Below are 56602 nucleotides of genomic sequence, written 5' to 3' on the forward strand. Positions count from 1 at the left end.
CGGCGTGGCGGCCGGTGCAAAGACGGGCATGGCGGCGGCCGTGGTCGGTCTGCTGTTCCTCGTGGTGATGTTCTTCTCGCCGCTCGCCGGTCTGGTGCCTTCGTATGCGACGGCGCCGGCGCTGATGTACGTCGGCCTGCTGATGCTCTCGAGCGTGAGCAAGCTGGATATGAACGACATGGTCGACGCGATGTCGGGCCTGGTCTGCGCGGTGTTCATCGTGCTGACCGCCAACATCGTGACGGGCATCATGCTGGGCTTCAGCACGCTGGTGATCGGCCGCGTCGTGAGCGGCGAGTATCGCAAGCTGAACGTCGGGACCGTGGCGATCGCCATTGTGCTGGCCGCGTTTTATCTCGGCGGCTGGGCGATCTGATTGGGATTGTTTCTCCAACCTTGACGCGGCGTGTCGCAGTTTCTTTATCTGCGATGCGCCGCGTATTTTTTTGCGTCGTCAGGCTTAAACTCATGATTCAGCGTTCAGCGACACGCCCGAACGCCACTTCACCTGACCACAGAGGAAGGAGACGCAGATGGAACCGCATAGCACTGTCTCACGAGAAGAATGGCTGGCGGCGCGCCGTGCGCTGCTGGCGGAAGAAAAGGCCTTCACGCATGCGCGCGACGCACTCAACCGCAAGCGTCTGGCGCTGCCGTGGGTCAAGGTCGACAAGACCTACACGTTCGATACGCCGCAAGGCCGCAAGACGCTCGCCGAGCTGTTTGACGGACGCAGCCAGTTGATCGTCTATCACTTCATGCTGGGCCCGGAGTGGAAGGAGGGCTGTCCCGGCTGCTCGTTCCTGTCGGACAGTGTCGATGGCCTGCTGCCGCACCTCGAGCATCACGACGTCTCCTACATGGCCGTTTCGCGTGCGCCGCTCACGAAGATCGAGGCGTTCAAAAAGCGCATGGGTTGGCGCTTTCGCTGGGTGTCGTCGCATGACAGCGATTTCAACTTCGACTACCACGTGTCGTTTACGCCGGAGGAGGTCGCGAGCGGCACGGGCTTCTACAACTTCGAAATGCAGGAAATCTTCGGCGATGAGGCGCCCGGCCACAGTGTGTTTTACAAGGACGAGGCCGGCGATATTTTCCATACCTATTCGAGCTATGCGCGTGGTGGCGAGCCGTTTATCGGCACTTACACGCACCTGGATATCGCCCCGAAAGGCCGCAACGAAGTCCGGAACCTCGGCGAATGGGTGAAGCATCACGACCGCTACGAGGACGCGCCGAAAGCGTGTCCGTCGTGCGCGGGCAAGTGAGCCGTTAGCCGCCTCAGGCGGCGAACGCAACCTTGCGCGAAATGGCCAGATACTGCTCGGCGGCGTCGCCCAGCGTGAGACCAGCCAGTTGCCGCACGGTGCGCGGTTGCCGCAATGCGGTGAGAAGCGCCTTCGCGTAGGCGTCGGTGTCGTTCGTATCGATCAGTTGTACGCAGGGAAAATTGCGTGCGTACGCAAACCCCGAGATGGTGTTGGCGACCACCGGAATGCCGGTTGCCAACGCTTCGAGCAGGGCGATGCTGTGCGCTTCGGACAGCGACGGCATGGCGTACACCGTCGCTTCGGCTAGCAACTGCGAAATGTTGGAGCGCGGACCGTCTACCGTCACGCGTTGCTCGAGTCCGAGTTGCCGCACCAGATCCTGCACCGCCGCGAAGTAGGATGGAACTTCGAGCACGCCGACCAGCTTTAGCCGCAAATCGGGCACTGCGTGGCAGATCTGGGCGAAGGCGCGTACCGTCTGCAGGTGGCTCTTGATCGGATTGTAGCGGCCGACCTGCAGGATCTGCGGCGGCCTGCCGCTGTCTTCGGTGCCGGTTGGGTAGAAATAGCGCGAGGTATCGACGCCGTTCGGAATCACCTGCATCATCCGATGCCGCCCGATTGCCTCGATGTATTCCCTGACGTTGTTTTCGGATACGCCGATCACAGCGCGCGCGCGTCGGGACAGCATTCGCTCGATGCCGCGCACCTTCGCATGGACGAAGTCGTTCGTCGCCGAGTGCATCACGTAGATGACGGGCACGCCGAGCGGCAACACGCGGGCGTAAAACGCGGGGATCGTCGAGTGGGCGAGCAGCACATCGGGCTTGAAGCGGCGCACGACGCTATGCAGCCACCAGAGCCTGCCGAGCCGTCCGTAAGACCGCTCCGGAAACATGCAGGTCACCTCGCGCGCTTCCAGATCGCCATGCAGGGCCACGAAGTCGGCGTGCTGCGGCAACAGCGAAGCCATTGCCACCGTTTCGCCACACGATTTCTGATGGATGGCGAGATCCTTGGCCAGCACTTCCGCGCCCGAGAGCCTGGGCGCCAGGACCAGATGAAGAATACGCATTCGCTTCTCCTTGCATATGTAACGAGACGGTAGCGCGGCTACTTATGCCAGGGCCGCCATCTCCTAGCCGAATTCGGCCCTATGCGGCACCGCGACAACGTTTTTCGTTACCTTGACCGCATGACGCCGGCGAGGCGTTGGATCGGCGTGCGCTGCATTCAGGCAGACGCGGCCACCGGCGCCGGTTTGAACGTTGCCGTGAAGAAGAAAGGGGATTGCATGCGCAACCGTTTCCTGATTGTGTGGGTCTGGCTGTTCCTATGCCCACTCTCGGTCGACTACAAGGGCGACGAAGCCGGCAGCCATCTGGCGCAGATCCTGCTCGCCGCGCCGGCGATCGCGGCCGGCTTCGCGCTGATCCTGACCGGCCCGCGGATAACGGGCCACTCACGGCTTCGCAAGCTGGTCGGCGCGGGGCTGTGCCTGACGCTGGCCGGCAGCGCCATTACGCAACTCTTCCAGCAAAACGAAATCGGCAATTACCTGCGTGTGCTGCTGCCGTTCGCGCTGTTCTACCTCGGCTACGTGGTCGCCTGCCACGCGTGGGACGCGAAACGCATCGCCCAGTTCGAGCGCATCCTGTTCTACGCCATGTCGGTCTCGCTGGTGTTCAGCTTCGTCAACGGCATGATGGAAAGCGCCAATCTCGCGGAAGTGCGCTTTCGCATTGTGTCGCCGACGCTGCTTGCCCTGCAGGCGATGCTGATGCACGAGTTCGTGATTTCGCGGCGCTTCGGCAAAATCGCGCTGCTGGTCTTCGCGGGCACCGTGCTGGTGGAATTGTTCAGCGTCACGCGCAGTCTGGCGATCGGCACCGTGTTGTTGTTTATCTATGCGACCTGGCTGGGCGCGTCGTCGACCTGGCGTCTGTTCACCTCGGCCATGCGCGCGACGGTGGTGGCCGCGATTATCGCGGCCACCGCGATCGGCGCGGCGTCGCTGGTTCCAGAGGTCGCCGCACACTGGACGCAACGCGTCTACGCCGCGAAGACGTCGGAGACCGGCATGGACCCGACGACGGTCACACGCCTCGCTGAAATGCGCGACCAGTACGATCAGGTCACGGCCTCACCTGGCTCGCTGCTGGTCGGCATGGGCTATGGGCATTGGTATCGCTACTCGCCCACCTATCTCTGGGCGCTGGCCGGCCAGATGACCGCAGCCGATTTCTACGCGATTCGCGACTGGGGTGCGGGGCATAACTTCTGGGTCTACCAGTTGTATAGCGGCGGCCTGTTGTTCGGCCTCGGCTTGCCCGCGGCGATCCTGTATGCGGCGTTTCGCGGCAGCATGGCGTATCGGCGTTGGCGGCGCGTCGCGCCCGACATGCCGTTCCTGCCGGTGATGGGCCGCGCGCTGATGATGGTCATGAGCCTGCTGGCGATGTCGATTGGCGGCAATCCGCTGGGACCGCGCTTTTCCGGCCTGGTGTTCGGTTTCGGGCTGGGACTGCTGGTGGCCTGCTATGCCCGTCTGTCGCAGGCGGCGCCGGCCCGCCGGCGGGCGCGCTACGCTGGCGTGGCGCCGGCCGCGCACGTGGTCGAGGTGGGGAGGGCGGCGGATTTGCCGTCGCCGTTCGGGCGTCGTCCGGATCCGCGGCTCACGGATGGGCGGTTTAGTTGAGCCGCGCGATGCTACGCGCCGCGAGGTCCCGCCTCGTAGAACAGCGCAAATAGTTCGGACTGTGAATTGATGTTGAGCTTCGTATAGATGTGCTTCTTGTGGGCGCGCACGGTTTCGAACGAGATCGATAGTTTTTCGGCAATCGCCCGCGTCGAGAAGCCGCTCAACGTCAGCATCGCCACCTCTACTTCACGCGCCGTCAGCGGCGTGTGCCCACCGGCTTGTGCCACCTGCGCAAAGCGTTCCGCGTAGGTCGGCGCATCGACGCCGGCTCCGGCGCCTGGCGCGCCGCCTTCGATCGTCTCGCCGGCATCGTCGATACCCGGCGCATGCGACGCCTCGAACGTCTCGTGCGGCAGACGCTGGCGCATCAGCGCAATCACCCACGGTGCGCACAGCGCCAGCACGGCGAGATCGCGCTCGCCATAGCGGTGTGTCGCGCCCAGCGAAAACGCCAGCGTGTGCCGCGCATCGATCGCATAGTTGAAGTGCACCTCGTCGCCGACGATATTCTTCTTGAAGTAGCGCTGGTAATACGAGGTCATCGTGAAGTTGTCGGGCGCGACGTCGGCGAGCGTGACGAAGCCCGATGCGGGCCGCTCGCAGGCGTCGATATAAAACGGGTCGAGCTGATAGAGCGCCGCGAGATAGTCCTGGAACATCGCGTCGACGGTGCCGTCGGGCGTGGGCGATTCGGCGCATACGAGCGGCGCTTCATCCGGCGCGAAACGCAGTGCCACCCAATTATCGAAGGGCACGTAGCGTTCCAGCGCGCGGGTAAGCCGGGTCCAGAACTGCGTGCTGTCGAGCGCCTCGATGACTGCGCCAATTTCGCGGTGAAAGGCGAGGTCGCGCCATTCGAGTTCCATGCCTGCTCCGTTGAGGGTAACCCAGCCGGGTGATTCCCCGATAAATATGTCTGGTGATAATAGCCCGAAGCTTCACAGGCGGCCGAAACAATCTGCCGTCGTCCATGAAGCGGACTGGCAAGGCGCAACAATTCGCATGGGATCCGAGTCAACGCCAAAGCGCTAACCCGGGTCGACACAGGAGACATCAATGCAGCTCGAACTGGCGCAGATTCCGATTCAGGATGGCGCGATCGCTCCCAATGTACAACGCGTGCTCGACGTGATCGCGAAGCGCGCGGCCGGTACGGATCTGATCGTTTTTCCCGAAACGACCCTGTCGGGCTTCCCGACTCGCGACACGGTCGCCGATATCGCGCAGCCGCTCGACGGCGCCGCCCTGACCCGCGTGCGCAACGCCGCGCGTGCGGCGGGTGTGGCCGTCGCGGTAGGGCTCGCGGAGCGCGACGGCAACCGCTTTTACAACACGACAGTACTCATCGACGAGCGAGGCGAGCTGGCGCTGCGCTATCGCAAGACGCATCTGTGGGCGTCGGATGTCGGCGTGTTCGAACCGGGCGACCGCTACGAAGTGTGCCGCTTCAAGGGCATGACGGTGGGCATGCTGATCTGCTACGACATTGAATTCCCCGAGACCGCGCGAGCGCTCGCCTCGCTCGACGCCGACCTGCTGCTCGTGACCAACGGCAATATGGATCCGTTCGGCCCGGTGCATCGCCGCGCGATCGTGGCGCGGGCGATGGAAAACCAGATGTTCGCCGCGCTCGTCAACCGCACGGGAAGCGGGGACGACAACCTGGTCTTCCCCGGCGAGTCGGCACTGATCGATCCGTTCGGCGACGTCGTCTGCGAAGCGGGTGCCGCGGAGACGGTGCTGCCGGCGACGCTCGATCCGGCGCGGCTCGAAGGAGCGCGTGAACATTATCGCTACCTGCATGACGCGCGCATCGCACTGGATCTCGAGACGCTCGAGGGCGACGACGGCCGGCGTGCCCGCGTGATCCGTTAGGGCGCAGGCGCCGACCCGGCGCTTGCGCAAGCCGCTGTCGTCAGACGCGGCGTTTCAATACCTGAAGTTGCAGCACTCAACCTGTTTCACCAACCGGGTGATGCGGCACGTCCGTATCACACCCTATCACGCGCAATACAGGCCGTTCGTCTGGCCAGTCTGGCCGGCGAATATCATGAAGGAGACACTGCATGAGCACTACATCCCCCGCCGAACGCGCGGGCACGCAAACCACCCATCTCAAGCGCACGCTCGGCCTGCCGTCGGTGTTGCTGTTCGGTCTTGCCTATATGGCGCCGCTGATCGTCTACGGCACCTACGGCGTGCTCGCCAGCGCGAGCGACGACACGGCGGCGCTCGCCTATCTGATTGCGTTGATCGCCATCGTGTTCACTGCGTTGAGCTACGGCAAGCTGGCGCGGCTCTTCCCGGTAGCGGGATCGGCCTACACGTACACGCGCAAGACCTTCAGCGCGCATCTGGGCTTCATGATCGGCTGGGCGACGCTGCTCGATTATTTCTTCCTGCCGATGGTGATCTGGCTGATCGGCGCCGCCTATCTGAACGCGGCTTTTCCGCAGGTGCCGAGCTGGATCTGGATCGTGGCCTTCATCGTGTTGACGAGCGTGCTGAACATCCTCGGTATCGAACTGGCGAACCGCTTCAACATCGTGCTGATGGTGGTGCAACTGGCGATCGTCGCACTGTTCGTGGTGCTGTGCTGCCACTATGTGACGGCGGCAATGGGACCGGGTGGCCTGATCTCCGCCGAGCCGTTCTTCAAGCCGCACGTGCCGTTCTCCGCGACGATGGCCGGCGCCGCGATCGCCGCTTATTCGTACCTCGGCTTCGATGCGGTCTCGACGCTGACCGAAGAAACCATTGAACCCGAGAAGACCATGCCGCGTGCGATCGTACTGATTGCGCTGATCGGCGGGGCGATCTTCGTGATTGCGGCCTATACGGTGCAGCTTGCGCATCCGGGCGCGGTGTTCAAGGATCCCGATTCCGCGGCCTTCGAAGTGGCGCGCAAAGTGGGCGGCGATATCTTCGTGACGGTATTCCTGGCCGGGCTGATTCTCGCGCAATTCGCTTCGGGGATTTCGGCTCAGGCGAGCGTCGGGCGTCTGCTGTATGCGATGGGTCGCGATGAAGTGCTGCCGAGGCGCATCTTCGGTTTCGTGCATCCGAAGTTCAAGACGCCGGCGATCAACATCGCGATTGCCGGTGCTGTTGGCCTGATTGCCCTGAAGCTCGACGTCGCGACCTCCACGTCGTTCATCAACTTCGGCGCGTTTCTCGCGTTCACCGCGGTCAACCTGTGCGTGGTGCGCCAGTACTTTCTCGCGAGAGGCGGTGCGCGGGCCATCGGTGTGTTCGGCGGCCTGTTGTTCCCGGTGCTGGGTGCGCTTGCCGATCTGTGGTTGCTGGTGAGCCTGGAGAAAACGGCGCTGGTGCTGGGCGCGATCTGGTTCGTGCTGGGACTGGTCTATCTCGGCTGGCTCACGCGGGGCTTCCGCCGGGCGCCGCCGGAAGTGGCCGCGGTTTTGTGAGGGGCGGGGCAAGCCGGCATGCCGGCGGTCCCGGCGGCGCTGCCCGGGTGAATGGGCGGCGCCGTCCTGTGCGCTACAGGGACATTTCGAAGGCAGGCCGGAGGAACAGTTCGATTGCCATGACGACGAGTCCCATCGCCGCCGCCGACAGCGTCAAGGTGCCGTACTCGTCGTAGCGCGCATCATAGAGGCACGCTACGACGAACAGGATCGCCAGCAGGTTGGTCAGCCAATCGAAATTTAGCGCGAGGCTCATCGGGGAATCCGGGCTCAGCGACCGACTCGCATTGACGAATCGGTCCATTCATTGCGCGGGATTCTAGCGAGTTGAGCTTACGGATTCGCAACAGAATCGCTTACACGGATTACATCATCTCCCGCTCGATCCATTCCTCCGCCGAGGTGCGCCGCGGCTGCCATCCCAGCAACTTGCGCGCACGTTCGCCGCGCACCCGGCTATTCGAGCCGAGCCCGTAGTTAGCCATTTCGTAACCCCATTCCTGCTCGGCGTCGGCGAGCGGCCAGTCTTGCGCCGGGCCCAGTTTCATCGCACGGGCGATGGCGGCGCTCATGTCGCGAAACGACGCCTCGCCGCTCTCGACAAAGTAGAACGTGCCGGCGGGCGTTTTCTCCAGCGCGAGGCGATACAGATCGACCACATCGTCGATATGCACGTTCGACCAGATATTGCCGCCGCTCCCCACGTGCCGCACGACACCGCTTTTCTGCGCCTGGCGCACGAGACGCGGCAGTTGCACGCTGGCGCTGCCGGCCACGGAACCGTGGCCGTAGATCAGCGTGTTGCATAGCACTGCTGAGCGAATGTTCTGCTGCGCCGCTTCGAGCACCAGACGGTCGATGCCGACACGGGCGGCCTTATCGGCGGTCGGTTCGGGCAAGGCATCCTCATGAAAGATCGCGGCCGCGCCGGCTTCGCCGCCCGACGCATCGCCGACGATGCTCGAGCCGCTCGTATGCAGAAACGGCTTGCCGGAGCCGGCGAGTCCTTCGATCAGCGCCTCCACGGCCGCGCGATGATCGCTGCTGGCCGCGTTGACGACAGCATCCGCGGCGCGGGCTTCGGCGATCAGCAGCGCGCGGTCGTCGAGCGCGCCGACGACCGGTTCGACGCCGAGGCGCTTGAGTTCGGCTGCGTGTTCAGGGTTGCGGATCAGGCCACGCACGTGGTGTCCGGCGCGCACGAAGCCGGCGGCAATCGAGCCGCCGATAAAACCGCTGGCGCCGGTGATGAAAATATTCAAGAGGTTCTCCTGGTAACTGAGAGGACGGGACCGGTTGGGATCCCGCTGCAATGGAGCCAGTATCCGCCGTCTTGATTCTGGCAAAAAGCGTGTTAGTCTCAAATCAATCTTGACTTGAAATCAACAATGAAAACGTCCACCGACGAATTGCTGGTCTTCGTCACCGTGATCGACAGCGGCTCGATCACGGCCGCCGCCGAAAAGCTGCAGCAGACGGTGTCGGGCGTGAGCCGCGCGCTGACGCGGCTTGAGAAGAAGCTCGACACCGCCTTGATCCGCCGCACGACGCGCCGGCTGCAGCTCACGGAAGAGGGCGTGTTGTTCCTTGGCCGGGCGCGGACGATTCTCGATGCGATGGAAGAGGCCGAGCAATCCGTCGCCCGGCGGCGCGAGCGGCCGAGCGGACGTCTGCGGGTGGATGCGGCGTCACCCTTCATGCTCCATTGCATTGCGCCGCATATGAAGGCGTTTTCGGCGCTGTATCCGGAGATCCAGCTGGAGCTGACCAGCAACGAGCGGGTGGTCGACCTGCTCGAGCAGACGGTGGACATCGCGATCCGGATCGGCGTGCTGCAGGATTCGACGCTGCATGCGCGCTCGCTCGGCAGCAGCAAGCGGCGCATCGTGGCGAGTCCGGGCTATCTGGCGGAGTGGGGCGAGCCGGATGCCGTCGAGGCGTTGCGTGCGCATCGTCTGATCGGCTTTACCGCGCCCGACCACTTGAACCGCTGGCCGCTGCGCGATGGCGAGCGTGCTGCGCTGAAGATTGCGCCGTCCATGACGGCCTCGAGCGGCGAGACGATCCGCCAGTTGGCGCTGGCCGATAGCGGCATCGCCTGCCTGTCCGATTTCATGACGCTCGCGGACGTGCGCGACGGGCGGCTCGTGCGGATTCTCGAAGACGTGCTGGTTGACGACCGGCAACCGATCAGTGCGGTGTTTTATCAGAGCGCGTCGCTGGCGGGGCGGGTGCAGGCGTTTCTGGATTTCATCGGGGAGCGGTTGCAGCTTTAACAGGGGCCACGCGGCGAACACCAGGCCGAGGCGCAACGCCTCGGGCCCGTTCCCCTCTTTTTGTCCGCTTGCCACTCATCCCCTCAAACGTGTATATACAAGTCATCGCAAAATGATGGACTTGGGGCAGATGCCCACCCTTGGCGCATCGTCATGCACCGCCCCCGGGAATCTCTGCGAAAACCATGCCAGCAGCCACGAAGGGACCCAATGAACCCCTCGGGAAACCCCTAACACCAGAGCATTAAAAATAAGTTGTATATACAAGCTGACGCCGCTAGACTTCTCTCAAATTGTATAGACAGGACTCTTCCATGATGATTCTCAAGCCCGGCCACCTGACTCTCCCGCAACTGCGCCAGATCGCCCGTGAACAGGTCACGCTGCAACTCGATCCCGCCAGCTTTGCCGCCATCGACGCCTGCGCGCAGGCCGTCGCCGACATCGCCGCGAAGGGTGAGCCCGCTTACGGCATCAACACGGGTTTCGGGCGTCTCGCCAGCACGCACATCCCGCATGAGCAGCTCGAGCTGCTGCAACGCAATCTGGTGCTCTCGCATGCGGTCGGCGTGGGGGAGCCGATGTCGCGTCCGGTTGTGCGTCTCCTGATCGCGCTCAAGCTGTCGAGCCTCGGCCGCGGCCACTCGGGCATCCGCCGCGAAGTGATGGACGCGCTGATCACGCTGTTCAACGCCGACGTGCTGCCGGTGATTCCGGTCAAGGGTTCGGTGGGCGCCTCGGGCGACCTCGCGCCGCTCGCGCATATGTCGGCCGCGCTGCTGGGCGTCGGCGATGTGATCGCCAAGGGCGAGCGCATCGCCGCTACCGAAGGCCTGCGCCTCGCCGGCCTCAAGCCGCTCACGCTGCAAGCCAAGGAAGGCCTCGCGCTGCTGAACGGCACGCAAGCCTCGACCGCGCTCGCGCTGTACAACATGTTCGCGATCGAAGACCTGTACCGCACCGCCCTCGTGGCGGGCGCGCTGTCGGTGGACGCGGCGGCCGGTTCGGTCGCACCGTTCGACCATCGCATCCACGACCTGCGCGGTCATCAAGGCCAGATCGAAGCGGCGGCGGCCTACCGGTCGCTGCTCGACGGCTCGGGCATCAACCTGTCGCACCGCGATTGCGGCAAGGTGCAAGACCCGTACAGCCTGCGCTGCCAGCCGCAGGTGATGGGCGCGTGCCTCGACCAGATGCGCCATTCGTCCGACGTGCTGCTGATCGAAGCCAACGCCGTGTCGGACAACCCGCTGATTTTCCCGGACACCGGCGAAGTGCTGTCGGGCGGTAACTTCCACGCCGAGCCGGTAGCGTTCGCCGCCGACAATCTCGCGCTGGCCGCGGCCGAAATCGGCGCGCTCGCCGAACGCCGCATCGCACTCCTGATCGATTCGACGCTGTCCGGTCTGCCGCCGTTCCTCGTCCGCGATGGCGGCGTGAACTCCGGCTTCATGATCGCGCACGTCACGGCGGCGGCGCTCGCCTCGGAGAACAAGACGCTCGCGCATCCGGCTTCGGTCGACTCGCTGCCTACCTCCGCGAACCAGGAAGACCACGTGTCGATGGCGACGTTTGCGGCGCGCAAGCTCGGCGATATCGCCGAGAACACCGCCAACATTCTCTCGATCGAACTGCTCGCCGCCGCGCAAGGTGTCGACCTGCGCGCGCCGCACCAGACCAGTCCGAGCCTGCAGCATGTGATGAACACGGTGCGCCACGAAGTCGCGCATTACGAACTCGATCACTACTTCGCGCCGGATATCGCCGCGGTCACGCGTCTCGTGCAGAACGGCACGATCGCCGCGCACAGCCCGTTTGCGTTCCCGTCGGAACAGTAAGCAGACTAACGGCACGCATCGCACTCACGGCATATCGAGCATGAACGCACCGGCCTATCAGGGGATCAAGGACTTCATCCTCGCCCGCATTCACGCGGGCGAATGGGGTGAGGGCGACCAGGTCCCTTCGGAAAACGAGCTCGCACGCGAGTTCAACGTGGCGCGCATGACGGTCAACCGCGCGCTGCGCGAGCTCACCTCCGAGCAGGTGCTCACGCGCGTGCAGGGTTCGGGCACCTTCGTGGCGCGGCCGAAGTACGAATCGACGCTGGTGGCGATCCGCAGCATTTCCGACGAGATCGTCGCGCGTGGTCATCGTTATCAGGCGAAGGTGCTGCATATCGGCGCGGCGATTGCCGACGAGGCGCTCGCCGACGAGATGCAGGTGAGTGCCGGCAGCCCGGTGTTTCACTCGCGTGTGCTGCATTTCGAAAACGACGAGCCGGTGCAGCTCGAAGAACGCTGGGTCAACCCGGCGGTCGCGCCCGAGTACGCGTTGCAGGACTTCACCAACACCACGCCGAACCAGTACCTGGTGCGCGTCGCGCCGCTGCAGCGCGTGGAATACCGCATTGAAGCGTCTGTGGCGGATGCCGATACCCGGCAACTGCTGACCATGGACGAACTCGAACCGTGCCTCGTGCTGCATCGTCGCACGTGGTCGCAGAGCCTGGTCGCTTCGGTGGCCAATCTCTGGCATCCCGGCAGCCGTTACCGCTTCACCGGACACTTCTGATTTCGCTTATCCGCTCTGCGTTTTTTGACCTGATTCCCGAGTACTTTCCAGCCTCCGAGGGCCACCATGAACAACCCCAAGCACATCGACCCGCGTCTCGACCCCACCCGCAGCATCCGCGCCCCGCGCGGTGCGGACAAGACCTGCAAGAGCTGGCTCACGGAAGCCGCCTACCGGATGATCCAGAACAATCTGGACGCCGAAGTCGCCGAGCATCCGCATGCGCTCGTGGTGTACGGCGGCATTGGCCGCGCGGCGCGTAACTGGGATTGCTACGATCAGATTCTCGCCACGCTGAAGGACCTCAACGACGACGAAACGCTGCTGATTCAATCGGGCAAGCCGGTCGGCGTGTTCAGGACGCATGCCGACGCGCCGCGCGTGCTGCTGGCGAATTCGAACCTCGTGCCGCACTGGGCGACGTGGGAACACTTCCACGAACTCGACCGCAAGGGCCTGATGATGTACGGCCAGATGACGGCGGGCAGTTGGATCTACATCGGCAGCCAGGGGATCGTTCAGGGCACCTACGAGACTTTCTTCTCGGTGGCGAACCAGCATTTCAACGGCGATCCGAAGGGCCGCTGGATCCTGACCGGCGGTCTCGGCGGCATGGGCGGCGCGCAGCCGCTCGCGGCGACCATGGCCGGCTTCTCGATGATCGCGGTGGAATGCGACGAGACGCGCATCGACTTCCGTCTGAAGACCCGTTACGTGGACCGCAAGGCGAAGACGCTTGACGAAGCCTTGGCGATCGTCGAAGAGGCGAAGCAAACCGGCAAGCCGGTTTCGGTCGGCTTGCTCGGCAATGCGGCGGACGTGTTCGCCGAATGCGTCACACGCGGCATCACGCCGGACTGCGTGACGGACCAGACCAGCGCGCACGATCCGATCAACGGCTACCTGCCGCAAGGCTGGAGCGTGGAAGACTGGCGCGAGCGTCAGAAGACGGCGCCGGACAGCATCGTCAAGCCCGCCAAGCAATCGATGGCCGAGCAGGTCAAGGCGATGCTGACGCTGCAGGAACGCGGCGCCGCCACGCTCGACTACGGCAACAACATCCGCCAGATGGCGCTGGAAATGGGCGTCGACAACGCCTTCGATTTCCCGGGCTTCGTGCCGGCGTATATCCGCCCGCTGTTCTGCGAGGGCAAGGGCCCGTTCCGCTGGGTCGCGCTGTCGGGCGATCCTGAGGACATCTACAAGACCGATGCCAAGGTCAAGGAACTGATTCCCGACGACGCGCATCTGCACAACTGGCTCGACATGGCGCGCGAACGCATTGCGTTCCAGGGTCTGCCGGCGCGAATCTGCTGGGTCGGCGTGAAGGATCGTTATCGCCTCGGGCAAGCGTTCAACGAGATGGTGAAAAACGGCGAGTTGAAGGCGCCGGTCGTGATCGGGCGCGACCATCTGGATACCGGTTCGGTGGCGAGCCCGAACCGCGAAACCGAATCGATGAAGGACGGCTCGGATGCCGTCAGCGACTGGCCGCTGCTCAACGCGTTGCTGAATACGGCAGGTGGCGCGACGTGGGTGTCGCTGCATCACGGTGGTGGCGTGGGCATGGGTTTTAGCCAGCACTCGGGCGTGGTGATCGTGGCCGACGGCACGGATGAAGCGGCCAGGCGCCTCGGCCGCGTGCTGTTCAACGATCCGGCCACGGGCGTGATGCGTCATGCGGATGCCGGCTACGAACTCGCGCAGGAGACGGCGCGCGAGGTGGGATTGAACCTGCCGATGCTGGGCCGTTGATCGTGACGCGCCGTGTTGCTGCGACGCTGCTGCGTGGCGTGGATCTCGTGGCCACGCCGTGGAAAAACGGCGGCGGGGTCACGCGTGAGGTGGCCGCGTTTCCCGCAGGTGCGGGGCTCGACGCGTTCGTCTGGCGCGTGAGCATCGCGGACGTCGCGCAGGCCGGGCCGTTCTCGCGTTTTGACGGCATCGACCGCACGCTGGTGTTGTTGTCGGGCGCGGGTATGCTGCTCGATGAAGCGCAAGGGCCGACCCATGCGCTGACGCAAGCGCTCGACATCGCCCGTTTTGCCGGCGAGGCCGCGATCGACGCGCGTCTCGTCGACGGGGCCACGCGCGATTTCAACCTGATGGTGCGGCGTGGCGCGGCAGCCGGCGAGGTCGAGGTATGGCGAGGCGAGGGTGAGCATCGCGCGAGCGCCGCATCGACGCGCCATCTGTTCGCCGATGTCGTGCTGCTGTTTTGCGCGGCCGGCTCGCTCGAAGTAACGCTGGGCGACGCCGCTCCGCTGACGCTGGTGACGGACGACACGCTGCAGATCGACGCACCCGAGGCCCTCGCGTGCAAACTGAGCGGCGAGGGTGCGTTGCTCGCGATCCGCCTGCATTACGCGTGAACACCCATACGGCGAGTCCGGTCCCGCATCGGACCTCGCATTCACGGAACCGCAACTAGCTGCAAACGAGCACGCGATGAAGCAAACCGTCTGGCATCACCTGAAGCTTTGCCCGCAGGGCGATCCTCATCACACGTTGGCCGACGCGGCCATCGCCGTGCACGACGGCCGGATTGCCTGGCTCGGCGCAGCGAGCGATTTGCCGGCTGACTACGCCGCGTGGCCGCGCGAAGACCTCGGTGGCGCGTGGGTGACGCCGGGCCTTGTCGATTGCCATACCCATCTGGTGTACGGCGGCCAGCGCGCCGACGAGTTCGCCCAGCGGCTCGCGGGCGTGAGCTACGAAGAGATCGCGCGGCAGGGCGGCGGGATTGTTTCGACGGTGCGCGCGACCCGCGCCGCCGATGAAGCCAGCCTGTTCCGTGTGTCCGCCGCGCGGCTCGAACCGCTGCTCGCCGAAGGCGTGACCGCTGTCGAAATCAAATCCGGCTATGGCCTCGACCTGGCGAGCGAGCGCAAGATGCTGCGTGTCGCGCGCCGTCTCGGCGAGCAGTATCCGGTGTCGGTCTACACGACCTTTCTCGGCGCGCATGCGTTGCCGCCGGAGTTCGCCGGGCGAGCCGACGACTACATCGCCGAAGTCTGCGAGCGCATGCTGCCTGCGCTGGCCGACGAGGGTCTCGTCGATGCGGTCGATGTGTTCTGCGAGCGCATCGGCTTTTCGCTCGCGCAAAGCGAGCGTGTCTTCGCCGCGGCCGAGCGCTACAAGCTGCCGGTGAAGATGCATGCCGAGCAGTTGTCCAATAGCGGCGGAACGGCGCTCGCGGCGCGTCATCGCGCGTTGTCTGCGGATCATCTGGAGTTTCTCGACGAAGCAGGCGTGGCCGCGATGAAAGCGAGCGGCACGGTCGCCGTGCTGCTGCCCGGCGCGTACTACTTCATCCGCGAGACGCAGTTGCCGCCGCTCGATCTGCTACGCCGCTACGAAGTGCCCATCGCGATCTCCACCGACAGCAACCCCGGCACGTCGCCCACCACCTCGCTGCTGCTGATGATGAACATGGCGACCACGCTGTTTCGCATGACCGTGCCCGAAGTGCTGCAAGGCGCGACGCAACACGCGGCGCGCGCGCTTGGAGCCGCGGATCGGCACGGCGCGCTGGCGGTCGGACGCGCGGCGGATTTCGCCGTGTGGTCCGTCGATACGCTCGCTGAGCTGGCGTACTGGATCGGGCGTCCGCTGTGCGCGCGTGTGGTGCGGGCCGGCGAGACGGTCTATACGCGGCCCGCGACGGCGGCCGTGACGGCGCCTGTTACGCGCTGAATGCGGTGTCAACGCCGGCGCTAACCGCCGTGCCAAACCCAAGTCGAACCCCCTCAAGGTCTGAAGATGACTGATTCGAATCGAGCGCCGGCACCTACATCGACCGAGGCGTCGACTCAAGCAACCCGTCACGCGCTGTTCGCCGACCACGCGTATCTGCCGGACGGCTGGCGTCGCAACGTGCTGCTCGAGTGGGACGCGGGCGGCACGCTCACCCACGTTACGCCGGATACGGGCGCGCCGCCCGTCGGCGTCGCTCGCGCTGCCGGTCCCGTCTTGCCCGGCATGCCGAACCTGCATTCGCATGCGTTCCAGCGTGCGATGGCGGGTCTCACGGAATACCGTGCAAACGCCACCGACAACTTCTGGAGCTGGCGCGACCTGATGTACCGCTTCGCCGCGAAGATCTCGCCGCAAGGACTGGCCGCTGTCGCGCAGTGGCTGTACATCGAGATGCTGAAGGCGGGCTATACCTCGGTGTGCGAGTTCCATTACGTGCATCACACGCCGGAGGGCAGCCGTTACGTCAACGCGGCCGAACTCGCCGAGCGGGTGGTGGATGCGGCGCAGACGAGCGGCATCGGCATGACGATGCTGCCGGTGCTCTACCAGTACAGCGGCTTCGGCGCGCGCGCCCCGCGGGCCGATCAGCAGCGTTTCATCAATACGCCCGAGAGCCTGCTCGATCTGCTGGCCAAGCTGCGTGCGGCGCGCCCCGAAAGCGCGGCGCTGCGCTACGGCGTGGCGCCGCATTCGTTGCGGGCGGTCTCGGAGCAATCGCTGCGCAGTCTGCTCGACGGTCTCGACACGGACCTGCCGGGTGCGCCGGTGCATATCCATATCGCCGAGCAGACCGCGGAAGTCGACGCCTGTCTCGAGACCGAAGGCGCGCGTCCGGTGCAATGGCTGCTCGAACGTTTCCATGTCGATTCCCGTTGGTGTCTCGTGCATGCGACCCACGTCGATGCGAACGAAACGCGCGCGCTGGCCACAAGCGGCGCGGTGGCGGGGCTGTGCCTGACGACCGAAGCCAATCTCGGCGACGGCATTTTCCCGGCGCACGCGTATCTGGAAGAGAAGGGGCGCTTCGGCATCGGTTCGGATAGCCATATCGGCGTGGACTGGCGTGCGGAACTGCGGCTGCTGGAATACGGCCAGCGCTTGTCGCGCCGGCAGCGCAACGTGCTGGCCTCGGCCGAGGCGCCGTTTGTCGCCGATCGCCTCTTTGCCGCCGCGCTCGACGGCGGTGCGCATGCCACGGGTCGCGCCGTCAACGGTTTGCGGGCAGGGCAGCGCGCCGATTTTCTCGCGCTGGACGGCGATCATGCCAGCATCGCCGAGCATGCCCCGGACGCCTGGCTTTCCGGCGTTGTATTCTGCGAGCATGGCGAGACGCCGATTCGCGACGTGTATGCCGGCGGCGAGAAGGTCGTCGAGAATCGCCGGCATCGCGACGAAGAGCGCGCGTACGCGCAGTACCGGGTTGCGCTCGCCGAGCTGCTCAAGTGATCCATCAAGCGATGCATCAGGCGAAATACGCCAACGCGCGACTCGGGTAAGCTGTTGCAACCTTGCCCCGATTTCATTGATTCTGGACTGACATGACTGCTTCGAACACCCCACCGGTTTTTTCGCTGCACGAGGGAAGCCTGCCGCTGCTGATTTCGATTCCCCACGTGGGCACCAATATTCCCGCGGACATCGCCGCTACGATGACGCCCGCCGCCGCGCGCACCGAAGATTGCGACTGGCATCTCGACCGCCTGTACGGCTTTGCACGCGAGCTGGGCGCGTCGATGCTGATGCCAAACAATGCGCGCTATGTGATCGATCTGAACCGCCCGCCCGACGGCGCGAATCTCTACCCGGGCCAGGACACGACGGGCCTCTTGCCCGTCGACACGTTCGACAAGGAGCCGCTGTATCTCGACGGCCACTTGCCCGACGACACCGAAGTAGCGCGCCGCCGCGAACGCTACTGGAAGCCGTATCACGAGGCGCTCGTGGCGCACCTGGCGGCGCTGAAGGCGAAACACGGCAAGGTGCTGCTGTGGGAGGCGCATTCGATCCGCTCGCATGTGCCGCGTTTCTTCGAAGGACGGCTGACGGATTTCAACTTCGGCACGTCGAACGGCGCGAGTGCTGCGCCGGGCCTGGCCGAGGCGCTGGCTGCGGTGGTCGAACAGCACGGTCGCTATTCGACAATCGCCAATGGCCGCTTCAAGGGCGGCTACATCACGCGTCAGTACGGCCAGCCGGCCGAGGGCGTACACGCGGTGCAGCTCGAATTGACGCAGATTACGTATATGGAAGAGCAGATGCCGTATGCGTACGACGAAAAGCTCGCGGCACAGGTCGAACCGTTACTGAAGACGCTGGTGCGGACAGCACTGGATCACGTCGCCGCGGCTTGAGGGCGCGGCGCGGCGCGCGCCGTCGTTAGGGACGCCCCCGCGCAAGGCGGGGGCCGGCCATTGACATCAATGGCAGCGTTTCTCCCAGTGCCCGTGTACGTGGACCTTATGGCACACCGGATGGTGATGGTCGTCGGCATGCGCCGGCACCATGACGCAGAGGGTGGTCAGCGCTGCGGCGCAGGCAAGGATCGCTTTCTTCATCATATTTTCCCTTTGTTGGGACGGGTTGGCAGAGCCTGCTGAGCAGCACGATTCGTGCCGCATACGTCTGATCAATGCATGGGCCATGCGACCACGCCGCCAGGCCGGAACGCGGCCGCCCGCGGCGTGTCAATCCAGGGGGGCGTAACGGGCCCCTGTTTGCATCGCCGTTACGCCAGTTACGTTACGTCACACTCTCCGGGACATACCGGTTGCGTGCGGCATGGCGAAGCGACTACCCTTTGACGAACACGACGCGCGTGGGCAGCGAGCCCGCGCGGACGTAACAGACTAATCGGGCGAGAAAAGATGGAAGACCCAGCAATGGAAGATTCCGACGAGTCCCTGCTTCCCATCTGGCGGGCAAATCTGGTGGTGCTGACCCAGGAGGTCGGCGCGGCAACGCGTCTCGCGCGGATGATGACGTTCTCCGCAAGCTATCTGAAACTGATGCTGTCGGGCCAGCGCGAATTCAACGAGGAGTTCGTGCGCGGGGTCGAAGCGGTCACCGGCTTGCCGGCCAGCTGGATGAACACGCCGCATCACGAGCAGGAGATTCCCGCCAACGCCCGCGAGGCGATCGACAACGAAACGCCGCTCGCGCGCTTTCGCGGCACGGCGCATCCGGCGCGCAAGAAATCGGTGTTGCGGCCGCCTGAGCCCATCTTCGGTCAGCCGGGGCCCGCGCGCCGCATCGAGGAGGAGACCTTCGACGTCGAGGCGCATCGGCGTCAGGCGCACTTTCGCAAGGTTCGCGATCTGGCGGTGCAGGACGTGCGCCGTTTCGAGCGGCATCTGGCGAGTCCGCCGGTCGAACTGGCCGCGTTGCGCGCCAAGGTCGAGGACGTGATCGCGGCTTCGGATCTGGAGGACACCGATCATGCCGATCTCACCGGCCGGCTCGAGCAGATCGAAAAGCACCGGCATCTGCTGATGCGGCACGTGGAGAAACTGCAGGCGCTGCTGGTGAGGCTGGGCGAGAGCGAGTGAAGGGAGGGAGGTCAGCTCACTTGCGCTTGCTATGCCGCTCGATTGCCAGCCGGCAGATGCGGTCGCACAGTTCGCTGAAGGCGATGCCGCGCGCCTGCGCCGACTGCGGCAGCAGGCTGGTCGCGGTCATGCCCGGCAGCGTGTTGACTTCCAGACACCACAACACCCCGTGGCTATCCAGCCGGAAATCGGAGCGGCTATAACCGTCCAGCTTCAGCGTGCGATGCGCGCGCAGCGCCAGCGCGCGAGCCTGCTCGGCGATGTCTTCCGGCAAGTCCGCCGGAAAGATTTCACGCACCGCGCCGGGTTGGTACTTCGCCTTGTAATCGAACACCGCGTTCGGATCCATGACGATTTCTCCCACCGCCAACGCTTCATCGCCGAGTACGCCCACCGTGATTTCGCGGCCGGCGATGAACTGCTCCAGCATGACTTCGCTGTCGTAAGCGCCGGCGAGCGCGATGGCGTCCGCGAGCTGATCCGCGGAGCGCACCACCGAAAGTCCGACGGTCGAGCCCTGGCTATTCGGTTTGACGACGAGCGGGTAACCCAGTTGCTCGCCCGCGGCCTCGGGCTCGACCGGCGCCATCAGCCAGCGCGCGGTGGGAATGCCTGCGCTCACGAAGAGCCGCTTGGCCATGTCCTTGTCCATCGCGAGCGCGCTGCCCAGATGGCCGCTGCCGGTGTACGGCAACGCCGCGAGATCGAGCATGGCCTGGATGGTGCCGTCTTCGCCGGTGCCGCCGTGCAAGGCGACGAATACGACATCCACCCCGGCGAGCGTCGCCGCCTGCAGCGCGTTGGACTGTCCCGCGCGGATCATCGCCAGCGCCTCGGAGGCGGGCGGCGCTTCATTGACGCGTGAGCTGAGAAAGCGCACTTCGTCTTCGCCGCCCAGCAGCCCGCGCGACGTATCGATGGCGAGCACGTCGTGTCCCGCCGCGCGCAACGCAAGCACGACCTGCGCGCCGCTGGCGATCGAGACTTCGCGTTCCTCGCTGGTGCCGCCGAACAGCACGGCAATCTTGAGCGGACTAGTTTGCATATCAACGGGCCTTCAATTCGTGGAGTTGGTGCTGGGGGTGTCGGGGTATTGGCTTCGCGTCGCGTGGGGGCGCGTCGTGTGACGTGGTGTGACGCGGCCTCACAGCGGCGTTTCACCACGCATGCAGCGGATGCCGCCATGTACGCCGTGTCCGCGCAGCCTGTACGGCGAAATATTCTACAGGGGGCACCGCATTTCTAACGAGCGTTTGCAGCTTCGAAAAAAGCCATCGCAGCAGATTGCCGGGTTGGACGCGCATTGCCACGCACCACTCCGCACGCGCGGCCCCCTTCATCACAACCGCAGCTCGGTGAGAATCTGCTCCGCAAGGAAATCGCAGGGCGGCCGGTTCGAACGGGCGCTGCGGGCCAGCACGATTTCCAGTTCGGGCAGAACCGGCAGGCCATGCGGCCGCCCCAGTTGCACGAAATGGCCGGGCACCGCGCAGCGCGCGAGCGGGGCCACGGCGAGTCCGGCTTCGACCATGCTGAAGAGGCCCATCAGACTCGGGCTTTCGTACGACGTGCGATAGGTAATCCTGGCCCGCTCCAGAGCATGTATGGCATTCGCGCGCGCGACGCTGCCCGCGCCGAACAGCGCCACCGGCAGCGGCCGCTCTTTCCAGATTTCGCGGCCGCTCGCCACGGCGCCGGCCCACACCATCGGTTCGAAACGGATGAAGTCGCCGCTCAAGCCCCTCATGCGGGTCACGCAGGCGAGGTCGATCTTGTTGTCCTTGACGAGCGGGGCCAGCGCATGACTCGGCATGCCGATCACCTGAATCTCGACCTTCGGATAGCTCGCCGAAAACTTGCGCAGCACCGAGGGCAGCAGCGATGACGCGTAGTCGTCCGGCACCCCGATCGCCACTCGTCCTTTGACCTCGGGATGCACCATCGACGCCCAGGCTTCGTCGCGCAGCGCCAGCATGCGACGTGCATAGGCGAGCAGCACCTGGCCGTCGGCGGTGGGCGTGACGCTGCGCGGGCCGCGCACGAAGAGCGACTTGCCGAGCGCGCTTTCCAGCGCGCGGATCTGCATGCTGAGCGCGGACTGCGAGCGGTGTACCAGCGCTGCGCCGCGTACGAAGCTGCCGGCATCGGCGATGGCGACGACCATCGACAGCACGTCGAGATCCAGGGCTTTCATAGGCATCAGAAAATCTGATCGAAACGTTCAATATAACGCGTTTGTCTGAATGCGGGGCGGTCGGCATACTGGCGGCGTTGCTGGGCGGATCACGCACAATCGCTGCGTTCTGCGCTTCTCAAACCCTACATCGTTCAAACACTGGAGACCATCGCGATGCCGACGACCTACGACGACTTCAAGCAACTGGGCATGCGCCTCGACATGTCGCGCGGCAAGCCCGCGCCCGAACAACTCGACCTCTCGCGCGCACTGCTCGACGAGGCGGGAACGGTGGGCTTCCTGTCGCGCGACGGCATCGACTGCCGCAACTACGGTCACGTGCTCGGCCTGCCCGAAGCGCGCGAGCTCGGCGCGGCGCTGCTCGACGTGCCGGCGGCCCAGGTGGTCGCGGCCGGCAATTCGAGCCTCGAACTGATGCACGACACGCTGGCCTTCGCGATGCTGTTCGGCGTGCCGGGCGGCGAGCCGTGGCGCAAGCGCGACGACATCGCCTTTCTGTGCCCGGTGCCCGGTTACGACCGGCACTTCGCGATCTGTGAGGCGCTCGGCATCCGCATGATCAATGTGCCGATCAACGACGATGGCCCGGACATGGATTTCGTCGAAGCGCAGGTGGCGCGCGATCCGGCAATCAAGGGCATCTGGTGCGTGCCGCTCTACAGCAACCCAAGCGGCACGATCTACTCGGACGAGGTGGTGCGGCGTCTGGCGGCGATGCCGGCCGCGGCGCCGGACTTCCGGCTGATGTGGGACGACGCTTACCGTTTCCACCATCTGACGGAACAGCGGCACAGCACGCTTGATGTGCTCGAAGCCTGCGCTGCTGCCGGACACGAGGACCGCGCGCTGGTGTTCGCGTCGCTCTCGAAGGTGACGATCGGCGGCGGGGCGATGGCGTTCCTCACCGGCTCGCGCCGCAACGTGGACGCGTGGCAGCAGCGTGTCTCGGTGCGCACGATCGGCCCGGACAAGCTGAACCAGTTGCGTCACGTGCGCTTTCTGCGCGACCGCGCCGGGCTCGAGCGGCTGATGGAGCGTCATCGGGCGGTGGTGAGTCCGAAATTCGCTGCGGTTGCTGCTGTGTTCAAGGAGCAGCTCGGCGACCTGCCGGGCGTGACATGGAACGAGCCGGCCGGCGGCTACTTCATCAGCCTCTACACGCCGCCGGGGTACGCGAAGCGCACGGTGGCGCTGGCCGCAGCAGCAGGGCTTGTGCTGACGCCGGCAGGCGCGGCGTATCCGTACGGGCGCGATCCGGAAGACCGACATCTGCGGATTGCACCGACTTTTCCGTCGCTCGAGGAGGTGCGGCTTGCCGCGCGAGGGATTGCGCTGTCGCTGCGGCGTGCGCTCGCGGAGGGTTGAAGGGCAGAGGCAGTAGACGAACCGGCGCGGTAACAGACGCCGGACGAGCTCGCGCAACGGATGACGGCTTTAGCGCGAGCCGGTCCCGGCCTCCCGTTGTGCGGACGCCGCGTTTTGCGGTAAAAGGGAGCGCATGACCGATCGCTCCCGACTCATTCCCCTTATCGTCGCCTGTCCGCTGTTCCTGCAAAACCTCGACACGTCGATCATGGCGACGGCGTTGCCGTCGATTGCCCGCTCGCTGCAGGTGCAGACGCTGCATCTGAACCTGGCGATCACCTCCTATCTGCTGAGCCTCGCCGTGTTCCTGCCGGCGAGCGGCTGGCTGGCCGACCGCTTCGGCGCCCGCCGGGTGTTTTGCACGGCGATCGCGCTGTTCTCGCTCGGCTCGGCGCTGTGCGGTCTCGCTCAAACCATGCCGCAACTGGTGATCTTCCGCATCTTGCAGGGCATGGGCGGCGCGATGATGGTGCCGGTCGGGCGGCTGATCCTGCTGCGCAGCGTGCCGCCCGCGCGGATGGTCGCGGCGATGGTCTGGTTCACCGTGCCGGGGGCCATCGGACGGCTCGCCGGACCGCTGCTCGGCGGCCTGGTGGTGACGATCACCTCATGGCGCTGGATCTTCCTGCTAAACATCCCCTTCGGCGTGCTGGGCGTCCTGATGGCGATGAGCTTCATCGACGATACCCACGAACCCGTTTACGAGCGCTTCGATCTCGCCGGTTTCATTCTGCTTTCGACGGGGCTCGTCGGGCTGGTCGGCGGTCTCGATACGGCGGGCCGCGGGCTGGTGCCGCAGACGGTCACCTTCGCGCTGGCCGGACTCGGCCTGCTGTCGATCCTCGCTTACTGGCGCTATAGCCGCCGCCACGACGACGCCATCATCGATCCGGGCCTGCTGCGCTACAAGGCGTATCGGACCGCCGTGGTGGGCGGCATGCCGTTGCGTATCGCGATCGGCGCCTCGCCGTTTCTGCTGCCCCTGATGCTGCAGATCGGCTTCGGCTTGTCGCCGCTGCAATCGGGTTCGCTGAGCGTGGCGACGGCGGTCGGCTCGCTCAGCGTGCGGGCGGTGATGCAGCAGGCGATCCGCCGCATCGGCTTTCGCACGCTGCTGATCGGCGCCACCTCGCTCACCGGATGCTTCTACGCGGGCTACGGGCTGTTCCGGCCGAGCACGCCGCATCTGCTGATCTTCGTCGTACTGCTGTTTGGCGGCCTGTTCAATTCGCTCGGCATGGTGACGCTCAACACGCTCGGTTACTCGGATATGCCCAAGCCGATGATGAGCCGGGCCACGGCGCTCTCGAGCATGGCGCAGCAACTGTCGATCAGCATCGGCGTGGCGTTCGCCGCCTCGCTGCTGGCGTTGACGGCGCATCTGCATGGCGGCAGCGCGGCGCATCTGACGGCACGCGATTTCTCGCCCGCGTTTGCGGTGGTCGGTGTGTTGACGTTTTGCTCGTTGTTCTTCTTTACGAAGCTCGCCCATGACGAAGGAGCGGAACTGCGGGCGCGGTGAGAGGCGCAGCGCGCGCCGATGTGCTACAACCACACTACCGACCGGGACGAGGTGCCATCGTGGGGAACATCGCCGCAGACTTGCAGCAGGCGCTCGCACAGCGCGGGTTCGGTCGATCCCACGACGCGGATGCGCGTCGCCTGCGGGTGAGGGCGCGCACAGCATGAGGCGCTCCACACGGCGCCGGTGCGCCGCTATGGCATGGGTGGTCGGCGGCCTGTGCATGGGGCCGGCGGTATTCGCCGCGTCCACTCCGGCGACGAACGACGACCTTGCCCCTTCCACCGTCGAAAGCGATGTCCACTACTTTGTGATCCAGAAAGACGGCTCCGTCGAGGAGCGCGACGACACCGTCCTGCGCGCGAACACGACGAGCGGCGTCGACGATATCGCGCAGCGCTATGTGTGGTTCAACAAGGACATCGAGGAGGTGCAGTTGCTCAGCGCCGCAACCATCGACCCGGATGGCACCGTGCGTCCCGTCGGCCCGGACGGCATCCGCGACGTGCAGGAGCCGCGCTCGGCCGGCGCGCCGACCTTCGAAGACGGCGTGTTGCGGACCGTGATCTTCCCAGGCGTGGAACCCGGCTCGCGGGTGCACCTGGCGTTTCGCAAGACGCGCACGAAGCCGCTGCAGGCCGGCACCTTCGCCTACCTCGTCGAACCGACGCGCGACCCGGTCGAACTGCAGCGGCTGATCTTCGATCTGCCCGCCGACGTGCCGCTCTACGCCGACGCCCGCGGTTACGTCGAAGTGCCGCCGGTCACGGAGCAGGGCCGCACCCGCTATGAGTTCGACTACAGGCATGGGCCGTACGCGCCCATCGAGTCCGGCGCGGTAGGGTACGAGACGTGGGGCGACCGGCTGATGGTCTCGACGGTGCCGGACTATGCCACCTTCGCCGCGCGCTACAAGGGCCCGGCCACCGACGCCACCATGAGCGACCCGGCCATCGTCCGGCTCGCGCAGTCGCTCACGGCCGGCACCGTCGATCCGCGCGAAAAGGCTCGCATCCTGTACGACTGGGTGCGCCTGAATGTGCGCTACGTGGCGCTCTTTCTCGGCGAGACCGCGGCGGTGCCGCACAAGGCCATCGATATCCTGCACAACCGCTATGGCGACTGCAAGGATCACGTCGCGCTCTACAGCGCCTTGCTGGCTGCGGTGGGCATCCGCAGCGAAGCGGTGCTGCTCAACCTTGGGCCTTACTACACGTTGCCGGACGTGCCGGGTTACGGCGACAGCGCGATCAATCACGCGATCGTCTGGATTCCTCAGTTTGGGCTTTATGCCGATACGACCGCGGGCGGCATCGCCTTCGGCTATCTGCCGCTCGTTGTGATGGACCGGCCGGTCCTGCTGGTCGACGAGGGCATACTCTCGCGCACGCCGGCCGTCCAGCCGCGCGCGCGCTCGGTGCGGCTGCAGATCGACGTGACCGAGAGCGGCGCGGCGGCGTACGCGTACCGGGTGGAAGACTCGGGCGCGACAGCCGAACTCGAACGCAACATGTTCCGCCGCGCCACCCATCAGCGCGCCCAGCAGGTCGCGGCGAGCCGGCTATTGCAGACGGGTCTGCACGGCAGCTCGCAACTGCGCACCAGCGACGTTTCGACCACCGAAGGACCGTTCGACACCACAATCCAGGGCACGCTCGAGCACTTCACGTGGACCGACGGCACCACCGCGCTGCCCGCGCTCACGAGTTTCGCGGGCGGCATTGCGAGCCAGGTGCAGACCTGGCTGGCCGAGCCGCAACGCACGCAGCCCTGGGTGTGCGTGGGCGGCGACTTCGACGAAACCGCGCAGATCGCGTTGCCGGCGACGGTGCGCGTGACCGATCTGCCGGTCGACGCGCGCGTCGAAGACACCTACTTCGATTACGCCTCGCACTACGTGTTCGATCCGGACACGCGGGTCCTGCAGATCACGCGCCGCCTGCATACGAAATTCGTCCACCAGGTCTGCTCGGCCGATATGTTCAACGAAGTGCAGGCGTCGCTCGTGAAGATCGAGCGCGATACCTCGTCGCAGGTCGTGGTGCGGGCCACGCCGCGCGTTTACCGCTTCGCGCAGCCGAGCCGGATCAACGGCGCGAACGCGAACCGGTACAGCCGCACGCTGGCGCCGAACACCGTGTCGAATACGCGTCCTTCGCAGAGTGCGACTCCGGTGGCGCCGATCAGCGCAACCAGCAAGGCGCCGATCATATCCAACGGATAGTGCACGCCGAGATAGATACGTGCCCAGGCCATCGGCAGTCCGAATAGCGCGACCAGGAGGCCCGTGAGCCGGACCGGCGGCGCAGCGCGTTGACCATGGGGTGGGGCGAGCAGGCTGAAGCCGATGGCCCACCAGAGGGTGAGGTGGTCGCTCGGAAACGAGGAATCGGCGGCGTGTTCGAGCAACTGGTTGCCGAGGCCCAGCACGAAGGGCCGTGGATGCGGCCACACCACGCCAATCGCGAAACTGATGATGAAGGCCAGCATGGCGGCCAGCGCGGCGCGAAACGCCGCGCGCCGCCAGGGTCCCGGTCCGAGCAGCCACGCGGCGACCAGCCCGCACGGCACCGCCCAGATCAGGTACTCGGCGAAAAAGAACGCGCTCGTCACCAGCGCGGGGCGCGCCGGCAGACTTGCGTTGATCATGAGGAAAAGCGTGGTGTTGAGGTGTTCGACGTAATCCATTGCATCCGGGCGATCGGCTAGACAGGGCGGCCGGTTCTTGACGTGTCGGCGTGCGCAGCGACGGTCCCGTCGACGCGCACGAGATCCGTATCGGAACCCACTACGAGTCTGTGAGACCGGCTGCCTCGAGAAGGGTTCAGCCGGCCGTACTGCGCCGGCCGGCCCATCGCGCCGCCTAGTTGCCGCCGCCCTTGGTCACGATCGGCACCCACGCGCCGCTCTTCACCTGATACAGCGTCGAGCCGGCGTTCTTCAGCGAGCCGTTCGGATCGAAGGCGATCGGACCGGTCACGCCGTCGAAGCTGATCGCCTTCAACACCGGGCGATACACCGCCGGTGAGGTCGACTTGGCCTGCTGCATGGCCTTGATCGCCGCCCATGCCGCGTCGTAGCCGAACGGCGCATACGACAGGATATCCACGCCAAAGCGCTTCTTGAACTTGGCCGAGAAGTCCTTGCCGCCAGGCAACTGCGAGAGCGGCCGGCCGTATTCCCATGCCATCGCGCCTTCTGCCGCGTCGCCTGCCAGCTTGATGAAGTCCTCGTCCATCACGCCGCCGCCGCCGACCAGTTGCGCCGTGAGGCCGAGCTGCTTCATCCGTTTGGCGACGCCGGCTGCCTGCGTATCGAGGCCGCCGAAGAAGATCAGATCCGCGTTGGTGGCCTTGATGGCGGTGAGCTGCGTGCTGAAGTCGACCGCCTGGTTGTTGGTGTATTCGTGCGCGACGATATTGCCGCCGTGCGCCTTCACCGCTTTCTCGAACTCGTCGGCCTCGCCCTGGCCGAACGCGGTGCGGTCGTCGAGGATCGCGATGCGCTTGGCCTTGGTGACTTCGACCGCGTAGACGCCTGCGTTGCCGGCGTTTTGTGCGTCCGTGGAGATCACCATGAAGGCGTTGGCGAAGCCGCGCCCGGTGATGATCGGGTTGGTGGCCGCGGGATCGATGACCGGAATGCCGGCCGTTTCATAGAGCTGCGAGGCGGGAATCGTCGTACCCGAGTTGAAGTGGCCCACCACCACCGACACGCCGGAGTCCACCAGTTTCTGCGCCGCCTGCACGCCGACGCGCGGGTCGGCCTGATCGTCCTCGGCGACGAGCTGGAAGTTGGCGACCTGGTTGCCGATCTTGATCTTCTGCGCGTTGGCTTCCTCGATGGCGAGCAGTACGCCGTTCTCAAGGTCTTTGCCGTAGCCGGCGTTGACGCCCGTGAGCGGCGCCGCGAAGCCGATCTTCACCGGCAGGTCGTCCGCGAAGCCGGACAGCGGCGCGACGGCGAGCAGCGCGCCCAGCATCACGACGAGGGGTTTCAGCGTCTTGCGAAAGCTCATGGTCTCTCCTTCCATCGACAGGTTCAAATTATGAATATCGGTCAAGGTGCAGCCGGCCATCTGCGGCCGGGTACGGCTGTGACGCTGAAGCAATGCGCCGCGCGCAGCAAACGCCAAGGCAAAGGCGCGGGCGGTCAGACTGTGCGATGAAACTGGCTTGCGGCTCGATGCGTGCGGTGTGGTCTCCTTCAGAGGGGGCCGAACGAACTGTTTCAGGGTACGAAGGATCGTACGCCGGAAACAATGATGGAAAACACGGTAACGCCGCTACTGCGGGGAAGACCTGGTGAGCGGCGCGTCAGGCGTCGCTGGAAAGCGCGCGCGTCCCCGGTCGTGCGTGCTTTGGCGTGCTTCAACGTGTCCATCGATCTGGCCGAAATATAGAAAGCCAATTTGAGGCCGTCTTGGCAGTTCGCGACGCTTTGGATGAGGATTTCAGCATAGGCCCCGAACGGGGCGGGCGGCGGGCGTGTCTTGGGCGGCCGGCGCGTGCGGATGCCGGCACACGGGAGGTGGCGGTGTTGGGGCGGTGGAAAGATGCGGTGGACGGTGAAGCCCGAAAGCTGCGGGAGCGTCTGGGCGTGGAGACACCCAGGCCGCTTCCGCGCCGCTTACTGCTCGCCCTGCAGCCTCAGCACTTCTTCGCGCAGACGCATCAGCGGTTCTTTGGTCTCGTCGTCGGCCCAGGTCTCGAGATCGTCGATGGCGCGCTGGCAGCCGTCCAGCACCAGATCGAGGTCCACCGGCACGCCGTTGGCGAGCGCGAACTGGATCGTCTCCGCGAACTGCTGGCACTCGTCTTCGCCATAGGAAATGTCGAGGTTGTCCGCGATCACTTCGGCGATGTTGCTGCGAGCCTTGTCGTCAGCCGTGACGAGTTCGATGATGCCGCGTGCCACCGCCGGCGAGTAGTAGAGCGCGATGTCGAGCCACTGCGTCGGATCGAAGTCCGCCTCGCCGAACTGGTTCTCGAAGTACTCGATCGCTTCCTGTTCGTGCGCCTCGTCGGCATCGACGCTGATGCACAACTCTTCGAAGATTTCTTCCCGCTCGCTGCGGATATGACCGTCCATCTGTGCCTCGTTTGCCTGGAGCGGGTGCTTGAAAAGGATTGCGTGCACCACGCGGCACGCATTATAGGACGAGCCGCTGACAAGCGAGCGTCAACGGCCTCCGCGGCTGAGCGAACGGCGCTCGCGCCGCGTCGATGCGCGGCGGCGGGATTGTCCACGGAATCTCGAATAGTGTTTTCGGTCCAGAGGGGATGCGTTGTCGCGCGCGGATCGTTAAACTGCCGCCGGCTGTTCCGCTTCGGCTACGGACAGCATATTGGTCTGACTAATGGAGAGAAACACGATGAAGGGAGTCTGGTTTTCGCTGGTTGCGCTCGTCTTGAGCGCGGCGGGCGTGATGAGCGTGGCGCCGTCGATCGCGCAGGCCGCGGGGTTGACGCAGGCCCAGGTGCTGGCGGAGATCGCTGGTCATCCTGCGCTGGGTGTGCAGCAGGCGCAGCCGCTGCAACCCGTCGGCTGGGCAAAGACGGCTCTGTAAAAGCGCGTCGCGCCGGCGCTAGATCGAATCGATCGTCCACGCGTCGAACCACTCGCGCGGCTGTGCAATTTCATCCTGCGCGGCGACCAGTTCCAGCTCGTAGCGGCCGGCCTGCCACGTCGCCTTGACCACGCCGTTCACAGCGGCGAGCGTATGTTCGAAGGCGTGGCGGATCGGGTCGCCGAGCAGCCGGCGGGCGACGAACACCGCGCTCGTCAGATCGCCGACGCCGACCGGCTGCCGGGCGAACGGGTAGAGCGGGCGTTGGCCCATCCACGCTTCGGTCGGCGTGACCACCAGCATGTTGAAGTGGTCGGCGGGGCTGTTGCGGTCGAGCAGATGCTTGACCAGCACGATCCTCGGTCCGCGGCCGATGATCTCGCGGCAGGCGGCGACCGCTTCTTCCACGGTTTCGATCTCACGGCCGACCAGCCGCTGCAATTCGCTGTGATTCGGCGCCATGCCGTCGGCCACCTCGGGCATGGTGCGTACGAGAAACTCCTGGATGCCGGGTTCGACCTTGCAGCCGGTGGCCATTCCCATCACCGGATCGCAGAAATACCAGGCGCGCGGATTGGCCGCCTTGACGGCCTTGACGATCTCGATCACCGCCTGCGCCTGGTCGGGCGTGCCGAGGTAGCCCGAGAGCACCGCGTCGCAGCGCGGCAGCACGCCGATGGCGCCGATGCCTTCGACGAGATCCTGCATCTGCGAAGCGTCGATGGCGCTGCCGGTCCAGTGGCCGTATTGCGTGTGATTGGAGAACTGCACGGTATTGAGCGGCCAGACGTTCACGCCGAGGCGACGCATCGGGAACACGGCGGCGCTGTTGCCCGCGTGCCCGAAGACGACATGTGACTGGATGCTCAGGACGTTTTTCATGATGTCTTCGCCGGCGCTATCCGTTGGTCGCCGTTAAGGGTCGCTTATGGCCATGCGCGATTGAGAACAATCGCGCATGGCGTACCTGTTTAATCAACAATACATGAGTTTCGCCGGGCCGGCATGATCCGTCCCCGTGGTGTTGCGCCGAGCCATCATTGAACGGTCACGGAGCGGGGCGGCGGCGCGCGGCCTGAGGCCAGCCCGAGCCGCCCGGCTCGCTCAGGCCAGTTCGCGATACAGCGCGAGATAGCGCTCGGCCGAGGCGCCCCAGCCGAAGTCCTGGTGCATCGCGCGCCGTTGGGTGGCTTTCCACTCGGTGTGACGAGCGTACAGCGCGAAAGCGCGGCGGATCGCAGCGCCCAGTGCATCCGGTTCGAAGCGCTCGAACACGAAACCGGTCGTGAGATCGTCCGCCAGATTCTCCAGCGAGGCGTCCACTACGGTATCCGCGAGGCCGCCCACCCGATGCACGAGCGGCAGCGACCCATAAGCGAGGGCGTAAAGCTGCGTGAGACCGCAGGGCTCGAAGCGCGACGGTACCGCCACCACATCGCTGCCGGCGATGATGGCGTGCGCGAGCGTTTCGTCGAAGCCCAGTTCGACCGCCACCGACTCCGGGTGAGCATGCGCCACCCGCTGCAAGCCTTTCTCCAGCGCGGCATCGCCCGTGCCGAATACGACCAGTTGCCCGCCGCGTTTGATGATTTCAGGCAGCGCCGCGAGCAGCAGGTCGAGGCCCTTCTGTTCCGTGAGGCGGCTCACGACGCCGAACAGCAAGGCGTCGCCTTTGCTGGCGAGGCCGAAGCGTTTTTGCAGCGCGGTCTTGCAGGCGTGCTTGCCCGACAGTTGCGAGGCGGTGTAGTGCTCGGGGAGCAGGGCGTCGGTGGCCGGGTTCCACACGCTGTAGTCGACGCCATTCAGAATGCCCGACAGGTCGTGCGTGCGGTTGCGCAGGAGGCCGTCGAGGCCGCCGCCCTGGGCAAGCGTCTGGATTTCGCGGGCGTAGGTTGGGCTGACCGTGGTGATGCGGTCGCTGTAGTAGAGGCCCGCTTTCAGAAACGACAACTGCCCGTAGAACTCGATGCCCTGCATATGGAAGTAATCGGCCGGTAGTCCGAGTTGCCCGAACAGATGCGCCGGGAACACGCCCTGGTAGGCGAGGTTATGCACCGTGAATACGCTGTGGGCGAAGGCCTTGCCATGCTGGCGCTCGGCCGCTTTCAGATAGGCGGGGGCGAGGCCGGCGTGCCAGTCGTGCGCATGGACGATCTGCGGCGCCCACGCCGGATCGAGCTGCTGGGCGAGCTGCGCGGCCGTCCAGCCGAGCAGTGCGAAGCGTTGGGCGTTGTCGCCGTACGGCACATGCTCGGCGTCGAGGTAGGGATTGCCGGGGCGGTCGTAGAGGCTGTCGGCGCGGATCACGTAGACCACGAGGTCGCTCGCGGGCAGTGTGCCCTGTTCCAGCGTCACGTGCGGTGCGTCGAACCGGCGCCCGATCCGCGCCACCGTGCGCAGGTCGGAGAGGCCGCCGAGGACTGCCGGAAATCCCGGCAGCAGCACCCGGACGTCCGCGCCCCGCTCGATCAGCGCGGGGGGAAGGGCGCCCGCCACGTCGGCAAGACCGCCTGTTTTCAGGAGGGGATACAGCTCGCTTGCGACGTGCAGGGCGCGAATCGTCATGGGCAGTTTTCCGGTGGTGACGGCTATGGGTGTAAGTGTGCAGGCCCCCGCGCTAGTGGTCCGCCTTCTGCCCTCGCAACGCTTCCGGCGTCACGAGCACGACGCCGGTTTCGGTGCGGTAGAAGCGTTCGGCGTCCTGCACGGGATCTTCGCCGATCACCGTGCCGTCCGGAATCGCGCAGCCGCGGTCGATGACGACGCGGCGCAACCGGCAACTGGCGCCGATGGTGACCTGCGGCAACAAGACTGCCTCATTGATGTTACAGAAAGAATTCACCAGCACATTCGACGACAGCACCGAGCGCGAAATCTGCGAGCCCGAGATGACGCAGCCGCCGCATACGATCAGGTTGGTGGCCGAGCCCTGCAGCCCGTTCATGTCGCGCACGAACTTGGCGGGGGGCAACTGCTGCTGTTGCGTCCAGATCGGCCAGTCGGGGGCGTACAGGTCGAGCGTCGGGATCGTCGAGGCGAGATCCAGATTGGCGGCCCAGTAGGCGTCGATGGTGCCGACATCGCGCCAGTACGGCTCGACGTTCGGGTCCGACGACACGCACGACATGCTGAATGGATGGGCGATCGCATGGCCTTGCGTGACCACGCGCGGCAGGATGTCCTTGCCGAAGTCGTGATCGGTGTCGGCCGTGGTGATGTTCTCTTCGAGCAGCGAGTACAGGTAATCCGCGTTGAACACGTAGATGCCCATGCTGGCGAGCGCGATGTCCGGGCGGCCCGGCATCGCCGGCGGGTCGGCGGGCTTTTCGACGAAGCCGGTCACGCGGCGGCTCGCGTCCACGTGCATGACGCCGAACGCCACCGCGTCCATGCGCGGCACCTCGATACAGCCGACCGTGCAGTCCGCGCCGCTTTCGACGTGGTCCGCGATCATGCGCGTGTAGTCCATCTTGTAGATGTGGTCGCCGGCCAGCACTACGACGTATTTCGGCCGGATGGAACGGATGATGTCGAGGTTCTGGAACACCGCGTCCGCCGTGCCGCGATACCAATGCGCCCCTTCGACGCGTTGCTGCGCGGGCCACAGGTCGATGAACTCGTTGAACTCGCCGCGCAGGAAACCCCAGCCGCGCTGCACATGGCGGATCAGCGAATGCGCCTTGTATTGCGTGACGACCGCGATGCGGCGGATGCCGGAGTTCAGACAATTGGACAGCGCGAAGTCGATGATCCGGTATTTGCCGCCAAAGTGCACGGCCGGTTTGACGCGCTTGTTGGTCAGCGGGCCGAGCCGTGTGCCGCGTCCGCCCGCAAGGACGATGGCGAGCGTGGTGCGTTGCAGATCGTTGAGGCTTGCCGGAGTTTCCATGCTGTGTCTCCTATGTGGAGCGGAGTTGGCGGTTGGGTGCTAACTCCGGTCCCATGCAACGTGGTTGCTGGTGGTGTGCCCCGGATGCTTATGCTGGTCGTTTTTCTTGTCGATTCTGGTCCAGTTGCTGCCTTCTGTCGCGGTGCCTTGACGATCCTTTGCTATTTTTAGCACTGAATTGGCATCCGCGAATAGTCTGGATTATGTGGAGGCCCATCTTATTGCGAGGTATCGCAACTTTCGGTGTCCTGCGCAAGATCGCAGCCGCCAGGCGGCGCGTCCGTGCGGCACGGCGCATAGCTGGGCAAATGGCGAAGGGCAATATGCGTGCCTGTGGGGCGGGGATGTGGTTTGCGGTTCGCGTTGTCCGAAGCGCCCGGCGCGTGAGGGCAGGCTTGCCTCAGAGCACGAATGCGGCGGCCCACGTAGAATCGGCGGCTCCGCTCCTGGTCGGCGCTGGGCGCCTGTCCGCCCGCCTGCCGGGATTGCTTGCAGAAACTGACTCCGCCGGACCCTCGCCTATGAATTTCAGCCGTCATCCCCTGGTTGCCTTGTTGTGCGCTTGCGCGCTGGCCGCGTCTGCCTTGTCCGGTGCGGCGCATGCCGCCGGCAGCGGCCCCGCCGAGGCGAGCGCCGCCGTGGCCGGCAACGACGGTCCGGCTTATGGACCCGAGCTGCAAGGTTTCGACTACCCGGCGCCGGTCGAGCAATTCGACTTCACGTCGCAGGGCGTGGCGCTGCACATGGCCTATATGGACATCGAGCCGGCCCACGCGAATGGGCGCACGGCCGTGCTGCTGCACGGCAAGAATTTTTGCGCCGCCACATGGGAGCCCACCATCCAGCGTCTGAGCGAAGCGGGTTATCGGGTGATTGCGCCGGATCAGATCGGTTTTTGCAAATCGAGCAAGCCCGAGCACTACCAGTACAGCTTCCAGCAACTCGCGCGCAACACGCATGCGCTGCTCGAATCGTTGGGCGTGAGCCGCGCCACGATGATCGGGCATTCGACCGGCGGCATGCTGGCGATCCGCTATGCGCTGATGTATCCGCAAGCCACACAGCAACTGGTGCTCGTCAATCCGATCGGCCTCGAGGACTGGAAAGCGAAAGGGGTGCCGTCGCTGTCCGTCGATCAATGGTATGAGCGAGAGTTGAAGACGAGCGCCGACGGCATCCGCCGCTATGAGCAGGCGACCTACTACGCGGGTCAGTGGCGCGCGGATTACGAGCCGTGGGTGCAGATGCTGGCGGGCATGTACCGCGGGCCGGGCAAGCAGATCGTGGCGTGGAATTCCGCGCTGCTGTACGACATGATTTACACGCAGCCGGTGGTCTATGAACTGGGCGAGCTGCAGATGCCGACGCTGCTGATGATCGGCCAGAAGGACACGACGGCGATCGGCAAGGACGCCGCGCCGCCTGAGGTGCGCGCCACGCTTGGTCACTATCCGGAGTTGGGGCGGCTCGCCGCACGGACGATTCCGCATGCGACGCTGGTGGAGTTCGCGGACATGGGCCACGCGCCGCAGATGCAGGACCCGCAGGCGTTTAACAAGGCGTTGCTGGATGGGCTGGCGGCGGGGCTGGGGAATCGGTGAGCGTTCAAACGGCTTTCTGTGCCGGCACGCGGGTGAGCTTATGCCAGTGCGACGGCGTCGACCGATTCTTCTTCCGGCGGAGGGGTGTGGGTCTGCCGAATTTGCTCGATCATCCTGGTTAAGATATCGAAGGCCGTTTCCGGCGTGGTCTGCGTCGGGGGTGGCTTGCTTGGGTTCTGATGTGCGATCCAATCACGATATTGCTTGATTTGCTTGACCTGCCCGATGAGATCAGAGTCAACTTCGCCTTTGAAAAGGTTGAGAATCTCACCAAACCTCCAGTACTCGACTTCACTTTCGAACTTTTCTGCCAGCTTGATGGCAAACTGCTGCGGATACCCTGCGGCCAGCAGACAGTTCGCCGTTTGCAGATGCTCGATGACGAACCGCTCGAATGTGGCGAACAGCGCCAAAATGGCAAGGTCAGCCGCTTGTCTGGCTGCATCTTCAAGGGCGGAATTGGCTTTCTCCGGAGTTGCCCCAAGGAACTGCGTGCGCCTGATGAGCTCTTCATGCTGGATTTGAATTGTGCGTGTCGCGACTTTGAAGCAATCGTCTGCCACAGCAAATGCCTTATAGACGGGATCCAGTGGATTATTAAAATTCATAGTCGGAGACGTCCGTAAGCAGGTCAAGAAACAGACTTTCATCAACGCGCTTTGCTCGACGTACTGTGGCCTCGATCCAGTACCAGCCATCTGCGTCGACATCAGAGAGCATGGGTCTAGACGGCGAGATCGTGGTTTTTCCACCAACGATAGTTTGCGTCGAAAACGCCGGACCTTTTCCAACATAGAAAAGGAACGCATGTCTGGCCACACGGCCGATCAGGTCCACTCTTCCGTGCGCGCCAATGATTTTTGATCCGACAGGCAGGATCTTGGCCACTGAGACGCCGTCTTTTGCGATGTAAAGACTCGGGGCATCATATTGCGCCATTAGCTGTTCACTGAGCGTGACAGCGTCGTGCTCGACGGTTAGACCATGTTCTCTGCACCAGGCACTCACTTCCCCCAAAAAGGTCGTGACGCGCTGCACATACTCGACGGAAGAAGAGCCTGCGTCTTCAGTTTTCGGTTCAGCCACTATCTGTCCTTCTATTCTTACAATGCGCCCACTGGGGTACGCCGACGCTTGCCAGCACAGTTGATACATTTGCCCGTATCAGTGAGACCTGAGCAGATGTTCCCGCACCCACATCTGAAACCTCAGCCTACCATTGAATCCGTCGCGAAAACTTCAAACCTGGCGTGTCGCCAGTTCCTTTCGCAATGGCGTTCGGTGCTAGAGAGTAGCTTCCTGATCACGACAAGTTGCAACAACCAGGTTCGTCTGGAATTGGGCGAGCTGCAGATGCCGACGCTGCTGATGATCGGCCAGAAGGACACGACGGCGATCGGCAAGGACGCCGCGCCGCCTGAGGTGCGCGCCACGCTTGGTCGCTATCCGGAGTTGGGGCGGCTCGCCGCACGGACGATTCCGCATGCGACGCTGGTGGAGTTCGCGGACATGGGCCACGCGCCGCAGATGCAGGACCCGCAGGCGTTTAACAAGGCGTTGCTGGATGGGCTGGCGGCGGGGCAGGGGAATCCATAGACAGATCTCAGCGTGGCGAGGAAGCCGGCCGGCGCGAACGCCGCCGGCCACCCCATCACTTTCCGCCGACAATCGCCTCGCGCACTTGCGCCGCAATCTCATACGACCGCAGCCGTGCGGTGTGATCGTAGATCAGCGCAGTCAGCATCAACTCGTCGGCGCCGGTCTGCTCGATCACGGAGAGCAGCCCATCCCGCACGGTCTCCGCATCGCCGACCACCGAGCACGCCAGCGACTGCGCGACGCTGTTCAATTCCATCTCCGCCGCTTCGACGCGGTCCACCGGCGGCTGCAATTGCCCCGGCGTGCCGCGCCGCAGATTGACGAACTGCTGCTGCAACGACGTGAACAGACGCCGTGCCGCTTCGTTGGTATCGGCGGCGAACAGGTTCACGCCGACCATCGCATAAGGCTTCTCGAGCGCCGCCGACGGACGGAACTGCGCGCGGTACAGACGCAGCGCGGTCAGCATATGGTCCGGCGCGAAGTGCGAGGCGAACGCGAACGGCAGGCCGAGCGCGGCCGCCAGTTGCGCGCTGAAGAGCGAGGAGCCGAGCAGCCACAGCGGCACGTGCAACCCGGCGCCCGGCACGGCGCGCACGCGCTGTCCCGGCACCGGATCGGCGAAATAGCGCTGCAGTTCGACCACATCGTCCGGGAACGAATCCGCACTGCCTTGCAGCTCGCGGCGCAAGGCGCGCGCGGTGGTCTGGTCCGTGCCGGGCGCGCGGCCGAGGCCCAGATCGATGCGGCCCGGATAGAGCGAGGCAAGCGTGCCGAACTGCTCGGCGATCACGAGCGGGGCATGATTCGGCAGCATCACGCCGCCCGAGCCGACGCGGATGGTTCGGGTGCCGCCCGCCACATGGCCGATCACCACCGAGGTCGCCGCGCTGGCGATGCCGGTCATGTTGTGATGCTCGGCGAGCCAGTAGCGGTGATATCCCCACTTTTCGGCGTGCTGGGCGAGATCTAGCGTGTTGGCAAACGCCTGCGCCGCGCTCGCGCCCGCGGTGATGGGGGAGAGGTCGAGAACCGAAAAGGGGATCATGGCAAATTCATCCGAAGCCCTGCGCCGCGCAGCTCGCATGGAGCGAAGTGCTCGCACGCCGTAAGGCCGTCGACAGCAAAGGCAAAACCGGATTGTGCCAAAGCGGATTCATTCCCGCTGACGGGCTGCACAAGTCCACACATGCAGCAGGGTGTTGCCGCAGGCCGCCTGCGCGGAATGCGCAAGCAAGCGGGCGCCACGATTCAACCGATTGATTAGATCATTAACACCGGCAACATCATTATTGTCACAAAGCCATGATTATTGTCAGACTAACAACGCAGAGTTATAAAAATGTAAAACATGCAGCCTGGATCAATAGTTCACAGAACAATTGACTGCACGCGGCAAGCAAGTCTGCGCCAGCGCTGCTACAATTTTCGCACCATGAATGCGCGTGCGATTGGCATTCGTTTGGCATTTAAAGGCGCGCCACGCTTGCCGCTCCGGTAGCGGTCGTGGTGCCTTAACCGTTTAATTTCAGCACCTTGCGGTAACTGGCAGAAACGCAGTCGGATCAACCTGCTTGCCGCTGATTGCAATGGCGCGGTGATCTCTGTCTATTGGCTTTCGATTATCTGTCATATAGCCGCCGCAATATTACGGGAAATTACGGTGAATGTCTTTTGCACGCTTTGCTTAAAGCAGCGGTGTCAATTCGACGCCGATTGTTCTGACGCAAGCAGAAGGAGTTCTGACCGTGCGAGCGAGTGTGTGGGTGCATGTCTTGTCGCGTAGTCCTGCCATTGCCACCGTGAGGCGGGCCACCGGGAGTCGGAGTGGCGGCCAATGACGGTGCATTCGCTATCTGTTCTGGAGTGGCTGCTGGTTGGGTTGTGCTGTGCCGCCACGGTGTATGCCGGCGTTGCCGCAGTCGCCATGCCGTTTTTCGGCAAACGGGCCGCCGGGTGTCACCTCGGCTGGACTTCCGTGAGCGTCCTCAAGCCCCTGTGCGGGACCGAGCCGCGTCTGTACGAAAACCTCGTGACGTTCTGCGAGCAGGCGCACCCGCGCTTTCAACTGCTGTTCGGCGTGTCGTCTCCGGTCGACCCGGCGATTGGCGTAGTGCGGCGTTTGCAGGCCGCGTATCCGCAATGCGACATCGAACTGGTGATCGATTCGCGCGTGCATGGCAGCAACCTGAAGGTCAGCAATCTGATCAATATGGCGCAGCGTGCGCGTCATGACGTGATCGTGCTGGCCGACAGCGACATTGCCGTCGAGCCGGATTATCTCGACACGGTCACCGCGCCGCTCGCCGACGCCGATACGGGCGTCGTCACCTGCCTGTATCGCGCGCAGAGCGTGGGGGGCTTCTGGCCGCGCGTGGGAGCCCTGTTTATCAACGAATGGTTCGCGCCGTCGGTGCGTGTCGCGCACGCGGGCGGCTCGCGCCGCTTCGGCTTTGGCGCGACCCTGGCGTTGCGGCGCACGACGCTCGAGAACATCGGCGGCTTCGAGGCGCTCAAGGACTGTCTGGCCGACGACTACTGGCTGGCCGAACACGCGCGCACGCTTGGGCTGAACACGGTGTTGTCGTCGGTGATGGTGGCCACCGACGTGATCGAGCCCACCTTCGTCACACTGTGGCTGCGCGAGATGCGCTGGTTGCGCACGATCCGTTCGGTGAATCCGTCGGGGTTCGCGTCGCTCATCATTACGTTTACCTCGCCCTGGCTGCTGGTCGGCGCGTTGCTGGCGGCCGGACTGAACAACGGGGGCATCGGCTCGGGCGGCGCTGATCCGTTGATGGCGCTGACGTTCTCGGTCAGCACGGCGGCGGGTGTCGTCGCGCGGGTGCTGTTGCATGCGCGCAGCGCCCGCATTTCGCGCACGTTCTGGCGCGATCTGCCGCTGGTGCCGTTGCGCGACACGCTGCTCGCGCTGCAGTGGCTGGGCGCGGTATTCGGTTCGCACGTGGTGTGGCGCGGCGCGCGGATGTCGGTGGTGAACCGGGTCGCGCAACCGCGCACGTCGATTGTGGAGATGTCCGATCGCGGATAGGCTCGTCCGCGGATCGAACAATGGGCGCCCGGTTTTATCCGGCGCGTCGGTGCAGGATCGCAGGGTCAATCAATCATCAGAATCAACGAAGCTGGTCGGAGCATTCATGAAAACGCTGTTTTTGCAGGCCCCATCGTATGACGGTTTCGATGGCGGCGCGGGTTCGCGCTATCAGGCGAAGCGCGAGATCCGCTCGTTCTGGTATCCCACCTGGCTCGCGCAGCCGGCGGCACTCGTGCCGGATAGCCGCGTGCTCGATGCGCCGGCGGATGGTTTGTCCGTTGAGGCTTCGCTCGAGATTGCGCAGCAGTACGAGCTTGTGATCATCCACACCAGCACGCCGTCGTTTCCCACTGACGCGATGTTTGCGCAGGACCTCAAGCAGCGCAGGCCGTCGGTGATGATCGGCATGGTGGGTGCGAAGGTCGCGGTTGATCCGCACAACTCGCTGACCGCGAGCGAGGCGATCGATTTCGTCTGCCGTGAAGAATTCGATTTCACCTGCCAGGAAGTGGCCGCAGGCAAACCGCTCGCGCAGATCCAGGGCTTGAGCTATCGCGCAGCGGACGGCTCGATCGAACACAACGAGGCGCGCCCGATCCTCGAGAACATGGACGAGCTGCCCTTCGTCGCGCCGGTCTACAAGCGCGACCTGAAGATCGAAAACTACTTCATCGGTTACCTGAAGCATCCGTATGTCTCGATCTACACGGGTCGCGGCTGCCGTTCGAAGTGCACGTTCTGCCTGTGGCCGCAGACGGTAGGCGGGCACCGCTACCGCACGCGCTCGGTGGAGAATGTGCTGGAAGAGGTGAAGTGGATCCGCGACAACATGCCTGAGGTCAAGGAGATCATGTTCGACGACGACACCTTCACCGACTTCAAGCCGCGCGTCGAAGAAATCGCACGCGGTCTCGGCAAGCTGGGCGTGACGTGGTCCTGCAACGCGAAAGCGAACGTGCCGTATTCGACACTGAAGATCATGAAGGAAAACGGCCTGCGCCTGCTGCTGGTGGGCTACGAGTCGGGCGACGACCAGATCCTGCTGAACATCAAGAAGGGTCTGCGCACGGACATCGCCCGGCGTTTCAGCGAGGACTGCCGCAAGCTGGACATCAAGATTCACGGCACGTTTATCCTGGGGCTGCCGGGCGAGACGCAGGAGACGATCGAAAAGACGATCGAGTACGCCAAGGAAATCAACCCGCACACGATCCAGGTGTCGCTGGCGGCGCCGTATCCGGGCACGACGCTCTACAACCAGGCGGTGGAGAACGGCTGGCTGCAGGAGAACAAGGTGATCAACCTGGTGAGCAAGGAAGGCGTGCAACTGGCGGCGATCGGCTATCCGCATCTGTCGCGCGAAGAGATCTATCACCACGTCGAGAGCTTCTACAAGCGCTTCTATTTCCGGCCTTCGAAGATCTGGGAGATCGTGCGCGAGATGCTGATGAGCTGGGACATGATGAAGCGGCGTCTGCGCGAAGGCGTCGAGTTCTTCCGTTTCCTGCGCGCTCACGAAGCGTGATGACGCACGAGGCTCGGCTTGCGCAACGTACGTTGATCTTCACGGCAGACGATTTCGGCCTGCACGAACGGGTCAACGAAGCGGTCGAGCGCGCGCATCTGCATGGTGTCCTGACTGCGGCGAGCCTGATGGTGGCGGCGCCTGCCGCACGCGACGCCATAGCGCGTGCGCACCGGCTGCCGGAGTTGCGCGTCGGCCTGCATCTGGTGCTGGCTGACGGCGCGGCGTTCCTGCCGCGCGATGCGATTCCGGCGCTGGTCGACGCCGATGGCCGGTTCGACGACAACATGGTGCGCGACGGCTTTCGCTTTTTCTTTTTGCCGCACGTACGCAAACAGCTGGCGCTGGAGATCCGCGCGCAGTTCGAAGCGTTCGCGAAGACCGGATTGCCGCTCGATCACGTCAACACCCACAAACACTTCCATCTGCATCCGACGGTGCTCGGGCTGATCGTCGAGATTGGCCGCGACTACGGCATGCGGGCGATGCGTCTGCCGTGCGAGTCGCGCGAGCCGCTCTGGTTGAAGCCGTGGATTGGCCTCGTGCGGGACCGGCTCGATCGCGCGGGGATTGCTCACAACGATTACGTGGTGGGCATTGCGAACACCGGGCAGATGACGGAAGGCGTGTTGCTCGAGGCGTTGGCGCATTTGCCGGACGGTGTGGGCGAAATTTATTGCCATCCGGCCGTGGTGGGGGAGGGCGCGTTGACGCAGGGGATGCGCGGCTATCGGCACGCGGACGAACTGGCCGCGCTGTTGTCGCCACGCGTGGAAGCCGCGATCGAAGCGGCCGGCGCCACACGTGGTGGCTTTGCCGACGTATTCGGCCAGGCCCATGACCGTGGGGTGCAGCCGTCATGAAGGGCTTGCAGTGGCTGCAATGGGCGGGTTTGCCGCTGGGTATCGCGCTGCTGATCGGGCTGGTACTGCACGCGGGTGTGGGCGACCTGATGCAGGTGATCGGCCAGGCGGGTTTTGCGTTGCTGTGGCTGGTGCCGTTTCATGCGCTGCCGCTGTTGCTCGATGCGTATGCATGGCACTTGTTGCTCGGTAAGCGCGCGTCTTTCGTGTTTCTCTGGTGGGTCGCGACGGTTCGCGAGGCCGTGAGCCGCCTGTTGCCGGTGGCGGGCATCGGTGGGGAGATCGTCGGGATTCGACTGGCGCGATGGCGTGTGGCCGATGCGAGTGGCGTGAGCGCGTCGGTGATCGTCGAAGTGATGGTGACGATGGCTGTGCAGTATGCGTTTTCCGCGCTGGGTCTGGTGTTGATCGTCGCGTCGACGCATCAGGCGGATGTGTTGCGTACCGTTGGCGTGGCTTTGCTGCTGTCGTTGCCTTTGCCTGTGATTGCAGTGGTTTTGGTGCGGCGAGGTGGGGTGTTTCATGCGATCGAGCGTTGGGCTGGGCAGTTGTTAGGGCCGTCTGGTTCCGTTCTGCAGGGAATGGATGGGCGCCAGCTCGATGCGGATCTCGATGCGCTCATGTCCCGCGCCGGACTGTTGTTGCGGGCTTTTGTGTGGCAGTTGAGCGGCTATCTGCTTGGAGCGGTCGAGACCTGGTGGGCTTTGGATCTACTCGGGCATCCGGTTTCTTTGGCTGGGGCGTTGGCTATTGAAGGTTTGACGCAAGCGGTGCGGCATGCGGCCTTCTTTGTACCCGCTGGGGTTGGGGTGCAGGATGCGGCGGTTGTGCTGCTCGCGCAGATGTTTGGCGTCGATCGGGAGGTGGGCTTGTCGCTGGCGCTCGTCAAACGCATGCGCGAGATTTTGTTTGGGTGTACTGCGCTTCTCTCCTGGCAAGTGGCGGAGGTTGGGAGGCGGTGGGGATGGTTCGGCGATGTCACCGCCGCTCGCCGTCAACCGACACGACCCGGCCATCCCCATCCTCGAAGCGAAGATGGAGCTTCTCTCCACTAAACGACAGGAGATATTTGCGTTTCCCGCAGATTACCTCGCACGAGGCAGTCCAGCGCGCGGGTCCCGGACGCGGATGACAAAGTGCGCATTTTCTGTTTTCATGTCTCGTCCGCGTTATGCCTTTCGTTTAGAAGAAGAGAAAAAATGCGATTTGCTCAAATGGGTTACGCAGCATGCATCCGCATTTCCACTACGCTCATTGCCGGGTGCGCTCCTCAGTATCTGAAACCTACATCGGAACAGGCGTCGAGCGCTAGTGCCGATTCCGCCTCTCAACCTGCCCAGGCCAATAGTCCGAACTGCCTCCCCCTCCCGAAGAATTATGTTCCTGACGACCCGCAATATGCGGGACTTTGTCGTCCACCCGCTATGGTTTGGGGCGTGAGCAAATCCGAGGGATACATGTGTTGTAAGCGGCAGCCTCTTTAATAGAAACCCGGGCAAATCGAAAGGAGGGGGAAATGAAGCGGAGGCTTGTTGCGTCAGTCGTCCTGATGTCAGCCCTGGCTTTCGGGGAACGCTTCGGCCAGCATGACGGGATTGCGGCGGCCGCCACCCTTAAAACAGTCGTGATCGATTGGCGCGGCGACTCGACGTTTTGGGGCGCGGTTGTCATATCGGACGGTCCCCCTGCTCGATATCCGCAGAGCCCGGCGCAACGCATGCAGATCGCCATGAACGAGAAGTTCGGGCCTGGCAAAGTGACGATTGTCGATCACAGCGCCCCCGGATCGACCCTCGAGACCGATCTGAGCGGCACGGGCCTCTCCGCCGAATATGGCAATACTCTGCCGCTTGCTGCCGAACTTTCCAAAGGCAATGCGAATATCGTGATCACGAACAGCCAGATCAACGACGCCCTTGCTGGAAACACCGTGCGAACATTCTCGTCGAACCTGAAGCGCTGGATTCGCACCGTGCAGGCCTCCGGGAAAATCCCCGTGATTGCCGAGCCCAATCCGATCTGCTTTCGGATCTCGATCGCGGATTCACGGCGATATGTTTCGGCAGAAAATGCCACGGCAAGCCGTAACGACGTGACCGTATTGCCTCTATACGACGCGTTTCTGAATTTACCGGCCTGGCGGACTACCTCGATGGCTTCCGACTGCATCCATCCGAATGCAGCCGGTTATGCGTTCAAGCAGCAGCAATATTTCGCGTCGCTGGAGCCGATCGTCACGAGGCTTCTCGGCGAGCAATAAAGCCGCTAGCCCATCCCTTGCAACGTGATCGCCCGCACATCCACCTTCGCGGGCAACATCCGCTGTTCGAACGCCTCGTCCGCGACGCGCTGCAGCGTGGCGATATCCGCGTCGCTCACCGGGCGTTGCTTCAGCGCCGAACGAACGGTGATGATGCGGGCGGCCTCGATCGGCAGACGCGTCAACGTCGCATACACCTGCGCGTATGCCTCAGGATGTCCCGCTGCCCACGCGCCGGCGCGTTGAAAACGTTGTAGCGCATCGATGAGCGCCGGCCGCTTCGCCAGGTCCGCCGCCGCGGCGCCGGACGCGGTAATGAAGGCGAGGCCGGTATTGATGCCGCTGCCGTCGCGCAACACGCGTGCGCCGCGTTGCACGGCGCTGCCGTAGTACGGATCGAAGGTCGCCCAGACGTCGAGCTGGCGAGACTCGAAGGCCGCAAATGCATCGACGGGCAGCACGAAGCGCACATTCACATCGTCGCGCGTGAGCCCCGCCTCGGCGAGCGCGCCGTACAACTGGTACTGCGAAATGCTGCCGCGTGCCGACGACACCACCACGGTTTTGCCCTTGAGATCGGCGACATGCCGCAGCGGCGAATCCGCCTGCACGACGATGCCGAGCGAGCTTGGCGTTCCCACCCGGGTCGCGACGATCTTCAACGATGGATCGCCGATCGCCGCGGCGAGCACAGGCAGGTCGCCCGCCGGCGCAAGATCCACGGCATTGGCACGTTGCGCTTCGAAGAGCGGCGCCGCGCCCTGGAAGTTGGCCCAGCGAAACGGATAGGGCGCGCCGTCGAGCACATGCGCCGCTTCAGCCAGCGCGCGCAGCCCGCCGGCCTGATCGCCGAACACGAGTTCCGGCGCCGCAGCACGCGCATCCGCCGCACCGAGCCACGCGGCAGCAGGCGCGATGCCGCAGGCGGCGAGGGTGTGCAGGATCCGGCGGCGGTCGGAGCGAAAGGCGGTCATCGGCGTAGTTCCAGGAAGAGGGGGATCGAAGCGGGCGGCACGCTCCGCATCATCGGCGGAGTCCGTCGTCGCGAAGCGAGGTTAGCAACCGGCCCACGCCGTCACAAACATGCAATTGCGATATCTTTATCGACTATCAATATTTAACGAACGCATGTTGCAGTGCTACCTTTGATGCTCGCTTGACACCCTGTCCGGGGTGTCGCCGCCGGCTTGTGCCCAGTGCCCCCGGCGTTCTGTCGATCATCAGGGAGACGCAACGTGGCAGTCGAATTCATCGGCATGATCCAGACCCGCAAGGTTTCGGAAACGCACGCGCCGCAAGGTCCGGCAATAGATATCGGTTACGTGGAGCAGTTTGCGCGGGCGCACGAGGAAGCGGGCTTCGACCGCGTGCTCGTACCGCACCAGTCCACGAGCCCGGATGCGCTTCTGACCGTGGCGCATGCCGCCAGCGTCACGCAGCGCGTGCACTTCATGCTCGCGCACCGGCCGGGTTTCGTCGCGCCGACCCTGGCCGCGCGCCAGTTGGCTACGCTCGATCACTACTCGGGCGGCCGCCTCGCGGTGCACATCATTTCGGGTGGCGACGACGCCGAGCAGCGCCGCGACGGCGATTTCCTCTCGCACGACGAGCGCTACGCCCGCACCGACGAGTACGTGTCGATCCTGCGCCGCATCTGGACCTCGGACACGCCGTTCGATCATGAGGGTAAGTACTATCGCTTCGAGCGCGGCTTCTCCGAAGTAAAGCCGCTGCAGCAGCCGCATATTCCGGTGTACTTCGGCGGGGCGTCGGCGCCCGCGCTCGAAATCGCGGGCCGTCATGCGGACGTCTACGCGCTGTGGGGCGAATCGAAGGAGCAGGTGCGCGAGCAGGTGACGCGCGTGCGCGCCGAAGCCGCCAGGCACGGGCGCACCGTGCGTTTCTCCGTGTCGTTCCGGCCGATTCTGGCGGCCACGGAAGCCGCGGCGTGGGAACGCGCCGAGCATATCCTCGAAGAGACGAAGCGCCTGCGCGCAGCCCAGGGCCTGAGCGTCGGCGGACCGGCGCAGAGCGAAGGCGCGCGCCGGCTGCTGGCGGCGGCCGGCACGGCGGACCGCGCGGATGAGCGCTTGTGGACCGCGGTGGCGAAGGAGATCGGCGGCCGTTCGAATTCGACCGCGCTGGTAGGCACGCCGGAACAGGTCGCGGATACACTGGCCGAGTACTACGCGCTGGGCGTGACGACCTTCCTGATTCGCGGTTTCGATCCGCTCGAAGACGCGCTCGACTATGGCCGCACGCTGATTCCCGCGACACGCGAACGCATCGCGCTCAGCGCCCGCGCAGCAGCTTGAACGGAGACACGATGACAGATCTTTCCCTGACGATTGCCCATCCCGCGGATGCTTCGACGGTGCAAACGGCGTCGCAACCGCCATCGCATGCGCCGTTGCAACGCCACGCACCGCTGCGCAAATTCTGGTTCGACGAAGTGCCACCGCGCGAGAACGTGGCTGACGAGCGCCGCCATCGCCAGGAGCGTCTCGCGGTCGCGTTTCGTCTGTTTGCGCGTTATGGCTTCGATCAAGGGCTCGCGGGCCACATTACGGCGCGCGATCCGGAGTGGCCCGATCACTTCTGGGTCAATCCGTTCGGCAAGCATTTCAGCCGCATTCGCGTCTCCGATCTGCTGCTGGTGAATGCGCAAGGCGAGATCGTGGTGGGCGAGGGGCCGGTGAATCAGGCGGCCTTCGCGATTCATGCCGCGATTCACGAAGCGCGGCCCGATGTGGTGGCCGCCGCGCATGCGCATTCGCTGTACGGCAAGGCGTGGTCGACGCTCGGCCGCACGCTCGATCCGCTCACCCAGGACTCGTGCGCGTTCTATCAGGACCACACACTATTCGACGACTTTCGCGGCGTCGTACTCGACACCGACGAAGGTGCGCGCATCGCGGCCGCACTGGGAGACCATAAAGGCGTGATCCTGAAGAATCACGGCATTCTCACAGCAGGCCCAACTGTGGAAGCGGCGGCGTGGTGGTATATCGCATTGGATAACGCCTGCCACGCGCAATTGCTCGCGGAGGCCGCGGGCAAGCCGCAGCCTATTAACCATGAGATCGCGTCGTTGACGCATGAACAGGTGGGGCGGCCGGGCGGCGCCTTGTTTGCGTTTCAGAGCCTGCTGGAGGGGCTGGTTGAAGCCGAGCCCGACGTCTACGATTAATCACACGAAACGATAAACGCGCCTTTTTGCCGGCCCGCGGACGTTGCACCACGCTGGAACGTAGACACCTGCAACGCAACGCCCGCACCGGCCGCCTGAACGTCTCCGGGCGCTTCAACCGCGCGCGCCGCGCCTTTCCCCGACCTTTGCTTCCTTCTCGACCTCATGAGCCAACCCTTGCGGCATGACCGCTTGCGCACCTTTGTCGGCCGGATCGCCGCGCTGCTGGACGATGCCGCCCCCGAAGCCGATCTGCTCGACGCGGGCGCCGCCTCGCTGCGCGAGCTGATCGCGCACGACGACTGGTTGCCCGACACGTGGGCGCGTCCCGACCCCGAGCGCTATCAGCAGTACCTGCTGCATGCGGATTCGCGACAGCGCTTTTCCGTGGTGAGTTTCGTCTGGGGGCCGGGGCAGGCGACGCCGGTTCACGATCACACTGTCTGGGGACTGATCGGCGTGTTACGCGGTGCGGAAATCGCGCAACCGTACCATCTCGACGAACGCGGCACGTTGATTGCTTCCGGTACGGCGAGACGGCTCGAAACCGGTGCCGTCGATGCGGTATCGCCGCGCATTGGCGACATTCACCGTGTCAGCAATGCTTACGAGGACCGTGTGTCGATCAGCATTCACGTTTATGGTGCAAATATCGGTGCGGTGTCGCGTTCGGTCTATCCCGAGCACGGCGGCCGCAAGGCGTTTATCTCCGGATACTCGAACGACGTGTTACCGAATATCTGGAATGTATCGAAGGAGATTGCCATCTCATGACCGTTGCAACTGAATTTCGTACCCGTTCATTCGAAGACGTGCGCCGTGCACTGCTCGAGCGCCGCGAAATCGCGCTGCTCGACGTGCGCGAGGAAGACCCGCACGCGCGCAGCCATCCGTTGTTCGCGGCGAATCTGCCGTTATCGAAACTTGAACTTGAAGCGCCGCTGCGTTTGCCGCGCCGCAGTGTGCCGATTGTGCTTTTCGACGACGGCGAAGGGCTTGCCGTGCGTGCGGCGAGCCGCTTCGCCGCGCTGGGCTACACCGATGTCACGCTGCTCGCCGGCGGTTTGCGCGGCTGGGCCGAGGCCGGCGGCGAGCTGTTCCAGGACGTCAACGCGCCGAGCAAGGCCTTCGGCGAACTGGTGGAGAGCGAGCGGCACACGCCGTCGCTCGAAGCGCCGCAAGTGCAGGCGCTGCTCGACGGCGAGGCGAACGTGGTGGTGCTCGACGCCCGCCGCTTCGACGAGTATCAGACCATGAACATTCCCGGCAGCGTCAGCGTGCCGGGCGCGGAGCTGGTGTTGCGCGCCCGGCAACTGGCGCCGGACCCGTCGACGCAGATCGTCGTCAATTGCGCGGGGCGCACGCGCAGCATCATCGGCGCGCAATCGCTGATCAATGCGGGTGTACCGAACCCGGTCGTGGCGTTACGTAACGGCACGATCGGCTGGACGCTCGCCGGGCAGGAACTGGCGCACGGCAGCACGCGGCGCTTCGACCCGGTTACCGACCATGCGGTGCGGGCGGCCGCGGCGGCGTCGGCGCGGGCGGTGGCCGATCGCGCCGAGGTGGGCCGCACCTCGCGCGACGAAGCGCGCCGCTGGGCCGAGGAAGCTGTGCGCACCATCTACCGTTTCGACGTGCGCTCGCCGCAGGAGTACCAGGCGAGCCACGTGCCTGGTTTTCGCAGCGCGCCGGGCGGTCAGCTTGTTCAGGAGACCGATATGTTCGCGCCGGTGCGCGGCGCCCGCGTGATTCTCGCGGACAGCGACGGCGTGCGCGCCAATATGACCGCTTCCTGGCTCGCGCAGATGAACGTCGAGGTGTACGTCATCGACGGCCTGACGCCCGCCGATTTCACGGAAGAGGGCGCGGCGCCCGCCGTGAGAAATGCGGTGCCGCCGCCCGCAGTTGAGGAGATTTCGCCTGCGGCGCTGGCGACCTTGCTGCAATCGTCCGGCACGGTGGTGTTGGATTTCACGGCGAGCGCCAACTACGTGAAGCAGCATATTCCGGGCGCGTGGTGGGCGCTGCGCGGACAACTGGCCGACGCGCTGCCCAAGCTACCGGATGCGCAACGCTATGTGCTCACCTGCGGGAGCAGTGCGCTCGCGCGCTTCGTGGCGCCGGAACTGGCCGCGCTGAGCGGTAAGCCGGTGCAGGTGCTGAGCGGCGGCACCAGTGCCTGGATCGCGGCGGGACTGCCGGTCGAAAGCGGCGAGACGCACTTTGCTTCGCCGCGCATCGACCGCTACCGTCGCCCGTATGAAGGCACCGATAACGCCCGCGAAGCGATGAACGCGTATCTGGAGTGGGAGTACGGGCTGGTGGCGCAACTGGCGCGCGACGGGACACATGGGTTTCATGTGATCTGAGCGGCGCTGTCGTCCGCGGGTGGGGCGCTCTGTGCGCCCTCAAGCCGCGCGTTGCAAACGCGCGGCCTTGAACTGCCGCTCCACCGCGGCGCCGAAGCGCTCCACCGGCTGCTGCAGCTTGCCCAGCACGCGTGGATGCACGAGCCAGATGTCGATCAGCGGCTTGAAGTCGCTGAGCGTGAGCACGTCCAGTTCGGCCTCGTGACGGCTCGCCTGCAGCAGGGGCAGCGGCACGAGGCCGAGGCCGTTGCCGTCCGCGACGAGCTGCAGTTGCAGCTCCGTGCCGAGCGTCTCAAGATTCAGCTTCAACGCGAGACCGAGGCCGGTCAGCGCACGCTGCAAGCCCTCACGGAAGCCGCAGCCATCCGGATTCAGCACCCAGCCGATCGACTGGCATTCCGCCAGCGTCTGCACGCGCTTTTTCAGCAGACCCTTGGGGGCGACGACCGCCAGCTTGATGCGTCCGAGCGAGCGCGCGGCAAGCGATTCGGCGAAGGTCTTGTTGGCGGGCAGCAGCATCGCCGCGGCGTCGAGTTCGCCTGCTTCGACCCGCTGCAGCAACTGGCTGCCCCAGCCGCTCGATGCGCTCGCTTGCAGGTCGGGATAGGCGGCGCGCAACTCGCGCATGGCATCGGGCAAGGCGATATCGGCGATCGTCTGTGCGACGCCGAGGCGCAGGGCGCCGACCGGCGGCGTGTCGTTGGCAACCAGCTCGCGCAGCACGTCGAGTTCGCGCTGGATTACGCGGCATTGCTCGTAGACGACGCGCCCTGTGGCGGTGGCTTTCAGCGGCCGGGTATTGCGATCGAGCAGTTCGACGCCTAGCGCCTCTTCGAAATTCTGCAGCCGGCGCGTGATGGCCGGTTGCGTGAGACCGAGGGTTTGCGCCGCCTGTTGCAGCGACTGGGCGCGGATGACGGCGACGTAGGCTTCGATATCGTCGATCTTCATGGTGAGCGATGAGGTAAGAGGGCAGGCAAGCGTGCATTCGATGATACCTGCAATGCGCGTCGCGCATGGTGTTGGGCGTCCAACATCCGCATATTTGCTTAGAAGAATAATGCGTTTGTCTTATACAAGTGTGTGCCGTATCGTCGTTGCTGGTTCTGGCTTCATGCGTGCCATGCGCAGCGTCGAGGCACGTAGACGAAGCCTTGCAGCAGCGCTTACCGATCCGCAACGAACGATATGACGACGACACGTTTCCCCTCACGAGGCTCTTTCGAACAGCGAGCGTTCCCGGTGTCTTTTGCAGTGCCTGCGTCTGGCGCGTGGCTGCCGTCGCGTCTTCAGCTTCGCTTTGGGCTCCGGCGCGTGCTCGTCGGAGCATTCGCCGGCACTGTACTTGCACTCTCTGCCGTGGCCCTCGCGTCATGGAGCAACGCGGCATGCGCCGCCGACTTGCCAGTCCTCAAAGTCGGCGATCAGTCGCTACAGACGCGCGGCATTCTCGAAGCGTCGGGCCAACTGAAAGACCTGCCGTACAAGATCGAGTGGTTCAACTTCCCTGCCGCGCAGCCGCTCGGCGAAGCACTGAACGCCGGCGCCGTGGATGTGGGCGGCCTCGGCGATGCGCCACTGGTATTCGCGCTGGCGGCGGGCGCCCAGGTACGCGCCGTCGCCGCGACCCGCTCGCATCCCGTCGATCTGGCGATTGTCGTCAACGAACATTCGCCCTTGACCGACGTGGCGAGCCTGAAGGGCAAGCGCATCGCCACGACGCGTGGTTCGATTGGTCACTTCCTCGCGCTGGCGGCGCTGAACAAAGCCCATATACCGCTCTCCGACGTCACGTGGGTGTTCCTCGCCCCAGCCGACGCCAAAGCCGCACTCGCGTCCGGCAGCGTGGACGCATGGTCGGTATGGGATCCGTACACGGCGCTCGGCGAATCGCGCGATCACGACCGTATCCTCGCCAATGGTGTCGGTTTGTCGGAAGGGCTGAGCTACCAGGTCGCCACCGATCGCGCGATCGCCGGCAAACGCGCGGTGCTGGCGGATTTTCTGCGGCGGGTGGCGCTCGGTCAGCAGTGGGCCTTGTCGCATCCGGATGAAGTGGCGGCAATGCAATCGCGCGTGACGGGTTTGCCGCCCGATGTGCTGAAGACGGTCTATCAGCGTGGCCAGGTGCATCCGGTTGCCATCGACGACAGCGTGATCGCCGCGCAGCAACGTACCGCCGACACCTACGAAGCCGCCAGCGTCATCCCCGCGCACCTCAACGTGCGCGCGAGTTTCGACCGCAGTTTTCCTTTGCCATAGAACGCAATCCGCCACTCGTCATCCGCGATCCATCAGCACCCCTGACGATCGATCGGGTGGCTCGAGAACGGCGCCACGGAGCTCGTATGAACGCCCCTGACTTTGATGCTGGCCTTGCGCGCGCTGCGGCGCGCCGCCATCCACCGCTCGACAGCGCCGAGTTCGACGCCGTGCTCGCCGAACTCACCACCGAGTTCGCCGCTACCGCCGAAGCGTACGATCGCAGCGGCGAGTTTCCGCATCGCAATCTGGCGCGCCTGCACGAATACGACTTGCTGTCGTTGACGGTCCCGGCAGCGCTCGGCGGCGCCGGCGCGAGCCTGCCGCAGGCATTGAACGTGATTCGCGCGGTGGCGCGCAGCGAGCCGTCGACGGCGCTCGTCCTCGTCATGCAATACCTGTTTCACCATCGCTTGCAGGGCAATCCGCGCTGGCCTCGCGATCTGCGCGAACGCGTTGCAGAGGATGCCGTGCGCGACGGCGCCCTGATCAACTCCTTGCGCGTCGAGCCCGAACTCGGCAGCCCGGCGCGCGGCGGCCTGCCGGGCACGCTCGCGGCCCGCAGCGGCGACGGCTGGGTCATCAACGGCAGCAAGATCTATTCGACCGGCAGCCCCGGTTTGACTTGGCTCGCGGTGTGGGCGCGCAGCGACGAGACGCCGCCGCGCGTCGGCGTGTGGCTGGTGCGGCGCGATACGCCGGGTGTGCGGGTCGGGGCGCCCTGGAATCATCTCGGCATGCGCGCGACCGGCAGCCATGAAATCGTCTTCGACAACGTCCTGGTGCCGGCCGCCCATGCCGTGGATGTCCAGTTGCCCGGCGAGCCCGGCGCGGGACTGGACGCGCTCGGCGTGGCGTGGATGAGCGTGCTGCTCTCGGCGGTGTACGACGGCGTGGCGCATGCCGCCCGCGACTGGTTCGCCGAATGGGCCGCCACGCGTTCGCCTGCCAATCTCGGCGCGCCGCTTGCGAGCCTCCCATCGTTTCAGCAGACGCTCGGCCGCATCGATGCGCTGTTGTTCAGCAACCGCGTGTTGCTCGATGCGACGGCGCACGCCGAGCGGGTCGCACTCGACGAGGCGCCGCTCGTCAAATATACGGTGACGAATCAGGCGATCGAAGCGGTGCAGATCGCCGTCGAGGCGAGCGGCAATCCGGGGCTTTCCCGCGACAATCCGCTCGAACGTCACTATCGGGATGTGCTGTGCGCGCGCATCCATACGCCGCAGAACGACTCGGTGTTGCAAGCCGCAGGGCGGGCGGCTTTCGCCGGCCGGTAAGCACAACTCATTCCTCAGCCGATTCGGTGTAAACGCTGGCTCGCCTAATCCGCGCAATGCGTCTAAATTATCGGCACCTGGGCAAGATAGTCGAGGGACCAGACGGCCGTGTGCAGCGGTCTGTCCCGGGCGAGAGCGCATGATCGGCGGCCGTCGGCGGCCGATTGCTTCGTTCGGAGCCGGACCGCTGCGTGTCGTCGGTTTCAGGTCGTTCGTCATGGGCCCGCCGTCGCAGGCCGTCTGCTTTCCACCATCAGCCGTGTGCAGTCTCTAACGGCTGGTTCCCGTTGCCTCCCCTGTAGCACGAACGGCGCATTGCACTGCGTCGTCACCGTGCTGCCGTTCTCCGATCCCGTTGCCCGTTCGCGCACCGCCGCCCACCTCGCTGCGTGCGCGCCTGCGGTTTTGCTATCCTGTCGTCCAACCTTCATCAAACGGACTTGACCCCGAAACGACAGATGGCTTCGAGCTTCCGCTTGTTTACCGTCGCCATGCTGGCCGCATCGCTTGCGCTGGCGGGGTGCGACGACCAACAGGGCCAACGTGCTGTGCAAAAACTCAAGGAATTCTTCAATGCCGTCAAACCGGACGCGTTGTTGTTGAAAGGCCTCACGCCCGGCGTCACGACGGAAGCGCAGATTCGCAGCCAGATGGGCACGCCCGAAACCGAGCGCACCTTCACCGACGGCTCCAAACGCTTCGAATATCCGCGCGGGCCGCAAGGGCTCAATACCTACATGGTCGACATCGACCGCGACGGCAAGCTGCAAGCCATCACCCAGGTGCTGACCGCGGCCAATTTCGCCAAAGTCCAGATGGGCATGAGCGAAGACGAAGTGCGGCGGCTGCTCGGCAAGCCGGGGCAGGTCGCCGTGTTTCCGCTCAAACCGGAAACCGTCTGGAGCTGGAAGTGGCGCGAAGGCGGCGTGACCGAAGAGGGCATCTTCAACGTGCACTTCGATGCGTTTCACAAGGTCTATACGACATCGCGTTCAGACGTGATACGCGGACGATAAGGAGAAAAACATGCTGCGACGACGCCCTCATTCGCGCATTGGTCTCGTCCTGGGCGGCGGCGCCGCGCGGGGCTGGGCGCATATCGGCGCGATTCGCGCGCTGCATGACGCCGGCATCAAGCCCGACGTGGTGTGCGGCACCTCGATCGGCGCACTGGTCGCGGCGGTCTATGCGAACGGCGATCTCGACTGGCTCGAGGAATGGGTGTCGCGCCTGACCTGGCAGACGGTGGTGCGCCTGCTCGACCTGCGCATTTCCGGTGGCCTGCTGGGCGGCCGCAAGGTGATCCAGGTGTTCGCCAACCAGTTCAACGGCCGCGAGATCAGTGAGTTGCAGATGCCGTTTGCGGCGGTGGCGACCGAACTCGATTCGGGCCGCGAGACCTGGTTGCAGGACGGCAGTGTGGTGGATGCGGTACGGGCGTCGATTGCGATTCCGGGTATCTTCACGCCGGTCTGGCACAACGGCGTGTGGCTCGTGGATGGCGGCCTGAGCAATCCGGTGCCGGTGTCGGTGGCGCGCGGCATGCGCGCCGATTGCGTGATCGCCGTGGACCTGAACAACGATATTCTCAACGGCCGCGACTTCGGCGGCATCACAGCCGCGGCGCCGGCGCTCGATCCGGATGCGCCGCCGCCCGGCACGCTGCGCAAGAACGGCAAGCCGTGGCCGCGCTGGCTCGCGCCGGCCGACGACGTCGTATCGAACGACGTGCGCGTGGCGCCGGAGCCGAGCGCGCGCGTGCCGTCAATGCTGAGTTCGGTCGCGCAGAGCATCGACATCATGCAGGTGCGCATCACGCGCAGCCGGCTCGCGGGTGAGCCCGCCGACATCCTGATTCAGCCGCGCCTGGGCGGCATGGGGATTTTCGATTTCCACCGCGCGGCGCCTGCCATCGCGGAAGGGCGCGCAGCGGTGGAGCACATGCTGCCGGCGATTCGCGCGCGCCTCGGGATCGAGTAGGCCGCTCGGGCGAGCCTTACTTAAGGGCGGCAGCGTGCGCCGCCCTTAAACTCCGCCCGCATTCTTGGACGCGATCACCCGGCAAATCCGCTTGCCCGAGCTTTCGCTCGTCACGTCTTCGAACAGCAGAATCGCGCAATCGACCAGCGCGTCCACCACCACCTGCGGTTCGAACGCCGCGTAAAGGCGGCCATCGGCCTGGCGCTTGTCCTCGCCCTCGGTCACGCGCCACGACAGATACAGCACGCCATTGGGCCGCAGAAGGCGCCGCAGGTTATCGACGGCCAACGGAATCGCCTCGGCCGGCAAGTGCATGATCACCGTCTCGCAGACGACGTTATCGAAGCGCTCCTCGATCTCCGCGAGCGCCGGCAGGGTGGCCTCGCGAAACACGATCTGCGGATGCAGGCGGCGCGCTTCGGCCAGCAAGGCGGGCGAGGCATCGAAGCCGCTGACGAGATAATCGTGCGCGGCGAGCCACGCTGCGTCGCGTCCGTTGCCGCAGCCGATCTCGGCGGT

Annotated in this window: 50 protein-coding genes and 2 pseudogenes (2 of these 52 cut by a window edge); 33 read left to right on the top strand and 19 right to left on the bottom strand. The window is 64.8% G+C overall.

Annotated elements, in window-relative coordinates:
- Together BUS12_RS18150 and BUS12_RS18155 are read left to right on the top strand one after the other, a co-directional pair.
- Positions 1-376, top strand: partial view of an NCS2 family permease gene (locus BUS12_RS18150; RefSeq protein WP_074297954.1) — the 3' end only. Its footprint begins 1013 nt before the window's first position; only the last 376 of its 1389 coding nucleotides appear in the window; its start codon lies off the left edge, out of view; its stop codon occupies positions 374-376.
- Between the two features lie 157 nt (positions 377-533).
- Positions 534-1268 carry a DUF899 domain-containing protein gene (locus BUS12_RS18155; protein ID WP_074297956.1) on the top strand — a complete coding sequence of 245 codons (735 nt, stop codon included), beginning with the start codon at positions 534-536 and terminating at the stop codon, positions 1266-1268.
- A 13-nt stretch (positions 1269-1281) separates the two neighbouring features.
- Here BUS12_RS18155 and BUS12_RS18160 read toward each other — a convergent pair whose 3' ends face one another.
- On the bottom strand, positions 1282-2346 hold the full coding sequence (locus tag BUS12_RS18160) for a glycosyltransferase family 4 protein (protein ID WP_074297958.1): 1065 nt from the start codon (positions 2344-2346) through the stop codon (positions 1282-1284).
- 219 nt (positions 2347-2565) lie between these two features.
- Between BUS12_RS18160 and BUS12_RS18165 the strand changes: the two genes are divergently transcribed.
- Positions 2566-3969 (top strand): hypothetical protein, encoded by a 1404-nt coding sequence (locus BUS12_RS18165; RefSeq protein ID WP_143788394.1) that lies wholly within the window; start codon positions 2566-2568, stop codon positions 3967-3969.
- A gap of 11 nt (positions 3970-3980) precedes the next feature.
- Here BUS12_RS18165 and BUS12_RS18170 read toward each other — a convergent pair whose 3' ends face one another.
- Positions 3981-4838, bottom strand: coding sequence for a helix-turn-helix transcriptional regulator (locus BUS12_RS18170; RefSeq protein WP_074297961.1), 858 nt, complete (start codon positions 4836-4838; stop codon positions 3981-3983).
- Between the two features lie 190 nt (positions 4839-5028).
- On the opposite strand from BUS12_RS18170, the gene BUS12_RS18175 reads away from it, so the two are divergent.
- Together BUS12_RS18175 and BUS12_RS18180 are read left to right on the top strand one after the other, a co-directional pair.
- Complete coding sequence (locus tag BUS12_RS18175) at positions 5029-5847, top strand: carbon-nitrogen hydrolase family protein (RefSeq protein ID WP_074297963.1); 819 nt, start codon at positions 5029-5031, stop codon at positions 5845-5847.
- Between the two features lie 191 nt (positions 5848-6038).
- Positions 6039-7400, top strand: a complete 1362-nt coding sequence (locus BUS12_RS18180; RefSeq protein ID WP_074297965.1) for an APC family permease — start codon at positions 6039-6041, stop codon at positions 7398-7400.
- Between the two features lie 73 nt (positions 7401-7473).
- On the opposite strand, the gene BUS12_RS18185 is transcribed toward BUS12_RS18180, so the two are convergent.
- Both BUS12_RS18185 and BUS12_RS18190 read right to left on the bottom strand, forming a co-directional pair.
- Positions 7474-7656 (bottom strand): hypothetical protein, encoded by a 183-nt coding sequence (locus BUS12_RS18185; RefSeq protein ID WP_074297966.1) that lies wholly within the window; start codon positions 7654-7656, stop codon positions 7474-7476.
- Positions 7657-7765: 109 nt separating this feature from the next.
- The gene (locus BUS12_RS18190; protein ID WP_074297968.1) at positions 7766-8662 is read right to left on the bottom strand and encodes an NAD-dependent epimerase/dehydratase family protein; all 897 of its coding nucleotides are present in this window, start codon (positions 8660-8662) and stop codon (positions 7766-7768) included.
- Between the two features lie 126 nt (positions 8663-8788).
- On the opposite strand from BUS12_RS18190, the gene BUS12_RS18195 reads away from it, so the two are divergent.
- The 8 genes from BUS12_RS18195 (at position 8789) to hutG (ending at position 18360) form a co-directional block, all read left to right on the top strand.
- Entirely contained in the window at positions 8789-9676 is an 888-nt protein-coding gene (locus BUS12_RS18195; protein ID WP_074297970.1) for a LysR family transcriptional regulator, read from the top strand.
- Positions 9677-9990: 314 nt separating this feature from the next.
- Positions 9991-11514, top strand: a complete 1524-nt coding sequence (gene hutH, locus BUS12_RS18200) for a histidine ammonia-lyase (protein WP_171991678.1) — start codon at positions 9991-9993, stop codon at positions 11512-11514.
- Positions 11515-11554: 40 nt separating this feature from the next.
- Positions 11555-12250, top strand: a complete 696-nt coding sequence (gene hutC / locus BUS12_RS18205; protein ID WP_074297972.1) for a histidine utilization repressor — start codon at positions 11555-11557, stop codon at positions 12248-12250.
- Positions 12251-12316: 66 nt separating this feature from the next.
- Positions 12317-14005: a urocanate hydratase gene (hutU, locus tag BUS12_RS18210; protein WP_074297974.1), complete on the top strand. Its 1689-nt coding sequence runs from the start codon at positions 12317-12319 to the stop codon at positions 14003-14005.
- Positions 14005-14622: a HutD/Ves family protein gene (locus BUS12_RS18215; RefSeq protein ID WP_171991750.1), complete on the top strand. Its 618-nt coding sequence runs from the start codon at positions 14005-14007 to the stop codon at positions 14620-14622. The genes hutU and BUS12_RS18215 overlap by 1 nt, the downstream gene beginning before the upstream one ends.
- Positions 14623-14698: 76 nt before the next feature.
- Positions 14699-15946, top strand: a complete 1248-nt coding sequence (gene hutI, locus BUS12_RS18220) for an imidazolonepropionase (RefSeq protein ID WP_074297978.1) — start codon at positions 14699-14701, stop codon at positions 15944-15946.
- A 66-nt stretch (positions 15947-16012) separates the two neighbouring features.
- Positions 16013-17455 (top strand): formimidoylglutamate deiminase, encoded by a 1443-nt coding sequence (locus tag BUS12_RS18225; RefSeq protein ID WP_074297979.1) that lies wholly within the window; start codon positions 16013-16015, stop codon positions 17453-17455.
- 92 nt (positions 17456-17547) lie between these two features.
- Positions 17548-18360 carry an N-formylglutamate deformylase gene (gene hutG / locus BUS12_RS18230; protein ID WP_074297981.1) on the top strand — a complete coding sequence of 271 codons (813 nt, stop codon included), beginning with the start codon at positions 17548-17550 and terminating at the stop codon, positions 18358-18360.
- A 66-nt stretch (positions 18361-18426) separates the two neighbouring features.
- Here the strand turns inward: hutG and BUS12_RS38815 are convergent, their stop codons facing one another.
- Positions 18427-18567: a hypothetical protein gene (locus tag BUS12_RS38815; RefSeq protein ID WP_171991670.1), complete on the bottom strand. Its 141-nt coding sequence runs from the start codon at positions 18565-18567 to the stop codon at positions 18427-18429.
- A 321-nt stretch (positions 18568-18888) separates the two neighbouring features.
- Between BUS12_RS38815 and BUS12_RS18235 the strand changes: the two genes are divergently transcribed.
- Complete coding sequence (locus BUS12_RS18235; protein ID WP_074297983.1) at positions 18889-19554, top strand: hypothetical protein; 666 nt, start codon at positions 18889-18891, stop codon at positions 19552-19554.
- Between the two features lie 16 nt (positions 19555-19570).
- Here BUS12_RS18235 and BUS12_RS18240 read toward each other — a convergent pair whose 3' ends face one another.
- A complete protein-coding gene (locus BUS12_RS18240) occupies positions 19571-20599 on the bottom strand; it encodes a D-alanine--D-alanine ligase (RefSeq protein ID WP_074297985.1) in 1029 nt (342 codons plus the stop codon).
- A gap of 294 nt (positions 20600-20893) precedes the next feature.
- Positions 20894-21748 carry a LysR substrate-binding domain-containing protein gene (locus BUS12_RS18245; RefSeq protein ID WP_074297987.1) on the bottom strand — a complete coding sequence of 285 codons (855 nt, stop codon included), beginning with the start codon at positions 21746-21748 and terminating at the stop codon, positions 20894-20896.
- A gap of 156 nt (positions 21749-21904) precedes the next feature.
- Between BUS12_RS18245 and BUS12_RS18250 the strand changes: the two genes are divergently transcribed.
- The 3 genes from BUS12_RS18250 (at position 21905) to BUS12_RS18260 (ending at position 26862) form a co-directional block, all read left to right on the top strand.
- A complete protein-coding gene (locus BUS12_RS18250) occupies positions 21905-23116 on the top strand; it encodes an aspartate aminotransferase type Ic (RefSeq protein WP_171991679.1) in 1212 nt (403 codons plus the stop codon).
- A 133-nt stretch (positions 23117-23249) separates the two neighbouring features.
- Positions 23250-24638, top strand: coding sequence for an MFS transporter (locus BUS12_RS18255; protein ID WP_074297991.1), 1389 nt, complete (start codon positions 23250-23252; stop codon positions 24636-24638).
- Positions 24639-24861: 223 nt separating this feature from the next.
- Positions 24862-26862 carry a DUF3857 domain-containing transglutaminase family protein gene (locus BUS12_RS18260; RefSeq protein ID WP_253190251.1) on the top strand — a complete coding sequence of 667 codons (2001 nt, stop codon included), beginning with the start codon at positions 24862-24864 and terminating at the stop codon, positions 26860-26862.
- Here the strand turns inward: BUS12_RS18260 and BUS12_RS39425 are convergent.
- The 3 genes and pseudogenes from BUS12_RS39425 to BUS12_RS18275 form a co-directional block, all read right to left on the bottom strand.
- A pseudogene (locus BUS12_RS39425) lies at positions 26853-27326 on the bottom strand (undecaprenyl-diphosphatase); the annotation flags it as partial. The gene BUS12_RS18260 and the pseudogene BUS12_RS39425 sit on opposite strands and share 10 nt — an antisense overlap.
- A 175-nt stretch (positions 27327-27501) precedes the next feature.
- The gene (locus BUS12_RS18270; protein ID WP_074301566.1) at positions 27502-28656 is read right to left on the bottom strand and encodes a branched-chain amino acid ABC transporter substrate-binding protein; all 1155 of its coding nucleotides are present in this window, start codon (positions 28654-28656) and stop codon (positions 27502-27504) included.
- A 611-nt stretch (positions 28657-29267) separates the two neighbouring features.
- Entirely contained in the window at positions 29268-29729 is a 462-nt protein-coding gene (locus BUS12_RS18275) for a hypothetical protein (RefSeq protein WP_074297995.1), read from the bottom strand.
- A 283-nt stretch (positions 29730-30012) separates the two neighbouring features.
- Here BUS12_RS18275 and BUS12_RS18280 point away from each other — a divergent pair, with 283 nt between their 5' ends.
- On the top strand, positions 30013-30207 hold the full coding sequence (locus BUS12_RS18280) for a hypothetical protein (protein WP_074297997.1): 195 nt from the start codon (positions 30013-30015) through the stop codon (positions 30205-30207).
- An 18-nt stretch (positions 30208-30225) separates the two neighbouring features.
- Here the strand turns inward: BUS12_RS18280 and pdxY are convergent, their stop codons facing one another.
- The 3 genes from pdxY to glgC form a co-directional block, all read right to left on the bottom strand.
- A complete protein-coding gene (gene pdxY, locus BUS12_RS18285; protein WP_074297999.1) occupies positions 30226-31089 on the bottom strand; it encodes a pyridoxal kinase PdxY in 864 nt (287 codons plus the stop codon).
- A gap of 222 nt (positions 31090-31311) precedes the next feature.
- A complete protein-coding gene (gene glgA, locus BUS12_RS18290; RefSeq protein ID WP_074298001.1) occupies positions 31312-32772 on the bottom strand; it encodes a glycogen synthase GlgA in 1461 nt (486 codons plus the stop codon).
- 52 nt (positions 32773-32824) lie between these two features.
- Entirely contained in the window at positions 32825-34096 is a 1272-nt protein-coding gene (glgC, locus tag BUS12_RS18295) for a glucose-1-phosphate adenylyltransferase (RefSeq protein WP_074298003.1), read from the bottom strand.
- Positions 34097-34617: 521 nt separating this feature from the next.
- Between glgC and BUS12_RS18300 the strand changes: the two genes are divergently transcribed.
- Positions 34618-35697 carry an alpha/beta fold hydrolase gene (locus BUS12_RS18300; RefSeq protein WP_074298005.1) on the top strand — a complete coding sequence of 360 codons (1080 nt, stop codon included), beginning with the start codon at positions 34618-34620 and terminating at the stop codon, positions 35695-35697.
- Positions 35698-35735: 38 nt separating this feature from the next.
- Here the strand turns inward: BUS12_RS18300 and BUS12_RS18305 are convergent, their stop codons facing one another.
- Entirely contained in the window at positions 35736-36305 is a 570-nt protein-coding gene (locus tag BUS12_RS18305) for a hypothetical protein (RefSeq protein WP_143788395.1), read from the bottom strand.
- On the bottom strand, positions 36295-36783 hold the full coding sequence (locus tag BUS12_RS18310) for a hypothetical protein (protein ID WP_143788396.1): 489 nt from the start codon (positions 36781-36783) through the stop codon (positions 36295-36297). Before BUS12_RS18310 ends, BUS12_RS18305 begins: the two co-directional genes overlap by 11 nt.
- A gap of 240 nt (positions 36784-37023) precedes the next feature.
- On the opposite strand from BUS12_RS18310, the pseudogene BUS12_RS18315 reads away from it, so the two are divergent.
- Positions 37024-37293 (top strand): annotated as a pseudogene (locus tag BUS12_RS18315) (alpha/beta fold hydrolase); the annotation flags it as partial.
- 55 nt (positions 37294-37348) lie between these two features.
- Here the strand turns inward: BUS12_RS18315 and BUS12_RS18320 are convergent.
- The gene (locus tag BUS12_RS18320; protein ID WP_074298011.1) at positions 37349-38344 is read right to left on the bottom strand and encodes an LLM class flavin-dependent oxidoreductase; all 996 of its coding nucleotides are present in this window, start codon (positions 38342-38344) and stop codon (positions 37349-37351) included.
- 789 nt (positions 38345-39133) lie between these two features.
- On the opposite strand from BUS12_RS18320, the gene hpnI reads away from it, so the two are divergent.
- From hpnI to BUS12_RS18345, 5 genes are all read left to right on the top strand, one after another.
- Positions 39134-40348, top strand: coding sequence for a bacteriohopanetetrol glucosamine biosynthesis glycosyltransferase HpnI (gene hpnI / locus BUS12_RS18325; RefSeq protein WP_074298013.1), 1215 nt, complete (start codon positions 39134-39136; stop codon positions 40346-40348).
- Positions 40349-40454: 106 nt separating this feature from the next.
- On the top strand, positions 40455-41876 hold the full coding sequence (hpnJ, locus tag BUS12_RS18330; RefSeq protein ID WP_074298015.1) for a hopanoid biosynthesis associated radical SAM protein HpnJ: 1422 nt from the start codon (positions 40455-40457) through the stop codon (positions 41874-41876).
- Complete coding sequence (gene hpnK, locus BUS12_RS18335; protein ID WP_074298017.1) at positions 41876-42739, top strand: hopanoid biosynthesis-associated protein HpnK; 864 nt, start codon at positions 41876-41878, stop codon at positions 42737-42739. The genes hpnJ and hpnK overlap by 1 nt, the downstream gene beginning before the upstream one ends.
- Complete coding sequence (locus BUS12_RS18340; RefSeq protein ID WP_074298019.1) at positions 42736-43794, top strand: lysylphosphatidylglycerol synthase domain-containing protein; 1059 nt, start codon at positions 42736-42738, stop codon at positions 43792-43794. The genes hpnK and BUS12_RS18340 overlap by 4 nt, the downstream gene beginning before the upstream one ends.
- A 461-nt stretch (positions 43795-44255) precedes the next feature.
- Positions 44256-44999 carry an SGNH/GDSL hydrolase family protein gene (locus tag BUS12_RS18345; protein WP_083640509.1) on the top strand — a complete coding sequence of 248 codons (744 nt, stop codon included), beginning with the start codon at positions 44256-44258 and terminating at the stop codon, positions 44997-44999.
- A 5-nt stretch (positions 45000-45004) separates the two neighbouring features.
- On the opposite strand, the gene BUS12_RS18350 is transcribed toward BUS12_RS18345, so the two are convergent.
- The gene (locus tag BUS12_RS18350) at positions 45005-45973 is read right to left on the bottom strand and encodes an ABC transporter substrate-binding protein (protein WP_074298022.1); all 969 of its coding nucleotides are present in this window, start codon (positions 45971-45973) and stop codon (positions 45005-45007) included.
- 261 nt (positions 45974-46234) lie between these two features.
- Here BUS12_RS18350 and BUS12_RS18355 point away from each other — a divergent pair, with 261 nt between their 5' ends.
- From BUS12_RS18355 to BUS12_RS18370, 4 genes are all read left to right on the top strand, one after another.
- Entirely contained in the window at positions 46235-47314 is a 1080-nt protein-coding gene (locus tag BUS12_RS18355) for an LLM class flavin-dependent oxidoreductase (RefSeq protein WP_074298024.1), read from the top strand.
- Between the two features lie 11 nt (positions 47315-47325).
- Positions 47326-48189 (top strand): class II aldolase/adducin family protein, encoded by an 864-nt coding sequence (locus tag BUS12_RS18360; RefSeq protein ID WP_083640510.1) that lies wholly within the window; start codon positions 47326-47328, stop codon positions 48187-48189.
- A gap of 165 nt (positions 48190-48354) precedes the next feature.
- Entirely contained in the window at positions 48355-48963 is a 609-nt protein-coding gene (locus tag BUS12_RS18365) for a cysteine dioxygenase family protein (protein WP_074298026.1), read from the top strand.
- Positions 48960-50561, top strand: coding sequence for a rhodanese-related sulfurtransferase (locus BUS12_RS18370; RefSeq protein ID WP_074298028.1), 1602 nt, complete (start codon positions 48960-48962; stop codon positions 50559-50561). The genes BUS12_RS18365 and BUS12_RS18370 overlap by 4 nt, the downstream gene beginning before the upstream one ends.
- A gap of 39 nt (positions 50562-50600) precedes the next feature.
- On the opposite strand, the gene BUS12_RS18375 is transcribed toward BUS12_RS18370, so the two are convergent.
- Complete coding sequence (locus BUS12_RS18375) at positions 50601-51512, bottom strand: LysR family transcriptional regulator (RefSeq protein ID WP_074298030.1); 912 nt, start codon at positions 51510-51512, stop codon at positions 50601-50603.
- A 408-nt stretch (positions 51513-51920) separates the two neighbouring features.
- On the opposite strand from BUS12_RS18375, the gene BUS12_RS18380 reads away from it, so the two are divergent.
- The 4 genes from BUS12_RS18380 (at position 51921) to BUS12_RS18395 (ending at position 56083) form a co-directional block, all read left to right on the top strand.
- The gene (locus tag BUS12_RS18380) at positions 51921-52823 is read left to right on the top strand and encodes an ABC transporter substrate-binding protein (protein ID WP_253190161.1); all 903 of its coding nucleotides are present in this window, start codon (positions 51921-51923) and stop codon (positions 52821-52823) included.
- An 86-nt stretch (positions 52824-52909) separates the two neighbouring features.
- Positions 52910-54103, top strand: coding sequence for an acyl-CoA dehydrogenase family protein (locus BUS12_RS18385; RefSeq protein WP_074298032.1), 1194 nt, complete (start codon positions 52910-52912; stop codon positions 54101-54103).
- 458 nt (positions 54104-54561) lie between these two features.
- Positions 54562-55119, top strand: a complete 558-nt coding sequence (locus BUS12_RS18390; RefSeq protein WP_074298034.1) for a hypothetical protein — start codon at positions 54562-54564, stop codon at positions 55117-55119.
- 10 nt (positions 55120-55129) lie between these two features.
- Positions 55130-56083 (top strand): patatin-like phospholipase family protein, encoded by a 954-nt coding sequence (locus BUS12_RS18395; protein WP_074298036.1) that lies wholly within the window; start codon positions 55130-55132, stop codon positions 56081-56083.
- A gap of 45 nt (positions 56084-56128) precedes the next feature.
- Here the strand turns inward: BUS12_RS18395 and BUS12_RS18400 are convergent, their stop codons facing one another.
- A protein-coding gene (locus BUS12_RS18400) for a class I SAM-dependent methyltransferase (protein WP_074298037.1) crosses the window boundary here: on the bottom strand, positions 56129-56602 show its 3' portion. It continues 138 nt past the right edge of the window; 474 of the gene's 612 nt are visible here — the last part of the coding sequence; its start codon lies beyond the right edge, outside the window; it ends in the stop codon at positions 56129-56131.

The organism is Paraburkholderia phenazinium (assembly GCF_900142845.1).
GTDB lineage: Bacteria > Pseudomonadota > Gammaproteobacteria > Burkholderiales > Burkholderiaceae > Paraburkholderia > Paraburkholderia phenazinium_A.

Excerpts from the sequence above, each read along its gene's own strand:
- BUS12_RS18300 (WP_074298005.1), top strand. The coding sequence starts at position 34,618 with ATGAATTTCAGCCGTCATCCCCTGGTTGCCTTGTTGTGCGCTTGCGCG.
- BUS12_RS18345 (WP_083640509.1), top strand. The coding sequence starts at position 44,256 with ATGAAGCGGAGGCTTGTTGCGTCAGTCGTCCTGATGTCAGCCCTGGCT.
- hutU (WP_074297974.1), top strand. The coding sequence starts at position 12,317 with ATGAACAACCCCAAGCACATCGACCCGCGTCTCGACCCCACCCGCAGC.
- BUS12_RS18165 (WP_143788394.1), top strand. The coding sequence starts at position 2,566 with ATGCGCAACCGTTTCCTGATTGTGTGGGTCTGGCTGTTCCTATGCCCA.
- BUS12_RS18195 (WP_074297970.1), top strand. The coding sequence starts at position 8,789 with ATGAAAACGTCCACCGACGAATTGCTGGTCTTCGTCACCGTGATCGAC.
- BUS12_RS18240 (WP_074297985.1), bottom strand. The coding sequence starts at position 20,599 with ATGCAAACTAGTCCGCTCAAGATTGCCGTGCTGTTCGGCGGCACCAGC.
- hpnJ (WP_074298015.1), top strand. The coding sequence starts at position 40,455 with ATGAAAACGCTGTTTTTGCAGGCCCCATCGTATGACGGTTTCGATGGC.
- pdxY (WP_074297999.1), bottom strand. The coding sequence starts at position 31,089 with ATGAAAAACGTCCTGAGCATCCAGTCACATGTCGTCTTCGGGCACGCG.
- glgA (WP_074298001.1), bottom strand. The coding sequence starts at position 32,772 with ATGACGATTCGCGCCCTGCACGTCGCAAGCGAGCTGTATCCCCTCCTG.
- BUS12_RS18175 (WP_074297963.1), top strand. The coding sequence starts at position 5,029 with ATGCAGCTCGAACTGGCGCAGATTCCGATTCAGGATGGCGCGATCGCT.
- BUS12_RS18250 (WP_171991679.1), top strand. The coding sequence starts at position 21,905 with ATGCCGACGACCTACGACGACTTCAAGCAACTGGGCATGCGCCTCGAC.
- BUS12_RS18245 (WP_074297987.1), bottom strand. The coding sequence starts at position 21,748 with ATGAAAGCCCTGGATCTCGACGTGCTGTCGATGGTCGTCGCCATCGCC.
- BUS12_RS18370 (WP_074298028.1), top strand. The coding sequence starts at position 48,960 with ATGACCGTTGCAACTGAATTTCGTACCCGTTCATTCGAAGACGTGCGC.
- BUS12_RS18225 (WP_074297979.1), top strand. The coding sequence starts at position 16,013 with ATGACTGATTCGAATCGAGCGCCGGCACCTACATCGACCGAGGCGTCG.
- BUS12_RS18320 (WP_074298011.1), bottom strand. The coding sequence starts at position 38,344 with ATGATCCCCTTTTCGGTTCTCGACCTCTCCCCCATCACCGCGGGCGCG.
- hutG (WP_074297981.1), top strand. The coding sequence starts at position 17,548 with ATGACTGCTTCGAACACCCCACCGGTTTTTTCGCTGCACGAGGGAAGC.
- hutI (WP_074297978.1), top strand. The coding sequence starts at position 14,699 with ATGAAGCAAACCGTCTGGCATCACCTGAAGCTTTGCCCGCAGGGCGAT.
- BUS12_RS18180 (WP_074297965.1), top strand. The coding sequence starts at position 6,039 with ATGAGCACTACATCCCCCGCCGAACGCGCGGGCACGCAAACCACCCAT.
- BUS12_RS18185 (WP_074297966.1), bottom strand. The coding sequence starts at position 7,656 with ATGAGCCTCGCGCTAAATTTCGATTGGCTGACCAACCTGCTGGCGATC.
- BUS12_RS18365 (WP_074298026.1), top strand. The coding sequence starts at position 48,355 with ATGAGCCAACCCTTGCGGCATGACCGCTTGCGCACCTTTGTCGGCCGG.
- BUS12_RS18280 (WP_074297997.1), top strand. The coding sequence starts at position 30,013 with ATGAAGGGAGTCTGGTTTTCGCTGGTTGCGCTCGTCTTGAGCGCGGCG.
- glgC (WP_074298003.1), bottom strand. The coding sequence starts at position 34,096 with ATGGAAACTCCGGCAAGCCTCAACGATCTGCAACGCACCACGCTCGCC.
- hpnI (WP_074298013.1), top strand. The coding sequence starts at position 39,134 with ATGACGGTGCATTCGCTATCTGTTCTGGAGTGGCTGCTGGTTGGGTTG.
- BUS12_RS18260 (WP_253190251.1), top strand. The coding sequence starts at position 24,862 with ATGGGGCCGGCGGTATTCGCCGCGTCCACTCCGGCGACGAACGACGAC.
- BUS12_RS18350 (WP_074298022.1), bottom strand. The coding sequence starts at position 45,973 with ATGACCGCCTTTCGCTCCGACCGCCGCCGGATCCTGCACACCCTCGCC.
- BUS12_RS18170 (WP_074297961.1), bottom strand. The coding sequence starts at position 4,838 with ATGGAACTCGAATGGCGCGACCTCGCCTTTCACCGCGAAATTGGCGCA.
- BUS12_RS18160 (WP_074297958.1), bottom strand. The coding sequence starts at position 2,346 with ATGCGTATTCTTCATCTGGTCCTGGCGCCCAGGCTCTCGGGCGCGGAA.
- BUS12_RS18390 (WP_074298034.1), top strand. The coding sequence starts at position 54,562 with ATGGCTTCGAGCTTCCGCTTGTTTACCGTCGCCATGCTGGCCGCATCG.
- BUS12_RS18340 (WP_074298019.1), top strand. The coding sequence starts at position 42,736 with ATGAAGGGCTTGCAGTGGCTGCAATGGGCGGGTTTGCCGCTGGGTATC.
- BUS12_RS18270 (WP_074301566.1), bottom strand. The coding sequence starts at position 28,656 with ATGAGCTTTCGCAAGACGCTGAAACCCCTCGTCGTGATGCTGGGCGCG.
- hutC (WP_074297972.1), top strand. The coding sequence starts at position 11,555 with ATGAACGCACCGGCCTATCAGGGGATCAAGGACTTCATCCTCGCCCGC.
- hutH (WP_171991678.1), top strand. The coding sequence starts at position 9,991 with ATGATGATTCTCAAGCCCGGCCACCTGACTCTCCCGCAACTGCGCCAG.
- BUS12_RS18305 (WP_143788395.1), bottom strand. The coding sequence starts at position 36,305 with ATGAATTTTAATAATCCACTGGATCCCGTCTATAAGGCATTTGCTGTG.
- BUS12_RS18395 (WP_074298036.1), top strand. The coding sequence starts at position 55,130 with ATGCTGCGACGACGCCCTCATTCGCGCATTGGTCTCGTCCTGGGCGGC.
- BUS12_RS18235 (WP_074297983.1), top strand. The coding sequence starts at position 18,889 with ATGGAAGATTCCGACGAGTCCCTGCTTCCCATCTGGCGGGCAAATCTG.
- BUS12_RS18375 (WP_074298030.1), bottom strand. The coding sequence starts at position 51,512 with ATGAAGATCGACGATATCGAAGCCTACGTCGCCGTCATCCGCGCCCAG.
- BUS12_RS18385 (WP_074298032.1), top strand. The coding sequence starts at position 52,910 with ATGAACGCCCCTGACTTTGATGCTGGCCTTGCGCGCGCTGCGGCGCGC.
- BUS12_RS18255 (WP_074297991.1), top strand. The coding sequence starts at position 23,250 with ATGACCGATCGCTCCCGACTCATTCCCCTTATCGTCGCCTGTCCGCTG.
- hpnK (WP_074298017.1), top strand. The coding sequence starts at position 41,876 with ATGACGCACGAGGCTCGGCTTGCGCAACGTACGTTGATCTTCACGGCA.
- BUS12_RS18275 (WP_074297995.1), bottom strand. The coding sequence starts at position 29,729 with ATGGACGGTCATATCCGCAGCGAGCGGGAAGAAATCTTCGAAGAGTTG.
- BUS12_RS18155 (WP_074297956.1), top strand. The coding sequence starts at position 534 with ATGGAACCGCATAGCACTGTCTCACGAGAAGAATGGCTGGCGGCGCGC.
- BUS12_RS18360 (WP_083640510.1), top strand. The coding sequence starts at position 47,326 with ATGACAGATCTTTCCCTGACGATTGCCCATCCCGCGGATGCTTCGACG.
- BUS12_RS38815 (WP_171991670.1), bottom strand. The coding sequence starts at position 18,567 with ATGATGAAGAAAGCGATCCTTGCCTGCGCCGCAGCGCTGACCACCCTC.